This is a genomic window from Clostridium gasigenes (assembly GCF_900104115.1).
GTDB lineage: Bacteria > Bacillota > Clostridia > Clostridiales > Clostridiaceae > Clostridium > Clostridium gasigenes.
Map to the genome: position 1 here is coordinate 66,139 of NZ_FNJM01000006.1, position 57,671 is coordinate 123,809.

Consider the following 57,671-nt stretch of genomic DNA (forward strand, 5'->3'; position numbering starts at 1 on the left):
ATCTTAGGCATACGAAAGAAAATAGACTAAATTTAGCGGGTTATTTTTTAAAAGAGTACTTATTTCCGTAGAGATATAAATAAGTATAGTTATATATTTCTTTACAATATATAATAGAAGAAAGAATATATGTAAACTAAGGAGGAAAAAATGAATATTGATAAAAGTAAATTAATATTTAAAACAGAAGGTTTTTATGAGTTAACCCATGATGATATTTATGAAATGGCAAAAGTAAGATATGAGGTTTTTGCTTGTGAACAAGAAATAACATGTGAAAATGATTTTGATGATAAAGATAAGGTATGCAAGCACACTCTTGTATACTATGAAGATAAATTAGTGGGGTATTGTAGAATTCTACCAGTAGGATTAGCCTATGAAAAGCCATCAATAGGAAGAGTCCTTGTTTTAAAAGAGTTTAGAAAAAATTACATAGCACAAGAAATGATGAAAAAAAGTACTGATTTTGTAAGAGAACATTGGATGGAAAATGAAATAATACTTTCTTCTCAGCTTTATGCAAAGAGACTATATGAAGCAGTAGGATTTGAAGTTATTTCTGATGTTTATGATGAAGCGGGAATTCCTCATGTGAAAATGAGTTTAGACATATATAAAAACTAAAATATTTAGGATTCTAAAAAATAAACAAAGGGTTAGAATTGTTCAACTTTAAGAGATATGTTAAAATTAGCATAGGTTAATAGTTATTTTGGGGGGCAAGATATGAGCAAATCTGAAAGTAGAAGCCATGTTTTAATAACAGGGGCTACTGCTGGTATTGGATATGAATTAGCAAAATTGTTTGCAATGGATGGTCATAATCTAATACTTATTGCAAGGGATAAAGAAAAATTAAAAGAAGTAAAGAAGCATCTTGAAATATATAATATAAATGTGGATATATTATCTGTAGATTTATCTGTGGATAGTTCTTGTGAACAAGTCTTTGCTTTTGTGGATAAAAAAAATCTAACTGTGGATATTTTAATAAATAATGCAGGGGTAGGTTCTTTTGGTGATTTTTCTAGTATTCCTATGAAAAAAGAGTTAGCGTTAATAGATATTAATATAAGAGCATTAACTGAATTAACAAAACATTTTTTATATAAAATGGTTGAAAATGAAAATGGTACTATAATGAATGTAGCAAGTACAGCAGCATTTTGCGCAGGTCCAAGAATGGCAACATATTATGCATCAAAAGCTTATGTTTTAAATTTGACTGAAGCATTAAATGAAGAAGTTAAAAATAAAGGGGTTAAAGTAAGTTGCCTTTGTCCAGGAGCTGTGAACACTGGATTTCAAAATAAAGCTGGAATAAAAAAGAATGAAAATGCAAAGAAAAATATTATGTCAGCTAAAAAAGTTGCACAAATAGCATATAGAGATTTAGAAAAAGGAAAAACAATAATAATTCCAGGATTTAAGAACAAGATATTAGTAATTGTAAATAAATTTTTGCCAAGAGTAATATCAAGAAAAATAATTTTTAAAATTAACAATGGATAGATTTAGAACAAAGGATAAATTTTAATAGAAGTAAAAAACTAAAATTAAAAATATAAACTAGTGAATTCGGGAGAATAGGATGATAAATAATAATAATAATAAATTTTTAGATGTATATACTACTTTAATAGACAATGGAGTTAGATTTTATTATAGTGATAATGATATGTATTTAGGTGAAGTTACAAGCCTAGAGATAACTGAAGATAATAAATTAGAAATGCAAATAGAATTTGATGAGAGACATATAATAGAAATAGAAGATTTTTTACATAACCATACAAAGGAAAATATAAATTATTATGATTGGGAGAGCGTAAGGCTTTTTGATGATTTATTAAAAGAGGCATAACAAATAAAACAGAGAGTTGATATTTATCAACTCTCTGTTTTTGTTGTATCGGAAAATGAACAAAATCTATTAATATACATGTAATAGAATAAAGCATGTATATTTATGCAATAAACCTTTCAAATATTGCATAAATATATTGTAATATACAGTATACAAAAAATAACTATTCTGAATATGATCAGTGTGCAGTAGTTACTAATACTATAGGGTATATAAACGAAGTATATTATTTAAAAAAAATTCTATAATATAGATTTGTATATATATACAAATTGAAACAATAAGAATTAATAAATTTTGTTGACAGAATTTAATAAAAAATATAGAATGTTATAAAAGATAAATAAAATTAATAAAAATAAAAAAAAGTACACTTTAAATTGGTTCTGTGAGACCAGAAAGGAGTATGTAATTATGTTATACCTAAATTTAAATAATAACTGCATAGCTACGTCATTAAAGGCGTTTTCTAACACTGATAAATATATAAGGATAGTAAGGAGAATACTAAAATAGTAATCTCCTTAGTATCCTTTTCTTTTACAAAAAAATCAGTAAGGCTCTTGAACCAGTGTATTTTTAGTAATTGTATATATATTAAAGGGAGGGCTAATTATGAAAGCAAAGCTTATATTAGAAAATGGAATGATATTTGAAGGCACAGCCTTTGGACACTTAAAAGATAGTGTTGGAGAGGTTGTATTTACAACAGGAATGACAGGCTATCAAGAGGTTTTAACAGACCCATCATATTATGGACAAATAGTAACTATGACTTATCCGCTAATTGGAAACTACGGAATAAACTTAGAGGATATGGAATCAGATTCACCAAAGGTTAGGGGATTTATAGTAAGAGAAAAATGTAATTTCCCAAATAATTTTAGATGTGAAATGGATTTAGAAGATTTTCTGAAACAAAATAAGATAATTGGATTAGAAGGAATAGATACTAGAGCGTTAACAAAGGTTTTAAGAAATCATGGAACAATGAAAGGAATAATAACTTTAGAAGCACATTCTTTAGAAGAAGTGCAGGATAGAGTAAAGGCCTTTTCAAATAAAGAAGCAGTAAGCATAGTATCAACAAAGAAAGCTTACACAATAGAAGGTTCTGGAAAGCATGTTGCAATAATGGACTTTGGAATAAAAGAAAATATAATAAGAAACTTCAAAAAGAGAGATTGTAAATTAACAGTGTTCCCAATGACTGCGACAGCACAAGAAATTTTAGCGGTTAACCCAGATTTAGTGTTTTTATCAAATGGACCTGGGGATCCAGAAGATTTAACTGAGGTAATAGAAAATATTAAAAAAATAGTTGGAGTAAAACCAATAGTTGGAATATGTTTAGGGCACCAATTGTTAGCATTAACTCTAGGCGGAAAAACTGCTAAATTAAAGTTTGGACATAGAGGATGCAATCACCCAGTTAAAGATTTAGAAGAAAATAAGGTTCACATTACATCACAAAATCATGGATATGTAGTAGAAACACTGCCACAAGATGTTGTAGCAACACACTTAAACATAAATGATGGAACAATAGAAGGTATGAAACATAGTAAATTACCAATATTCTCAGTTCAATTCCATCCAGAGGCGGCAGCGGGTCCAAGAGATAGTGAATATATATTTGATAAATTTATGAAATACGCATTATAGGAGGGTTTTACAAATGCCATTAAATAAAGATATAAAAAAAGTTTTAGTTATAGGGTCAGGTCCAATTGTTATAGGTCAAGCAGCAGAGTTTGATTATTCAGGAACACAAGCATGTCAGGCGTTAAAAGAAGAAGGTGTTGAGGTTATACTTGTAAACTCAAACCCAGCGACTATAATGACAGATGCAGAAACCGCAGATAAGGTTTATATAGAACCATTAACAATAGAGTTTTTAGAAAAAGTTATTGCAAAAGAAAGACCAGATAGTTTAATTGCAGGAATGGGTGGTCAAACAGGACTTAACCTTTCAGTGGAATTACATGATGCGGGAATACTTGAAAAGTACAATGTAAAAGTAATAGGTACATCTATCCAATCTATAAAACAGGGAGAAGATAGAGAACTATTTAGAGATATGATGAATGAAATACAAGAACCGGTTATTCAAAGTGAAATTATAACTGAGATTGAAGCTGGTATGAATTATGCAAGCAAGATAGGTTACCCAGTTATAGTAAGACCTGCTTATACATTAGGTGGAACTGGTGGAGGAATTGCTGATAATGAAGAGGAGCTAAGGGAAACACTTGAATCAGGATTACAACTTAGTACAATTGGGCAAATTCTTTTAGAAAAATCAGTTAAAGGATGGAAAGAAGTAGAATACGAAGTAATGAGAGATTCATTTGGGAACTGTATAACTGTATGCAACATGGAAAATATAGATCCAGTTGGAATACATACAGGAGATAGTATAGTTGTTGCTCCATCACAAACTTTATCAGATAAAGAATATCAAATGCTTAGAACTGCATCAATAAACATAATAAATGCAGTAGGAATAGAAGGTGGATGTAACGTTCAATTCGCGCTTCACCCAACATCATTTGAATATGCAGTAATAGAAATTAACCCAAGAGTTTCAAGATCTTCAGCTCTTGCATCAAAAGCTACAGGATATCCAATATCTAAAGTTGGCGCTAAAATATCTTTAGGATATGGATTAGATGAAATAAAAAATGCTGTAACTCAAAAAACATATGCTTGTTTTGAGCCAACATTAGATTATGTAGTAGTTAAAATACCAAAATGGCCATTTGATAAATTCTTCAGTGCAGATAGAGCACTTGGAACAAAAATGATGGCAACTGGTGAAATAATGGCTATAGGTTCAAACTTAGAAGCAGCCTTATTAAAAGGTATTAGAAGTCTAGAAATTAATAAATATTCATTAGACCATCCAAAGTTTAAAGAATTAAGTATTAATGAACTTAAAACTGCAGTTATGAAACCAGATGATGAAAGAATATTTGCTCTTTGTGAAATGATAAGAAGAGATTACAGAATAGAAAGCATAGCTAAAATAACAGGAATAGATATATTCTTCTTAGAAAAGTTTAAATGGATAGTGAATGAAGAAACTAGATTAAAATTAAGTAAAATAGAGGATTTAGATAAAGAATGGCTACATGCATTAAAGAAAAAAGGCTTCTCTGATAAGGCAATAGCGGATATGCTAAAGGTTACACCAGATGATGTGTATAGGTTAAGAAACATTTGGAACATTAAACCTTCATACAAAATGGTTGATACTTGTGGGGGAGAGTTTGAAGCATTATCACCATATTACTACTCAACTTACGAACAATATGATGAAGTAGAGGTATCTGATAAGAAGAAAGTTATAGTTATAGGATCAGGGCCTATAAGAATAGGTCAAGGGATTGAATTTGATTATGCTTCAGTTCATTGTGTTAGATCTTTAAAGGGTATGGGAATTGAAACAATTATAATAAATAATAATCCAGAAACCGTAAGTACAGATTTTAATATATCAGATAAGTTATACTTTGAACCATTAACAGAAGAAGATGTATTTAATATTATAGAAAAGGAAAAACCAGATGGTGTAATACTTCAGTTTGGTGGTCAAACAGCTATAAAACTTGCTAACTTCTTAAAAGAAAAAGGAATAAAAACTCTAGGAACAACAGCAGATCAAATAGATTTAGCTGAAAATAGAGAAAAGTTTGATGCGCTATTAGAAGAACTTGGAATAGATAGGCCTAAGGGTAAAGGTGTTTGGACATTAGAGCAAGGGTTAGAAGAAGCAAGAAAGTTAACATTCCCAGTATTAGTTAGACCTTCATATGTACTTGGGGGTCAAGGCATGGAAATAACTTATGATGAAGAGGAGTTAACATACTACCTGAAAAATGCATTTGTAAAAGATAAGAAAAATCCAATACTTATAGATAAGTATTTAATGGGTAGAGAAATAGAAGTAGATGCAATATCAGATGGAGAAAATATTTTAATACCAGGAATAATGGAACATTTAGAAAGAGCTGGAGTTCACTCAGGAGACTCTGTAACAATGTATCCAAGTCAAAATGTAAGTGATGACATGAAAGCTAGGGTGTTAGATTATACTAAAAAATTAGCATTAGCTATAGGAATAAAAGGAATGATAAACATTCAGTTTATTGAGTTTGAAGGAGCACTTTATGTAATAGAAGTTAACCCAAGAGCATCAAGAACAGTTCCATATATAAGCAAAGTAAGTAAAGTTGCAATAGTTGATTTAGCTACAAAATGTATGCTAGGACATAAGCTTAAAGATTTAGGTTATGGAGTAGATGTTTATAAGGAACCCAAATTAATATCAGTTAAAGTACCTGTATTCTCAACTCAAAAACTTCCGAATGTTGAAATATCATTAGGACCAGAAATGAGATCAACAGGAGAAGTTTTAGGAATAGGTAGAACTCTTAATGAAGCACTTTATAAAGGCTTTGTAGGTGCTAGCATGTATCCAGGAACTGATAAGGGTAAAATACTAGCAACAGTTAATAAGCATGATAAGGAAGCCTTTTTACCAATAGCAAAAGCATTATCAGATGTAGGATATAAATTTATTGCCACATCAGGAACAGCTAAGTTTTTAAGAGAGGCTGGAATAGAAGCAGAAGAAGTAAGGAAATTAAATGAAGAAAAACCAAATATCTTAGATGTAGTTAAAAGTAAAGGCGTTGATTTAGTAATAAACACACCTACTAAAGGAAATGACTCTAAGAGAGATGGATTCTTAATAAGAAGAGCAGCTATAGAAAGAAACATATGTGTAATAACATCATTAGATACACTAAAAGCTATTGCAGATGTTAAAACTGAACAAGTGGAAAAGAAAGATTTAGAAATATTTGATATAACACAATAATAAGATGTTTTTGAAGATGACTAAAATAAATCAGCTGCACACTAATTTGTGTGCAGCTGATTTTTTTATGTTAGAAGATTTATCAGTAAAAAGGTTATTGATAAATCTTCTAGAGGGAGTATATTTGATATAAAATATACATAGGTTACGGAGCCGGTGTAGCTTGTGGCGTTGGAGCTGGTTGCGGTGTGGGCGCCGGCTCTGGAGTTGGAACTGGTTGAGGCGTTGGTACTGGAGTTGGAGTTGGAACTGGAACTGGTTGAGGAGTTGGTTCCGGAGCTGGAGTTGGTTCCGGAGCTGGAATTGGTTTCGGAGTTGGCACTGGTTGAGGCGTTGGTTCCGGAGTCGGAGCTGGAGTTGCTTCCGGAGTTGGAACTGGTTTGGATGGCTCCCAGTTAGTAGATGAATCATCTTCTGGATACAAATTTTGTTGTGAAGGAACATTATTAACTCCTGGGTCTTCCGGTTTTACAGGAACATCATTAGTAATAGGGTTTTCTATAACTTCAGTATCTACTGTAGTTATAGGCGTAGATTTATTATCCTTATCTTTATCCTTATCTTTATTATCTTCATACGTATCTTTCTTATCAGTTTCTGTAATTAAATTAGTAATGTTTTTAGCTTGAGCTTTTGTTTGAACTATTTCTAGTGAAAAAACAACTACTAATGAAGATATTAAAATTATTATAAGTCCATTTTCAATGTTAAACTTCTTACTTGTTCTTAGCTTTTTTTTCAAAATTTACTCATCCTTTCGTAAGTGGAATAATAGTCTTATAGTGTAAAATTCTATAAAATTAGACAAAATCCTTTTATATAATACAAAAAAATAAAAAATAATCTATTGACATAGAACAAATGTTTGGATAATATATAAAATATGAATCAGAACATTTGTTCGCGCTAGTTTTGGAGGGGTAAAAATGAGAGTTAACAATGATATTTTTGTAAAGTTAAATTATAAAACTATAGGAGAATTTAAGAGCTTAATAATAGATAGAGATTTGGGTTGCAATGAAGTAAATAAATATATGATGTGTGCAGGTAATTATAATAAGGATGGATGGACATTTGTATTTAAGGCAAATAGTGTAAAAGAAGCTGAGAAATTGATAAACAATGATAGATTTTCAGAAAAAAAATCATATAAAGGTCAAGATAATAAAATAATAGATGAAAAAATATATAGGAATAAAAAATTAAGGATAAATTAGAAATTAATCTAATTTATCCTTAAGGAATGTTAAAAAATTATTAATAAATATCTATTAAATTTCTTTTATAATCAGAATATAATCTTCTAAGTTTGCTCATTTTATCATCAAGTTCAAGACATAATCTTGATGCATCAGAATAATCCTCTTTAACTAAGGATTCTCGAACTCTAGTGAATAAACTATTAGTAGCATAAGTATCCTTCATTATATAATGTCTTAAATCATTAATTTTCATCCATGTTGAAACATCTAAATCAAGGGCTGTAGGGCCGTGTAAAATTTTAAACGTTCTTATTTCATGCATGTAATTAGAAATTACTCTACTTGAAATTTCAGTAGTCCATCTTTGAATCACAGCTAATTTAAAGCTATTAATAAGAACATCATTAAATACATTATTTCTTTTCAAAACATTAAGTTTTTTTGGATATTTATCTAATTGAACTAAATTTTCATAAACAGTTGAAGGCGCTTTTCCGAAATACTTATTTCTTTCATCATCAGAGAAAAATTCAAAAACATCTTCTTCGGTTCTATAAGCTCTAGTCTTTTCTAAATAATCAGCACTTTCACCAGATTTTTTTGATAATTCTGCTAGAAGTTCTTCCTCAGTTTTGTTATTTTCTAATGCATAAAGTATTCCATCTAACATAGACATGTAAGAAACTGCAATAGCTAAGTAGACATTTGTATGAGGGTTAGGTGATCTAAGCTCAAATCTAGTAGCTAATGGATTTTGTAAATCACGTATAAGGCCTATTAATACAGTTCTATTTCTTGATGGATTATCAGGACTTAATCCAAGAGAAGTAACTACACAAATAGGTGCTTCAAATCCAGGTTTTAGCCTTTTAAGTGCATTATTAGTTGAAGAAATAAAAGGATTCATAACTTCGTAATTTTTAAGCATACCCATAATTGCACCATAGCCAATACAACTTAAGAAGTCATCCTTTGTAGCTTGGAATAAGTTGATTCTTTTTCCGTTAGTAAGCTTTAAGCTAACACCTAAATGTATATGCATACCAGATCCTGCAACGCAATCGATAGGTTTAGCCATAAATGTTACATCTAGTCCATTTCTTCTGAAAGTTTCTTGAACAAGATTTTTAATAAAGAGTTCATTATCAGCAGCTTGAATAGCATCAGAATATTTCCAATCTATTTCAAGTTGTTCCATTACATGATCAAATTGACCACTAGTATCTAATTTAGCTTTAACTCCACCAACTTCTTTATGTCCCATTTCCGGTTCAAATCCATAAGCGTCCATTAATAATAAACTTTCTTCTAAAGCAGTTCTAACAGAACCTTTAGTTTTTGTCCAATAATGCTCATGTAAAACTTCTGAAGTTGATAACTCCTCAATTGAAGCTATATTATTTGGAGTTTTAACCCAAAATTCAAGCTCTGATGCAGATGTTATAACTATTTCATCAATTTCATCAAAAGTTATTCCAAAAGCTTTTAGAGTTTCTGGTTTGTTTTTAAATACTTTTAAAAGGTTAGTTTTAAAAGTATCGATTGAGGCAGTTAAAATATTTCTAGAACATACTGGTTTGTTATTATGAAGTAAGAAAGATGGTATTCTTAAAGTACCAACTGGATTTTGAGTTAAAGGATCTATGTGATCATAGTTATAATCTACAAACCAATTACAATTAAGATCAGTAATCATATCTACCTTAGCATCATTTAATGTTGCTATCCCTGGTAATACAACTGAAGAACCATCCGTTTGAATTGCAACACCATGAAGGAATGATTGGATATCATCTAAAAATACTTTCACAGGTATTTTTTCATCAGTATCATTTCCAGACAAGTCAATGCCTACAAAAGAAACAAATTTTATTTCGGAATGATTAGTAAAAATCTCAATTAAAGCTTTTTCATTATGATTAGAACTTGGAATTGTATAAATTAATTTACTCATAAATTACTTTCTTACAATGTAAATTGCAAGAAATTAGTCACATCCTTTCTATAATTATCGAACAATAAAAAAATAAAATCAAAAATTGTTCGTGAATTTTAATTCTAAGGAAATTTTATTATATACAGTATATCATGTCAACTACTTTATCCCAAATTATTAATAATAAAGAAGGAATCATGATTTAAGGAAGCCGTTATTTATTTCCTATATGAATGCTGTTTAGGGCATTATCAATTATCTCTTTAGGATATCCCAGAAAATCTAATAACTTTAAAGCATTACCAGAATGACAAATACCTTCTTTAAGCTTAAAGTCAAAAGTTAAGCCTTGAGTTTTATCTACATCTTCACAGAAATAATAACATAAATAATTATTATTGCAGGTTTCTGCAAGTTCTAAATCGTGGGTAGCAACTATTGCTAAAGCATTTCTATCCATTATATATCTAAGAATTTCTTTAGATGAAGCAATTCTCTCAAGTGGATTAGTTCCTTTGAATATTTCATCAATAATACAAAATGAAGGTATTTCTTCCTCAATGGAATTTAATATTCTAAGTAAGGAATTACATTCTCCAAGATAATAACTTTTACCTTGAGTAACATCATCTGCAATACTTAAGGAAGATAATATTCTAAAGAATGAGCCTGTATATTCACTGCAAAGTGATGTATATATAGTTTGAGATAGTAATATATTCGTACCGATAGTTCTCATAAAGGTAGATTTACCAGACATATTAGAACCTGTTAAAACAATACCTCGTTTATTAAGTTCAATACTATTTGGAACACCATCCAATATTAATGGATGAAGAGCATCATTAAGTTTTAGATATTTATCTCTATCAATAAAATTTGGATAAGTATAATCATCAAGACGTTCTCTATAAGAAGCTATAGATATATAAGCATCAATTTTACCTACTAATGAATAGATTTTTATTAAAGCTTCACGATTATCTTTAATAGTGTCAACAAGTGAATAGTAGCATCTGATTTTAGCAAGTAATATTATTTTTATATATTCTAATACAGCATCTGCAGCATCATTATCTGCAACAAAAAATGTTTTTTTATCTATATTTTTAACAGGTTCTAGTAAAGTTTTTAATTCTGATAATTCATCAGATAACTCTTCACACTTAATTTTGGATAGTTTTTTAGCTGAGGATATTAAGGTTCCTAAATAGCCAATAGATGTAACTTCATCTTCTATTTCTGTTGAGGACTTATTGTGTATAAATTGGTACACTAAAAATAATGGAAGAATAAAGAGTAATCCTTTAATACCTATAAATACAATAGATACTAATGATATAAGACCTATAGAACCTAAGATGTTAAAGGTTAATTTAGCAGATTTAGAAACAACTTTCTTGGTGTTAAATAAATTAAATATATCACCTTTATATTGTTTACCAATTCCAGTAACAATAACCTGAAGTTCACTTCTAATGTCGTTATTACTACTTAAAAACTCTAATATATTATTTCTGGATATTAACTCTTCTTTATTTAATTTAGGAGTTCTAAGAATATAATATAACATTTGTTCGCCAGGGCTAGAAGTACATATATTTATAGAGTCAAATATATCATCTATATTTAAATCACTAGCTGTTTGATCATCTATATTTGAAAAGTTTTTCTCTTTAAGAAATTCTGGACCATATTCTTTATAAAGTTTATCGACTTTATTTAAATCAACAGTATTATCATAGGTATAAGGCCAACGTGACTTCAAATAATCCATATCAGAAAATAGTTTGAATTTAGAATAAGATTTGAAAGCAATAATAATTAAGGCTACTAAAATAACTATTCCTACTTGCAGAAATATAGCACTATACAGTGTATATAACTTGTAAGATATATAGATATCAAAAGCACATAAAAGTGAAATCAGATATGTAAGTAGTTTATAAAATAGTTTATTATGTTTGTTCATAAGGACCTCCTAAAATATTATGAAAATTATTTAGATAAATATAGCATTAATAACTATAAAAGTAAATGAATAACCTGTTAAATGAGTTAGGAATATCCTTTTATAGGTGGCTTTTTTAGTTGTTTATAAAGTATATTTAATCACTACAATAGTAATTTATATGGATTTATATTAAATAAAGGTATAAAATAATATTAGAATTAAAGAAAATGGAGTGATATGGTTTGGATAAGAAAAATATGCCTATTGGTTTTTTTGATTCGGGAGTTGGCGGCCTTAGTGTTATGAAGAGAGCTATAGAAATAATGCCAAGTGAGGATTATATATATTTTGGAGATTCGAAAAATGCACCTTATGGAGTTAAATCTGTAAAAGAAGTTAGGGATTTAACCTTTAATGCTGTAGAGTTTCTACTTAGCAAGGGGGTAAAGGGGATTGCAGTAGCTTGCAATACGGCTACAAGTGCAGCCGTTGCTGAGTTAAGAGTAGTTTATCCAATGCTTCCATTAGTAGGTATAGAGCCTGCGTTAAAACCTGCAGTAGAACTTAATAAATGTGGGAGTATACTAATAATGGCTACGCCTATGACATTAAGAGAGAAAAAGTTTAGTGCATTAATGGAGACTTATAGAGAAAAAGCCAAAATAGTTCCTGTTCCTTGTGAAGGCCTTGTAGAATTTATAGAGCGAGGGATATTAGAAGGTAAAGATTTAGAAGAATATTTATTTAATAAAATAAATACATATAATGAAGAAAAAATAGGGGTAATAGTTTTAGGTTGCACACATTATCCTTTTATAAAGAGGGCATTAAGTAAAGTAGTGGGAGACAGTGTAGAAATAGTAGATGGAGCTCTTGGAACTGTAAAGGAATTAAGAAGGAGATTACTAGAAAAAAATCTTTTAACAGATAGAGAAAATGGTGGGAAGATAGAGATATATAATTCTGGTGAAAAGGAAGAGTTTATACACTTGAGTAGAAAATTAATAGACATTAAATAGAACTAGGTATTAAGAGGTGGTTATCCATCTCTTTTTTTGTTACTAATAATACAAAAATAAAGTAAAGAAAACTTTGTTAAATCATTGACAAAAAAATAGGAAATAGTATAATATATATTAGATAGAATTTTCAGACAATTGAAAAAAAGGGTTTGGAGGAGTATATATGGATATAAAAGTTAGAAATATTTTAGGGGAAAATATTTCCATAGAAGATGCAATTTTATTAAGAGAAATAGTAAGAACTAACATTAATACAGGTGTTACAATTGATTTTGAAGGCTTTGAAAAAATTTCTTCGGTTTTCTTAAATTGTTTATTAAGTGATTTAATTAATAAATTTGGAAGAGAATATATTTTTAAACAAGTTAATGTTAAAAATTTATCGAATTATACAGATTTTTCAAGAGTTGTACTGGGAACAACATTTCAGTAAGGTGCTTGAAAAAAAAAGACTAGTTATTTTTTGACTCTTTAAAGCATAGTTAATACTATGCTTTTTTTAGTCTATACGATATAATTACCCTTAGATATAAAATTATTAAGGCATTTGAAAAAATAAAAAGTCAATGTGAGGTGTATATTTTTGAGTATGTCTTAATAAATATGATAATAATAACTAATAGATGCAAGGCATATTAAAATAAAGATATTATTAGTTATTTTAATGTGCTTATAATGAAAGGAGATTTTATATTATGACAAATCCAATAGTAACATTTGAACTTGAAAATGGAGGGGTAATAAAAGCAGAATTATACCCGGAGGTTGCTCCAAATACAGTAAACAACTTTATAGATTTAATAAACAAAGGATTTTATGACGGAATAATATTTCATAGAGTAATTCCAGGCTTTATGATTCAAGGTGGATGCCCAGAAGGAACAGGAATGGGTGGCCCTGGATATGGAATTAAAGGTGAGTTCTCAAGAAACGGTTTTAAAAATGATTTGAAACATACTAAAGGAGTCTTATCAATGGCTAGAACTAACGTGCCAGATTCAGCAGGTAGCCAATTTTTCTTAATGGTAGCAGATTCTCCACATCTAGATGCACAATATGCAGGTTTTGGTAAAGTTATAGAAGGAATAGATGCTGTTGATAAAATAGTTAGTACTAAAACAGATCGTAATGATAAACCATACGAAGATCAAAAAATTATGAAAGTAACAGTAGATACTTTTGGTATCACATATAGTGCACCAAAAACTCACGCTGAATAAGTTATATTTGGGAGTGAAGTAAATGCTTGATAATAATAAGTGTATATTAGCTTATAATTTTCCGGAATTTGAATTGAATATTTTAAAAAATGGGAATATAAAAGTAATTGAAGTTTCTTCTGAAATGATTGAAATGACAATTGAAGATATACTAGGTGGATTAAGATTTAAAAAATTTAATCCAAGTCCCATTAAAGAAAAGACGATTTTATTTAATAACTTTACAGATGATGAATTACAACCACATATTAAAGTGATAAGGCAAAAAATTAAGGGTGGATTGCTAGCTGTAGTAACACCTACAACAATTGATTGGAAGTTTAGTTATTTAGTAGAGCATTTAATAGAAGAAAGAGAATGGTTTTTAAACCAGCAGAAGGGAAGAAGTTAAATTGAGTAGAGTTGGGGAAAAAATTAAAGAAGCAAGGCTTAAAATTGGAATGACACAAAAGGCTTTAGGTAAGAAGCTTGGAGTTGCAGACAAATATATAAATGATGTGGAGTTAGGTAGAAAAGTTGCTCTAGAATCATTTATTGATAAAGCAGCTAAAATACTTAAAACTGATTTAAATGATATTAGTATGGTTGTTACAGATGAAGCTGTGATTGAAGAAAGAGCAGCTTTTAATGAAACAAAAAATTCAAATAGTAAAAAGAAGATAGAAACAAACGAGGTTTGGAATGAAGCATTTGCATCAGTTTTAAAAAATGTTCCTATATATGATTATACTTTAAAGAAAGATAAGGGATTTAAAGAATTACCTATACATTCTAATAAGGTAGAAGGATATCCATTGGATAAAGTTTTTTACTTGGAAGTTCAAGATGATGAAATGACAGGTTTTAGAATGTTAAAAGGTGATTTGGTTTTTTCTCATTTAGTTAAAGAAGTCACTAATAATGGAATATTTTTAGTTGATTATAAAGACCAAATAAAAATAAGACAAATAAAAAATTTAGGCAATTCAAAAATTTTACTTGTAAGTAATGGTGGAGGTTTAATGACTGAAACTATGGAAGCAAGAGAAATTCAAGTAATTGCAAAGCTAGAAAGAATAGAGATAAAGATTTAAAAAACGCCCAAAGGCTTTTATTGTTACCTAGAGTGACAATAAAAGTTAATGGGTGTTTTTTTTTATGTAAAAATATAAAACAAATAAACAGTTAGTATCATATAGTAATAGTAAAAACATCAGGAGGTGCAATTATAGAAACGAATAGTAGCGATAGTATATTAAATGAAAATAATCAATCGGCAGAAAATTTTTCGAAGGCGTTATTAAGTAAATTAAATATTATCGGTAAAACTGATCAAGTCATAGAAGTTGTGATTATTTCTGGTGAGAGTGCTATTACAATGGGCCAATTTGTGAATAGCTTAGGTGGAACATATGAGTATTTAGGCTATGGGTTTGGAGTAGTTAATATAGCTGTTGATAAATTAGGCGAGTTAGCTAAAAATACAAGTATTCAATATATAGAGATTCCTAAACAGTTATATACTACTGATAGTTTAAGTAATAGAGCAGCTTGTGTGCAGCCAGCTAGAGAGACTTTTGGCGTTGAAGGGGAAGGTGTATTAGTTGGATTTATAGATTCGGGAATAGATTATACGCATCCTGCATTTATAAATGAAGATGGAACTACAAGAGTTGAATATATTTATGATTTAAGTGAAGGTGGAAATATATATAATAAGGCAAAGATAAATGAAGCGTTAAAATCGCCAGATCCATTTTCAATAGTTACTTCATATGATAAAACTGGACATGGGACTCATGTAGCTGGGATTGCTTGTGCTGGAGGAAAAATAAATCCAAATTATTATGGAGTAGCACCAAAAAGCTCAATAATAATGGTGAAAAGTACAAGAGGAGACTTTGCACTTAGTACAAGTATAATGAGGGGTTTAAAATTTTTAGTAGATAAAGGTAAGGAATTAAAAATGCCTTTAGCAGTTAATATAAGCCTAAGCACCAATGATGGAGCACATAATGGAACAAGTTTATTAGAGCAATATATATCAACAATTGCTACCGTGGAAAGAATAACCATATGTATAGCAGCTGGAAATGAAGGTTCAGCATCACATCATGTTGGAGGAGAGCTTAAAGGTGAAAATAGAATAGCTTTAAATATAGCTGGTGATGAAAAAAATGTAGTAATTAATTTATATAAGGATGTATTACAAGATATATCAATACAAATAATTAATCCTACAGGAGCTACAAGCGGTTATATTGAAGTTAAAGAAGGATATGTAAATGGAAGTGTTGGCCTAGATAGATATAGACTTCTAGATACTGGCCCTAAGCCTTTTGATATGGTAGGGGAAATAGTATTATCATTAATTACAAATAATCAATATATATCAGCAGGACAATGGCAGATTTTAATAAGAGTAAATAATAACTATACGGGAATGTTTGATATGTGGTTACCCATATTAGAAGGATTAAACATAGAAACAAAATTTTCTCAACCAACTGTAACAAATACTTTAGGAATCCCAGCAACTGTAAGAAATATAATTGCTGTAGGAAGTTATAATTATATAAATAATAATATATCACCTTTTAGTGGACGTGGTAGACCAACTGTTTTTTGTCCAATAAGACCAGATTTAGTTGCGCCAGGAGAAAATATAATATCGGTTGTACCAAATAGAGGGTTTGATACAAAAACAGGAACATCTATGGCGACACCACATGTTGTAGGGATAGCAGCATTACTTATGGAGTGGGGGCTTGCTAAAAATAATGATCCATTTCTTTTTGGAGAAAGATTAAAATTTTATTTAGTAAGAGGGGCAAACAGAAATAGAACAGATGTTATATATCCAAATGTAAGTTGGGGATATGGTGAAGTTTGTGCATATAACGCTTTTCAAATAGTATCACAGGTAATAAATTCGTTAAAATATTCAAGGAGTGAAAAAATAGTAGACTCTATAAAAACTTATAATGAGTATAATATTGGAAGTTTATTTATAAGGAAGCCAATTTAGGCGTAACAAATTTAAAGTTAAAATCATATGGTTAATATAAGGAGTAATAATAAAGAGGAGTAATCTATGGCAGAAAAAGGAAGGCTAAGAATCCAGTGTTTTAAGGGTGATACTTATATACCTGTTGAGGGAACTAAAATAATTGTAACATCAGAGGGAGTTACTACCGAGGTACAATTAACAACAGATTCAATGGGCGAATCAGAAACTATTGAATTAGAGACACCGCCAATTGAGTATTCACAAAGTCCGGTAGGAAAAGTACCGTATAGTGTACACAATATACGGGTAGAAAGAGATGGCTTTCAAACACTTGTGATAAATGGGTGTCAGGTATTTCCAGAGCAAGTTGCATTACAAGCATGTAATTTGACAGAGGGTGTAAATAGGATGACGAGGGCAGATGTGATAAACATCCAATCTAATGTATTAAACGGTGAGTTTCCAGCAAAAATTCCCGAAAACAGCGATAAACCGTTGCCCCTGCCAACAGGCGGAGTAGTGCTGCCACAGCCGGTAGTACCTGAATATATAATAGTTCACAATGGCGGACCAAATGATACAACCGCAGGTAATTTTACAGTTCCTTATAAGGATTATATAAAGAATGTTGCTTCATGTGAAATATACGCAACCTGGTCAGATAGCACTATTAGATCTAATGTGTACGCAATAATATCCTTTACTTTAAATAGAATATATACTGAGTGGTATAGAGGAAAAGGTAAAAATTTTGATATAACAAATTCGACAGCTTATGATCATGCATTTGATTATGGAAGAAATATATTTGACAGTATAAATGTAGTTGTTGATGACATATTCTCAACATACATTAAGAGATTTGGTAGGAAGCAACCACTTTTAACTCAGTATTGTGATGGGAAGAATGTTTCGTGTCCAGGCTGGATGACACAATGGGGAAGTAAATACCTTGGAGATCAAGGAAAAACACCTTATGAAATATTAACTAGTTTTTATGGTAATGATATTGAATTAGTAACAGCAACAAAAGTTAGTGGATCACCTAAGTCTTACCCTGGATATAGCTTAACATTAGGATCCACAGGTCTGGAAGTTCGGACGGTGCAAGAGTATTTGAATAGAATATCAATAAATTATCCATTGATACCAAAATCGGCAGTAGATGGAATTTATGGACAAAGAACGCGAGAAGCAACAACTGTGTTCCAAGGCGTGTTTAATATGCCTAAAACTGGAATTGTAGATTTTGCAACTTGGTATAGAATATCTGATGTATATGTTGGAGTTACAAGAATAGCAGAATTAAGATCATCTATTGGTGAACAAAAAATATTTATACCTCCAAAATCATTTGTTAATGCTCGTGATAATAATATTCCAAGATTTAAATATAGACAATAGTCCTAAAACAAAACAAGTTTAGTAGCTAAATTTAAAAATAATTAAGGAACAAGAGTTAAATTATGTATTTAATTTAACTCTTGTTATAAAAACTAACATTATATTAGTAAATATGCTAAAATATATTTAAATGGAATATATTACACAAGAGGAGGACTATAAATGAAAGGAACGGTAGTATCTACATGGGTGAAAACCTGTAGAAGTTTATATGGAAAAGAAGTTGTAGAAAAATGCATGAAATCAAGTGGATGGGAGTCAAATCGAGTATTTACGCCTCTAGAGGATGTAAATGATAAAGAAATATTTGGATTTATAGATAAGATTGCACAATCTGTTGGTAAAAGTTCAAAAGAGTTATGGGGGATTATTGGCGAAAATAATTTGAGAGTATTCTATGAGGATTATCCATTATTTTTTAAGAAAGTAACATTATTTAAATTTTTAAAGGCGTTAAATGATGTACATGCTATTGTAGTTAAGAGAATTAGAGGTGCCAAACCACCTAAGTTAGTATTAGAGCCAATATCAGAAAAAGTAGCATATTTTACATATGTATCAGAAAGAGGATTATTCGAATACTTTCTCGGGCTACTAAGTGGAAGCGCTAAACATTTCAATGAAGTAATAAAAGTGGAAGAAATAAGTAGAGAAAATAATACTTTAAAAGTTAAAATTGAATTTGAAAATTCAATAAAACAAGATAAGAAATTTAGAGTTAATAAAATACTTTCCATATTTGGTATTTCAGATTTAGGAATAAAAGCAGCAATACCGGTTTGTATAGGTTCATTAATAGTTGGAATTCCTTTAGCTGGAGTTGTTAATGGAAGTATAATTTCAATAGTAGCAACATTAATAGCTATGGTTACAGTGAAAGGATTATTAAAACCATTAGAAGAGATAAAGAAGGAAATAATAAATATAAATGAAGACGAAAATATAAATGATAATATACTAACTAATGATGTATTATCTGAAATACACTTAAGAGTATTAGAAAGAAAGGAAGCCATAAGATGTGAATCAGAGGAATTAAAACTTTCAGCAAATGAGCTCGTTGTGTTTATAGAATCTATGTATGACATTACTAAAGAAATGAAGTCTACTACTGTAGAGGTGGGATCATTCTCGTCGCAAGTAGAAAAATTAGCAATAGAACAAGATCAAAGTACTGAAAAGCTAATATTCCAAATTAATGAGAATATAATGGCTTTATATGCTTTAATAGAGTCAGAGAATAAAAATAAAGGTCAGCTTGATATAGCTATCGAAAAAATTAATGAAAGTTATACTAAGGTAGATAAAACAAGTAATAATATAAAAGGATCTTTAAGAGAATTTAATATTGTTAAAGATAATAGTGCAAGCCTGCAAAATAAAGTTAAAGATATTACTCAAATTGTGTCATTAGTTTCAGGAATTGCAAAACAAACAAATCTTTTAGCATTAAATGCATCTATTGAAGCTGCAAGAGCTGGAGACCAAGGAAAAGGATTTTCTATAGTTGCAGACGAAGTGAAAAAGCTTGCAGAGGAATCTGAAAAAGCAGTAAAAGATATAAATGGTAATTTATTAATGTTTATTAGAGAAATAGATGATTTAGCAATAAACATACAAAATCAATATAATGTTCTTGAAAAAGAAACTAATAACTTAGAGAATGTTAGAAAAATTAGTTATGAAGCTAATAATTTAATACAAGTAGTAGCAGAAGAAACTAATGGTAATATAGATCAATTAAACAAAGAAGCTAGTTCTGTTGAAGAAATGTTTAGAAGTATAGATTCATTAGCGGTAATAGCTGTAGAAAATGCAAATACATCTAAAAAAGTAGGAAAAGATATTGATGGGTTCAATAGAGATATAGAATCTATGATTAAAACTCTTGAAAAAATAGGAATTATAGGACAAGGGTTAACTATGTAAGTAATTATACAAAGGATATGATTCAAAGTACACTAGCATAGTGACTTGCTATTTATTTGAACATAAATAAGGCATCTGAAAAAATACACTAGTATATTAACTAGTTATTTTTAGGATGCCTAATTTTTTTATTAGTTTGGAAGAGACTTAAGATCCTTCCTATGTTTAAAATAGAAATATACACATTGACATATAAATACAAGGCTTAATAGTCCAAATATTGGATAAAGGGAAGTTATTAGTTTGGAAAAACCTATTTGAGAAACTGGCAGAGCTATAGCTAAAACTATAAAAATACCTTTTTTAAATTTAATATTAAAAGTTTGTTCTAGAGTTTTACTTATTGAGTAAACGTCAGATATTTCTGTTGAGAACATTTCTAGCCAAATAACTACTAATAAGAGAGCTTGTATTACATGACCAAATCTTTGAGCTACAAATAAAAGAGGTATTTCGTAGTTAAAAATATAAGGCTGATTTATTAGTAGCATAAGATTAATCATAAAGCTAAGGAAAGCAAGCCCAATTGCGCCTAAAGCTATTCCATAAAACATAGTTTTGGGTTTTCTAATTTGGTTGCTCATAGGAACCAGAACACCTAGGCAGCAGAGTGTATTATACCCAGCATAAAGAATAGTAGATACGCCAAGTCCTTTTTTCTTAGGTTCAAATTGAGAAATAAAATCTAATGAAAGCATATCTTTGCAAAATACAAAATAAAGAATAGTAATAGTTGTAATAGTAAGAAGTAATGTAGGAACTATAAATGAGTTAACTTCAATAAGACCTTCAGTTCCTCTAAGTAAAAAGAAAATAGCTATTGATATCATAATTAGAGAACCAGCTATTTTGGGAATTCCAAAGAATTGATGAATTAGTGCTCCACTACCCGCAAGAATAATAGATGCACTAGAAATCAAATATAGGGTAGTAATTACTCCGGTAATTTTTCCTAAAATATTAGGACTTATTACTTTTATAACGTCACTATAGGAATCCAGTTTGTATAGGATACTAATTTTGGAAATTATGGTGCCCATAGCAATATAAAAAATTCCGCATATAAGAATTCCCACAAAGCTTAAGGGTCCATAAGCTGTAAAAAATTCTGTGATTTCTTGTCCAGAAGCAAGACCAGCACCAACTATAGTACCGATAAATACAGCTGCGACTTGAAAAATTTTATTAAGTTCTTTTTTCAAATGTTTCGCCTCCAATTCATTTCTATTAACAAATATATAGCTTATAACTATTTTTTATTCTTTAATTCTGAATAAGGTAAAGAATAAGAGGGAAAATAAGAATATAGAGATTGTGAAAGTAGGAGGAATACGAATTGAAAGGTAAAAAGTTTTTAATAAATATCTTACTAATATTATTAAATGTTTTAATGTTTACTGGATGTAAAAATATTAATAATAAAAAACCAGAAGTTAATATATTTAAGCCTACAACAGCTATGGATATTGCAAAAAGTTACTTAGAAAATATAAGTAAAGGTGAATTAACTAAGGCAAATGATCTGTGTGTTAAAGAATTATTAAATGAAAACAAGGTTATAAGCACAGGTACTTCAAAAATAGTTGCATATAACGTAGACAATTTAATTGAAGCTACTAACTCTGTTTATGTTGTATTTAATGTACTTAGAAGTTCAAATACACAGCCAAAATGTGATTTAGATAGCTTTGCAATTAAAGTTGATAAGCTTGAAGATGATTATAAAATAACTGAGGTTAAGGCAGTTAATAAGAAGCAGGTTTTCGTTAAGAATAATGGATTAAGAATAACAGAAGATGGAGCTGGAGACAGTCAATTAATTGTAAGCCTTAATAATATGCCTAAAGATGTTTATCCAAGAGAAAATAAAGTTATGTTATATAAAGAAATAGTACCATTAGATGAATTTGGAACAATATCATTAAGTTATACAGGGCAAAAAATAGCAATGTCTACAGTTTCAAAAGAAAATATTTTTATTGCAATTGGATATTTAGATGAAGGTAAAGTAGTTCAAGGTAGCATAGCGGGTCAGAGTTCAAATGAAGCGGGATCAAGTCAAGAGTTGCAAGAGCTATTAGATAAACCTATTGTAAAAAAAGTGGTTCCAGTAGATTTATTAAAAGATGTAAAGATTCAAAATTTCATTTTTTCACAAGAAGAAGATGATTTAATAGTTGAATACATAGAAAAATCAGGATCAAAAAGAATTAAAATATATAAAACTGAGGATGGAACAATTGCTAACACAAAAATAGATACAATGTTTTCAGCTGAAAAATATAATGTGGTTTTAGATGGGTTGGATAAAAAGGCTATTTATATAAATGTTTCAGCAATAGAAGGAAAAGATGGTATAAATAAAGAACTTTTAGGGACCTATAAGTTAGATTTAGAAAAGTTAGAAATGACTAAAAAATAAAAAAAACTTAACTTATTTTAATAATATAGTAAAATAGAAGTACGCCTAAAAATAAAGGTGTACTTTTTTGATTATAAGAGACTTAATATAAGGCACCATAAAATAAATAACCGACCAGTATCCTTGATTTTTTCAAACTATACTATGTCAGTAAAGTCAGCTAATAGCCCACTATGAACTAACTTTTCTTCCTTGTCTAGTTTGAAAAAATCTAAGAATCTTTGGTCTATTATTTATTTTATAATGCCTAAATAAAAGATACAAAGGAGAAATTTAAAAATGAAAGAATGGAACGGAAAGAGATACCATAGTTTAAATTATTATTTAAGGAATAAGTTTGGAGAAAAAGTATATAAAATTGCTTTAGATGGTGGTTTTAATTGTCCAAATAGAGATGGAAAAGCTGGCAAGGGTGGTTGCACTTTTTGTAGTTCCAATGGATCTGGAGATTATGCAGGAGATAGATTTTTATCTATAACAAGCCAATTTCAGGATAGAAAAGAAATGATGGAGAAAAAATGGAAAACAGGAAAGTACTTAGCTTATTTTCAAGCTTACACAAATACTTATGCACCTGTAGATGAGTTAAAAAGAAAATATTATGAAGCTCTGGACCACTCAGGGGTTATAGGAATATCTATTGGAACAAGACCAGATTGCTTAGGGGATGATGTTTTAGAATTATTAGACCAAATAAATAAGGAAACTTATCTTATAGTAGAACTAGGACTTCAAACTATAAGCAATGAAAGTGCAAATAACTTTAATAGGGGATATGATTTAGAAGTTTTTGATAAGGCTATTAAAGATCTTAAAGATAGAAATATAGAAGTTGTTGTTCATACTATATTTGGATTACCTGGCGAAACAAAAGAAGATATGCTAGCAACTGTGGATTATATTGCACATTCAGGAGCAGAAGGTATTAAGTTTCACTTGCTTCATTTAATGAAAGGCACAAGAATGGTAAAACAATATGAATCAGGGGAATTAGAACTATTAAGCCAAGAAGACTATATTGATGTAATTTGCAAAAGTGTAGCTATGATACCCGAAGAAATGGTAGTACATAGATTAACTGGAGATGCGCCAAGAGAATTATTAATAGGACCTATGTGGAGCTTGAAAAAATGGGAAGTTTTAAATGCCATAGATAAGGCAATGACTGATAATGATATTTGGCAAGGTAAAAATTTTAAAATATAAATTTAAATTAATGACATAAAAATAAATAACAAGTCAAAGATGCAAAAAGAATAACATACTGACTTGCTATTTATTGATTATGGTGTATTAAGAATTCTTAATACACTTTAGTTAAAAGTTAATATTCTTTATAAATATAAGATAAATACTATTCATAAGGAACTACAATTATTTGAATATTTTTGGAGTGATTAAGTAGTTTGTTTATAGTTGATCCTCTAAAAAACTTTTGGATGGTTGTACGCTTAGAGTGGCCAATTATAAGTTTTGTAATATGAGTATCATGAGCGAATTTTACTAATTCCTTTGAAACAGACCTACCTTTTAATTTTTTTACTGTAGCATTAAGGCTTTCGGCTAAAAGTATATTTTTATTTAAGGTATCTAATTTATTAGGCGTATCTGCTGGTGAAAATCTATGAGTACAATCTACATATACCACGTAAAAAGCACACTTGTATTTTTTTGAAAGTACAGAACCCATACGAATTAACCTTTGAGATTGATGGCTTGAAGATATTGAAACCATCACCCTTTCAACTGTAGACCAATTTTCATGAATATCATGATTAATTTTATATTCTTCTAAATCTTCATCAACCTCATCAGCAGTTTGTCTTAAGGTGAGTTCGCGAAGCGCCGTTAGATTTCCTTTTCTAAAGAAATTACTTAATGATCTTTCAATCAAAGGTTCTTTATAAATGTCACCTCTTTGAAGCCTGTTTCTAAGAGAATCAGGAGTTATATCAATTACTACTACTTCTGAATCTTCTAAAATAATATCAGGAACAGTTTCATTAACATTTACTCCAGTTATTTGTCTTATAACGTCATTTAAACTTTCTAAATGTTGTAGATTTACAGTAGTATATACATTTATACCACAATTTAAAATTTCTAATACATCTTCATATCGCTTTCTATTTTTTGATCCAGGAGCATTAGTATGTGCAAGTTCATCTATAATAACTAGTTTGGGCTTCCTTTTTAGAATTTCTTCAAGGTTCATTTCGGTTAACGTAATATTATTGTAGAGTATATCTTTTAAAGGGATTTGAGGTAAATCTTTTAACTGATCTATTGTATCTTGCCTACCATGACTTTCAAAATAACCTATAACTATATCTTCACCACGTTTAAAACGTCTATTAGCTTCGTTTAACATAGTATAAGTTTTACCAACCCCAGGAGCGTAACCTAGAAAAACTTTTAGTAATCCCGTAGTTTCTTTTTTACAAGCATTAAGAGCTTGTTCTAAATTCGCTCTTTTTTTATCCATATAATCACCTCATTATTATAATTATTTTAACTTGTTTAATTTATCAGAAAAATCTCTGAATAGTTCTCCCTTTTCTGTTTCACCTAGAGTTATTAATACTTCTCCTATTTCTTTATAAATACTTGGATTAGTAGGATTATCGGATAAAGAAAGTTTTAAACTATTGAAAGATAAATTATTTTCTATAATATCTTTAGATGATGTTTCTAGTGAAGATATGTCATTTGGAAACACTTCTAATAAAGTTTTTCTAATAGTAAGAGCAGTGAAGGGCTTTTGTAGGTAGGCTTTAGCCCCTAATTGAGTAGTGGTAACTGCATTTCTAATAGTACCAAATGCTGTCATTATTATAACTGGGAATGTATGTCCTTTTGATCTTAGTAACTCAAGAAGAGCGGTACCGCTAATATTTGGCATTTTAATATCTATAAACGCAATATCAAAATTATGTTTAGAAACTAATTCAAGAGCTTCAGTTGCGTTTGAAGCTGCATGAACAATATAGTTTTCGTTTTCTAAGCACTTTGATAATAATAATCTAATATTTTTTGTATCATCAACTACTAAAGCAGTTTTCATAAATTATCCCCCTAGAATGTATTTAAAAATATATTACTTTAGATTTTTTATATTATCAACAAATGATATTCATAGTAAATGGTTAATAATGAGAGCAAATCAAGGTGAAAGAAAGAAGGGTTAGTGTTATAAAGTGGAATAAACAAGATTGCCTTAAAAGGAGTTTTTATGGAGAGTAGATAAAAAATGGAAGTTATACTATAATTTTATTAAATACAAAAGAAAGATGGTGAGGGTATATGATAAAAAGTATTAAGTCAAAAATATTTCTAATATTAATAGTATTTCTGGTATTAACCATTGGTAATACTTTGGTATCTATTAATTATTTTAATAAATTACAACAGTCTATAGATTTAATAATGCATGCTAATTATGATAGCGTTGTTGCAGCTCAAAATATGATAGAATCACTAGAAAGACAGGATAGTTTAGAATTAGCATTTATATTCGAAAAAGATTCATTATTATCTAAAGTACATGAAGAGAATCATATGAAATTTTTAGAATGGCTTTATATTGCTAAAGGTAATATAACTGAAACTGGTGAAAAAGAAATATTAGCAGAAATAGAAAAAACTTATATGGATTATAGCAAAACTGTTCAAGTTCTTGAAAGTTTAAAGGTAAAAGATGGCGTAGATAGTGTAAGGATATACTATTATAATGATGTTTTTCATTTATTTGAAAAATTAAAAAACAATTGCTCAGATCTTTTAGATATAAATCAGCAATCAATGGTAAATAAGAAGGAAGAGTCAAAGGAATTAGCCAATAAGGCTAGTTATTATACATTAAGTATATTAGCATTAGTTTTATTTGTTGGGTTATGTATAATTGGATATTTATTAAAGAAAATAATTAGACCAATAGAAGATTTAGCGGTAGGAATAAAAATGGTGTCACAGGGAAATTATGATTATGAAATACCTCTAAAAAGAGATAAGGAAATAAACTTTGTATTGGAAGATTTTAATCATATGGTAAAAGAGTTGAAAAAGTATGAGACTTTAAATATAAATGAGATATTAAGAGAAAAGCAAAAAGCAGAGGCGATAGTAGAAAGTATTAATTCACCAATAATAGTAACTAATAGTGAAAATAAAGTAACTATGGTAAATAAAGCTTCAGAAAGAATATTAGATGTAAAAGAAAAAAATGTTATCAATAGACACTTTTTAGAAGTAATAGAAAGAAGAGATATATTTGATATGATTCAAAAATCTAAAAATTCCATTAAGGAAAGCAAGGCTTTTGAGGATATAGAAATAATACAAAGAGATGAAAAAAGATATTATAGAATAACAGCTAATCCTATATGGTTTGATCATAGTGAAAATATTGGAACAGTCACAATAATGCAAGATATTACAAAATTTAAAGAGGTAGAAAATTTAAAATCAGAGTTTGTATCAACAGTTTCACACGAATTTAGAACTCCTTTAACATCAATTTCTATGGCAATTGGATTATTATTAGAAAATAGCTTTGATAATAAAGAAGAGGAAAATGAGTTGCTTACAATAATAAAAGATGATAGTGAAAGGTTGAATAATCTGGTTGGCGAATTATTAGATATCTCAAAAATGGAATCGGGTAAAATTGAAATGGAAATTCAAGAAGTTGATATAAATGAGGTTATTAAACCTGTTAATAATGCATTCAAAATACAATTAGAAGAAAAGAAGGTAGATTTAAGTATAGATACAAAGGGGATATCTAGGAAAATAAAAGTAGATATAAATAAAATTTCCTGGGTTCTTGTAAATCTTGTTAGCAATGCCTTGAGATATATTGCAAGTGATGGTACTGGAAAAATAGTAATAAGGGCTAATGAAGTAAATAGCGATATGCTAATTTCTATATCTGATAATGGAAAGGGAATATCAGATGATGATCAAACTAGGATATTTGAAAAGTTTGTTCAGTTAAAGAATGATGATGGAGAAGTAAATGGAAGTTCGGGACTTGGGCTTGCTATATGTAAGGAAATAGTAAAAGCTCATTGTGGAGAAATATGGGTTGATAGTGTTTTAGGTGAAGGAAGTACATTTTACTTTACTTTAAAATTAGGAGGGATTATTGATGAAGAAAAGAATACTAATAGTTGATGATGAAAAAAATATAAGGATAGCATTAAAACAATGCTTTAAAGGGGAAAATTATAAAGTTGAAATGGCTAATGATGGGGAAGAAGCTATAGAAAAATTAAAAAATGATAGATATGATCTTATATTAATGGATTATCAAATGCCAAATAAAAATGGGTTAGAAGTATTAGAAGACATAAGAAAAAATAATATAGAAACCAGGGTTATTATAATGACTGCATATGGAACGGTTGATATAGCTGTAGATTCTATGAAACTTGGAGCAGTAGATTTTATAAGCAAGCCTTTTAGTATAGCTAAAGTAAAAGATGTAGTAAGAGAATCCATTAAGAAAGATGCAATAATAATAATGGGCGAAAGGGATATAGATGGAAGCCTAAATGAAGCTAGAGATGCTATAAGGCATGGAAGTTTAGAGGCGGCGACGCAGCACTTAAGAGACGTTCTAATAAGTGATGCAAGTAACCCAGCAACACAAAATTTATTAGGAGTTATAGAAGAGAAAAAAAACAATGGGAACTTAGCACAGAAGTATTATAGGGCAGCGTTGTCATTAGATGCAACATATGCTCCAGCAGATAATAATCTAAGAAGAACAGCTATGTATAGTGCGTTATCAACAGGAATAGATTTAGGTTAATATATATATTTACGAGTAAGGCATCTTCAAAAATATACTAGGATATTAACTAGTTATTTTTGAAGAGGCTTATTTTTATGTAGAATATAGTAGGACTTTAAAATGTAAACGTTAAGATTTGAATTTGCATAGAAAAATAGAGTAAATGATAGTATTTGTATGACCTAGTTATGTAGATTTTAAACAGAGGGTCAAATAACAAGGAAAATAGGTTATTATTGCTGAAAATGGCGTTGTCTTACTAAAATATGAGAGTATAATTCATTATAGAATTCAATTTTGGAGAGGGGATATGTACATGGAATGGTTAGCTTTATTATTATTAATGGCGGTATTTATATTTATCACAATATACGTTGGAAAGTATCTATATAGCATCTTATTCAACACAAAATCTTTTGCAGATCCAGTAATGGATAAAATAGATAATGCTATATATAAGCTTTCAGGGGTAAAAGGAAAGGATATGGATTGGAAGCAATATATAGTTGCTTTACTAGTAACTAATGGTGTTATGTTAGTTGCAGGATTTACACTTTTAATGGTTCAACAGTATATAGTTGGATCAAGTGCAGAAAGATTAGATATGAATTGGCATACCGCTTTTAACACCGCGATAAGTTTTATGACTAATACAAATCTGCAAGATTATACAGGAGAGCTTCATTTAACTAATATTACTCAAATGATAGTAATTACAGTATACATGTTCACATCGGCAGCAACAGGATTTGCTATATGTGGTGCTTTTATAAAAGGTATTACAGGACATAGTATGGGTAACTTTTATAGAGACTTAACTAGGATAATAACAAGATTATTGATTCCCGTATCAATCATTGCTTCAGTAATTATGATAGGGCAAGGGGTGCCTCAAACATTAGAGGCACATAAAGTTGTACAAACTCTTGAGGGAGGGGTACAAACATTAGCATTAGGACCGGTAGCATCACTTGAAAGTATTAAACATTTAGGAACAAATGGAGGAGGATTCTTTGGAGCAAATTCAGCTCATCCATTTGAAAATCCTACACCAATTACAAATATGTTGGAAATTGTATTAATGATGTTTACATCAGGCGCTTACTGTTACGTATTTGGAAAAGCTTGTAAAAATAAAAAACAGGGGTGGGCAATATTTGGAGCAGCACTTATATTATTCCTACTGGTTATACCAGTTATATATAATGCAGAATTAGCTGGAAACCCTGCTATTAATCAACTTGGAATTACAAATACTATAGGAAATATGGAAGGTAAAGAAGTAAGAAATGGAATTTTTGACTCTTCACTATTCACAGTTGTAACAACATCATTTACTACAGGATCAGTTAATAATATGCATGATTCATTAACTCCCATAGGGGGAGCAGTTCCAATGTGGAACATGATGCTAAATTGTGTATTTGGGGGGAAGGGTGTTGGATTTATAAATTTAATTATTTATGCAATGCTTGGAGTATTTATTTGTGGACTTATGGTTGGTAGAACACCAGAGTTCTTAAGAAGAAAAATAGAAGGAAAAGAAATGAAGCTTATAGCAGCAGCAATTCTTATTCATCCAATAGCAATACTTGTACCAACGGCAATAGCTGTAGCAGCGGGAAAGGGCAGCTTAGATGGGTATCATGGATTTTCTCAGATGCTTTATCAATTTGTTACATCAGCAGCCAATAATGGTTCAGGCTTTGAAGGCTTAGCAGATGCTACAATGTTTTGGAATGTAGCAGCAGGAATAGTAATGTTGATTGGAAGATATACTTCAATGATATTACTACTTGCGGTAGCGGGATCTATGATGAAGAAGAAACAAGTTCCAGAAACGTCAGTAGCTTTTAGAACTGATACAGGATTATTTGTAGGGGTATTAGTTGCAACTATTTTAATAATTGGTGCATTAACATTCTTACCGGTATTAGTACTTGGACCAGGTGCAGAATTCTTAACAATGTAGGAATATATGGGGATAGGAGGAATGAAAATGAATGATAAGAAAAAAGGGTTTATAACAAAAGCTATGATGAAAACCGCAGTAGGGGATTCGTTTAAAAAGTTAAACCCTAAAGAAATGGCAAAAAATCCTGTTATGTTTGTAGCATATATAGGTATGATTATAACTACAATATTAACTATCTCTCCTCAAATTGTTGGAGAAGATGGGCGTTTATATAATGGAATAGTTACAGTGATTTTATTTGCAACAATACTTTTTGCAAACTTTGCAGAAAGTATTGCAGAGGGAAGAGGAAAAGCTCAAGCAGATGCATTAAAAAGCACAAAGAGAGATACTAAAGCTAAATTATTAATGCCAGATGGTACTTACACTATTGTAAATGCATCTGAATTAAAAAAAGGTGATGTAGTTTTAGTAGAAGCTGGAGATATGATTCCAAATGATGGAGATGTTATTGAAGGTCTTGCATCAATAAATGAGGCAGCAATTACAGGCGAATCAGCTCCTGTAATTAAAGAATCGGGGGGAGATTTCTCATCAGTAACAGGAGGAACAACTGTAGTTTCGGATTGGGTCAAAGTTAAAATAAGTTCAGACCCTGGAGAATCTTTCTTAGATAAAATGATTTCACTTGTTGAAGGAGCATCAAGAAAGAAAACTCCAAATGAAATAGCGCTTAGTACTTTATTAATAGCGCTTACTGTAATATTTATAATAGTTGTTGTAAGTTTATATCCAATAGCAAATTTTGTTGGGGTAGAACTTGAAGTTTCAACATTGGTAGCTTTATTAGTATGTTTAATACCGACTACAATTGGTGGTCTTTTATCATCAATTGGCATAGCGGGTATGGATAGAGTTACAAGATTCAATGTTATTGCAATGAGTGGTAAAGCAGTTGAAGCCTGCGGAGACGTAGATGTAATGATATTAGATAAAACAGGAACAATAACATTTGGTAACAGACTTGCAGCAGATTTTATACCTGTTAAAGGGGTTTCAAAAGAGGAACTTATAAAGAATGCATTAATAACTTCATTAAAAGATACAACTCCAGAAGGAAAATCCACTGTTGAACTTGGAGCAAAACTAGGAATCAAATTAAATAGTAATGAATATGAAAAATCAGAATTCATGGAATTTACAGCTCAAACAAAGAGTAGTGGTGTTAACTTGGAGGATGGAACACGAATAAAGAAGGGTGCATCGTCTTCAATAATAGAGTTTGCTAGCAAAAATGGTGGGAAAATACCAATAGATTTAAAAGATATAGTAGATGGAATATCAAAGCTTGGGGGAACTCCATTAGTTGTAGCAAGAGAAGAAAAAATTTATGGTGTAATTTACTTAAAAGATACAGTTAAACCTGGGCTTGTAGAAAGATTCGCAGAACTTCGAGAAATGGGAATTAAAACAATTATGTGTACTGGAGACAACCCCTTAACAGCAGCAACTATAGCAAAGGAAGCTGGAGTTGATGAATTTATAGCAGAATGTACACCAGAAGATAAAATAGAAGCTATAAAAAAGGAACAAGCAGAAGGGAAAATTGTAGCAATGACTGGTGATGGAACAAATGATGCACCAGCACTTGCACAAGCAAATGTTGGTATTGCAATGAATTCAGGTACAATTGCAGCAAAAGAAGCTGCAAATATGGTTGATTTAGATTCAGATCCAACAAAAATTTTAGATATTGTTGGAATTGGGAAACAGCTTTTAATAACAAGAGGGGCACTTACAACATTTTCAATTTCAAATGATATTGCAAAATATTTTGCGATAATACCTGCAATGTTCACTTTAGCAATACCTCAAATGCAACTTTTAAATGTAATGTCATTAGATAGTCCAAAGTCAGCTATTATATCAGCATTAATATTCAATGCTATAATTATACCTTTATTAATACCAGTTGCTTTAAAAGGTGTTAAATATGTGCCGATGAATCCGGAAAAGATGTTAAAAAGAAACTTGGCTATCTATGGATTAGGTGGAATGATTGTGCCTTTTATAGGAATTAAGATTATTGATATAATAATTGCGCCAATACTAACTTTAATAGGGCTTTAGGGAGGGGAAAAATATGAGTTATTTAAAAAAAGCTATAAGGATAACAATAGTCATGACAGTTATTTGTGGGTTAATGTATCCACTATTTATTACAGGAATAGGAAAAATAATTTTTCCATATCAATCCAGTGGCAGTGTAATAGAAGTAGATGGGAAAGGGGTAGGGTCCGAGCTAATAGGTCAAATATATAATGATGAGAAATATTTTTCAGGAAGGTTATCATCAGCAGTAAATTATAATATTTCAGAAGATGGCAAAGAAATGGATGCATCATCAGGGTCACAAAATTTAGCCAGCACAAGTGATGTATTAAAAGAAAGAGCTTTGGCAGATATAGAAATGTTTTTAGCTAAAAACCCAGAAGTTTCAAAAGAAGAAATATCATCAGAACTTATAACACAATCAGGATCAGGGTTAGATCCGCACATAACACCACAAGGTTCTAAAATACAAATTCCAAGAGTATCAAAAGCTACAGGGCTTTCAGAAACTGAATTATCTACAATGATTGAAGATAATACAGAAAAGAAATGGCTAGGACTTTATGGTGGAGAAAGAGTTAATGTATTAAAGTTAAATATTGCAATTGACGAAAAGCTAGCAAGCTAAAGCAGATTGGTTAAGTGACATATAAATAGGTAATAACACTAGATTTATTTAGTGTTATTACCTATTTTCATTATATGGACTAGTAAAGGAGGAAGGATCATCAATTAAATCAAAAATATTGTTATAATAAGAATAATATTCATTAATTGACAAGTAACTCATATTTAGGACAGGCTATTTTTATGTTAACCTATAGACCAAGCAGAGGACCAGAAGAAATCTGAAGGGGGAACGTAAAATGATAAGAATGAAAGTATTAATGTCAATATGTTTAGCTATATCTTTAAGTCTGGGAAGTGTATATGGAATTTCAAAAGTTAAAGATACCAATAAAACGGAAATAGTAGAAGCTAAAGAGGTAGAAAAAAATTCGGATAAAGCGTCTATGGTAGAAGAAGAAGTTGTTAAAAATGAGGAAAAACCAAATAATGAGGAAAAACCAAATGTTGATAATATAGAAAATACTGGAACTGCTGATAAGGTTCAGGAAGTAATTATTCCTGAAGAATCAAAAAATGTAGAGGTGAAACCTGATAAGGCGCCTGAAAGTAAACCAGTTGAAAATACTGTTGCAGAAGCACCACAGAAGGTTACAGAAGAGCCTCAAAAGGTTGCAGCGACAAGTTCAGATAGTTATATAGCAGAAATAGAACAAGCTATATTTGCAAGAGTTAATAAAGAAAGATCTGCAAATGGACTAGCTCCTCTAAGTTATAATAATACAATGGAAAATTATGCAAGACTTAAATCTAAAGACATGGGAGATAGAGGTTATTTCGATCATGCAAATCCAGAAGGTGAATTAATAACAGCTCAAATGAAGAGAGATGGTGTTAACTATAATTCATGGGGTGAAAATATTGCATATATCCAAAGGGATTCGACTAATGCTAGTTTAGCTGATCAGTTTATGACTAATTGGATGAACTCACCAGGTCATAGAGCAAATATATTATCAGGAAATTTTGCATCAATAGGTGTTGGAGTTTATAAAGTAGGAAACACATATTATGCAACTCAAGAATTTTATAGATAGAATAGCATATTAATTTGTTGTTTTTGAAGATGATTTAATAATTAAAAAGGTGTGGATTTAAGCATTTAGCTTAAATCCACACCTTTTGTTATGAATATATATTAAATTTTTATATATTAAACTACTTGGAATATAAGGAACTTTAAGTAGTATGATTCATCAGAAGTCCATAAAATAGGATGGTCACATGATTGGGTTCTACATTCTATTTGTCTTAGCGTTTTGTGTGCATCACGTGCAGCTTCTGAGATAGTACGTTTAAGAAGGTCTTCATTCATGTAATGTGAACATGAACAAGTTGCAAAGTATCCACCCTTTTTAACCATTTTAAGGCCTCTAAGGTTAATTTCTTTATATCCTCTTGTAGCTCCATTTATATTGTTTCTTGATTTTGTGAAAGCTGGAGGATCTAAGATAACAACATCAAATTCTTTGCCTTCTTTAGACCATGTAGGTAATATATCAAAGGCGTTATGACATTCAAATTTAACTGTATCTTGAAGTCCATTTAATTCTGCGTTCTTTTTAGCGCAATCAATAGCATATTCAGAAACATCTACACCTAAGACAGATTTTGCACCAGCTATACCAGCATTTAATGCAAATGAACCAGTATGAGTGAAGCAATCTAAAACATCGCGACCTTTGCAAATTCTATGAATAGCAGCTCGGTTTTCCTTTTGGTCTAAGAAAAAGCCAGTTTTTTGGCCGTTTGCTAAATCAACTATATATTTAACACCATTTTCTACTATTTGAACATTAGTATCAAACTCTTCAGTTAAGAAGCCTTTAGTTTGTTCTAAACCTTCAATTTCTCTAGTTTTTAAATCACTTCTTTCATAGATACCTTTGGCGTTATATTCTTCAGTAAGGATTTTAACTATTAAATCTCTATATTTATCCATACCTAGAGTTGATATTTGAATTACGAAATAATCTTCAAATTTATCAACTGTTAAACCAGGCAGAAAATCAGCCTCTCCAAATATAAATCTGCAAGAAGATGTGTCTATTACAGTAGTTCTATAATCCCAAGCCGCAGCAAATCTATTTTTGAAAAACTCTTCATTTATTTCTTCATCTATATTTCTAGTCATTATTCTTATTGTTATTTTACTTTTATCGTTTATGTACCCTTTACCTAGGAAATTTTTTCGAGGTCCGTATACTTCAACGATATCTCCATTTTCATATTCGCCATCATATTCATTAATTTCGTCAGTGTAAACCCAAGGACGACCATTTTCTACTTTCTTACTTTTTCCAATATGTAAATAAAACTTACATGTCATTTTCAAGCAACTCCTTACCTAATAAATTATTATAAGATTATAACACAAAGCACATATGAATTTATTAATAATAAAAAAATATGCAAAATAAAGACCACCTGTTTTAATAACAGGTGGCTAAGGGGAAGTACAATTGTATGGATAATACAAGGTAGGGGCCATGTATTATTTTTTTTCAAGATGCTTTTCAATCAAATCTTTGATTTTAGGGGCGCATCTTGAGCCTCTGCATCCACCAGTGCAAGCTCCAGTTACTTTGGAAACTGCTTCCACTGTGTGTGCTCCGGCATTAATTGCATCTTTAATTTTGGATCTTGGGATTGCCCTGCAAGTACAAGTTTTTGTTATCTTATCAAGGACTTCTTCTGTTAAATTATTTTCCATTTAGTTATCCTCCTAATTGCATAGAATGTACTAATTGAAAATAAAAGGGGATAAAAAATAAATTTAAAAGTTATTTTCTATGACTCTATTATAACAAAAAGTAAAAACAAAAGTCAATACTAATTAATAAAAATTATCAGTTAAGTTTTATTATTGAAATGAAATATTTATTTTAGAAAAAGTTTCATTGTATCTTTAATATTGCTGCATTTTATAGTAAAATATACATAATGTCAATTGACAATAAATTTACAGTGATATATAATTAAAAAAATATAAAGACGATGATTAGGAAAAGTATTTAAGTGATTTCTTTTAGAGAGTGGCTGGCTAGTGTAAAGTCATAGAATAGCTTAATGAAAATCACCTAGGAGTTGGGGGCTGAAAAGTTTTACTAATTAAGCTTATCCCGTTATCCTACGTTATAGGATAGAGTATGATGGTACTCGAAATAATAGACCATAGGTGGTATAGCGAATTCAACTTCGTCCTTATATAGGATGAGGTTTTTTTATGCTTTAATAGAATAATTTAGTAAGTATTAGCTAATATTAAAAATAAGAAGGGAGATTTTTGTTTATGTATAAGAAAGTTGAATTGCCAACAGGTTTTGTTGGTATGGAAAAACAAGTTACACAACTTTGGGAAGACAAGGGCGTAATTAAAAAGAACTTTGATATGAACCAAGATGGGGAATATTTCACATTTTATGATGGTCCTCCAACAGCAAATGGAAAACCTCACGTAGGGCATGTTTTAACAAGAGTTATGAAGGATATAATCCCAAGATATAAAGTTATGAAGGGATATAAGGTTATAAGAAAAGCTGGGTGGGATACTCACGGTCTTCCAGTTGAACTTGAAATAGAAAAGAAACTTAAAATTTCAGGTAAACCACAAATAGAAGAATATGGTGTGGAAAAATTCGTTACAGAATGTAAAGAAAGTGTTTTTTCATATGTAAGCATGTGGGAAAAAATGACTAATCAAATAGGCTATTGGGTAGATATGGAAAATCCTTATGTAACTTATCATAATTCATACATAGAATCAGTATGGTGGGCTTTAAAACAAATGTGGGATAAAGAGCTTCTATATAAAGGTCATAAAGTAATGCCTTATTGCCCAAGATGTGGAACAGGTCTTTCATCACATGAAGTTTCTCAAGGATATAAAGATGTTAAGGATTTAACTGCAATTGTTAAATTTAAAGTAAAGGGAGAACAAAACAAGTATATATTAGCTTGGACAACAACTCCTTGGACATTACCATCAAATGTAGCATTATGTATTAACAAAAAGTATGATTATGCTGAAGTTAAAAAAGAAGATGAAATTTATATCTTAGCTAAAGATTTAATAGGTAATGTTTTAGGAGAAGATGTAGAAATAATAAAAGAATTTAAAGGCGAAGAGCTTTTAGGTTTAGAATATGAACAATTAATGCAATTCCATAAGCCAGAAGGAAAAGCATTTGTTGTAGTTCATGGTGATTATGTAAGATTAGCAGATGGTACTGGGGTAGTTCATATAGCTCCAGCTTATGGAGAAGATGATAACTTAATTGCAGCACAAAATAAACTAGCATTTATTAATTTAGTAGATACAAGTGGTAATTTTGTAGATGAAGTTACTCCATGGGCAGGAAAGTTTGTTAAAAAATGCGATGAGAGCATAGTTAAATACTTAAAAGAAAATAACCAAATAGTAAAAGCTGAAAAGCATACTCATTCATATCCACATTGTTGGAGATGTGACACACCACTTCTTTATTATCCAAGAGAGAGTTGGTTTGTTGCAATGAGTACTTTAAGAGGTAAATTATTAGAAAACAACGATAAAATCAATTGGAATCCAGACAATATAAGAACAGGAAGATTTGGTAAGTTCTTAGAAAATGTTATTGATTGGGGTATTTCAAGAGATAGATACTGGGGAACACCACTTCCAATATGGGAATGTGAATGTGGCCACAGAGAATGTATCGGAAGTATAGAAGAACTAAATAAGAAAGGTATTAATGTACCAGAAGGTATAGAATTACACAAACCTTATATAGATAAAGTGCATTTAAACTGCGAGAAATGTGGCAAAGAAATGACTAGAACATTAGAAGTTATCGATTGTTGGTTTGATTCAGGATCAATGCCATTTGCTCAATTACACTATCCTTTTGAAAATAAAGAATTATTTGATCAAAACTTCCCAGCTCAATTTATATCAGAAGCAGTTGATCAAACTAGAGGTTGGTTCTATACAATGTTAGCTATTTCAACAGCTATATTTGATAGAAATCCATTTGAAAACTGTATAGTATTAGGTCATGTTCTTGATAAAAAGGGCTTAAAGATGTCAAAATCAAAGGGAAATGTTGTTGACCCATTTGAAGTGTTAAATTCACAAGGTGCAGATGCTACAAGATGGCATTTCTACACTGCAAGTGCTCCATGGCTTCCAACAAGATTCTCAGTTGATGATGTTGCTGAAGTTCAAAGAAAGTTCCTAGGAACTTTTTGGAATGTATATTCATTCTACGTGTTATATGCAGATTTAGACAAATTCAATCCATTAAAACATACTGATTTCGAATCAGACAATGTAATGGATAAATGGATAATGTCAAAACTTAATACATTAATAAGTGAAGTTGATGAAAACTTAGCAAATTACGCAATAACTCAAGCGGCGCTTGCAATTGAAGAGTTCACAGATGTATTATCAAACTGGTATGTAAGAAGAAATAGATCAAGATATTGGTCAGAAGAACTTACAGAAGATAAGATTGGGGCTTATGTAACTTTATACAGAGTGTTAACTACAGTAGTTAAAATTGCAGCTCCATTTGTACCGTTTATAACAGAAGAAATTTATCAAAACTTAGTAGTAAACTTAGATCCAAATGCAGCTGAAAGTATTCATTTATGTATTTGGCCAGAAGTTAATGAAAAGGCTATAGATAAAGAATTAGAAAAAGAAATGGATTTAGCTTACTCTATGGTTAAGCTTGGTAGAAGCGCAAGAAACGCTGCTAATATAAAAAATAGACAGCCACTTTCAAAAATGTTAATTTCAACAGATTCTCTTCCAGAATATTATGGTGCAATAATAACCAATGAGCTTAACATTAAAAATGTAGAGTTTGGTGCTGACCTTTCACAATGTGTTAATTTTGAAATTAAGCCTAATTTACCTGTACTTGGAAAAGCCTATGGTAAATTAATACCAGGAATAAAGAAAGAAATTGCTTTGAGAAACCAAATGGAATTAGCTCAAAAAATTCAAAATGGTGGAACAGAGGTAATTAATGTAGATGGAACTGAAATTATTTTAGATAGCCAAAGTGTTCTACTTACAATGCAAGGATTAGAAGGATATGCATTTGCAGGAGAAGGTTCAATTGGGATTGTTCTAGATACTACAGTAACAGAAGAATTAAGAGAAGAAGGATACTTAAGAGAAATAATTTCTAAAATACAAAATATGAGAAAAGAAAAAGGATTCCAGGTTTCTGACAAAATTAATTTATATGTGTCAGAAAACGACAAATTAATTGATGTTATAAAGAAATTTATAGATATAATTAAGAAGGAAACCTTAACTCAGGAAGTAGTTTATAATGGCGAATTTGATTATACAGAAGCGGTAATAAATGGCGAAAAGCTAAATATGACAGTTGAAGTAGTTCAATAAGTAAAGGTTAAATGATTTAGAAATAAATTGTTTACATCATTATTTTCTAGTATGATAAAAATTTCAATTAATGAGAGGCTAGAAATATGTAACAATAATTTCTAGCCTTTTATAAATTAAATAAACGATAAGGTTATATAATTTACTATTTTAGGATATAATGTAGAAACAAGAACTTAGAATTATTGTATTTAATAGTGAGAATAGGTATAATATATATAAGAATATTTAAAAATGGAGTGATGATGGTATGGCTACTTCTATTAAAGATGTCGCTAGAGAAGCGAATGTTTCCATAGCTACGGTATCAAGAGTATTAAACGATATCGATGTTGTAAACGAAGATACTAAGAAAAGAGTTTTAGAAGCTATAAAAAAATTAGGATATAGACCTAATATTGTAGCAAGAAGTTTAAAAACACAAAGAACAAAAACTATAGGGATACTAGTTCCGGATATATCAAGTGGATTTTATCCTGAAATAGTAAGAGGAGCTGAAGATGTTTCTAATATATACGACTACAACGTAATATTATGTAACTCAGACTTTGATTCAGAAAAAGAAAAAGAATACTTAAGAGTACTTAGTGAAAAAATGGTTGATGGTGTTATTTATATGAGTTCATCATTAGAAGGAGAAATTTTAAGTTTAATAAATGAATTAAGTTTAAGAACAATCCTAGTAGAAACAAAGGATAAAGAAGAAAGTTTACCAAGCGTTACTATAGATAATATAAAAGCTACATACGACGCAACAAAGCACCTTATAAATAAGGGATTAAAGAAAATTGCTTTTGTTGGAGTTACAAAAGATAATATGAACGCATGGAGTGATAGATACATAGGCTATGAAAATGCAATGAATGATTCGAATTTACCAATAGATGAGGATTTAGTATTTTTAAAGGATCTAAAAGTTAAATCTGGATATGATGCAGTTGAGAAATTTGAATCCCTTAATAAGCGTTGTGAGGCAGTAGTATGTGCTTCAGATGAAATTGCTATGGGTGTTATTAATGCATTTAGAGATAGAGGAATAAACGTTCCAGAGGATGTAAGTGTTATAGGGTTTAATAATAATGCATTTGCTTCAGTTTTCTATCCAAAATTAACAACAATAAACCAACCAAGTTACGATATGGGATCAGTTGCAATGAGAATGCTTATAAAGATGTTAAGCAAAAAGCAATCTGAGCAAGATGAAACAAAAGAAAAATCACAATATGTGTTAGATTATAGCTTAATTGAAAGAGAAAGTTGTAAATAATCCATAAAAGATTACTAGTTATTTTTTAAATATCCCTAAATATAAACGGCCCAAGCAATCAATTTTAATTGATTGCTTGGGCCGTTTTTATATTGGAAGAGATTATAATATTCCTTCAGTTTTAAGAATATCTTCTAACTCTTGAACCTTATCGGTTAAGGAGATGAATTTCTCTTTTAAAATTTCTTTAGAAACTTCGTTAGCATCAATTATTTTTTCCATATCAGCAACGGTTTGTAGTGCGTCATCTATATCTTGTTGAGCTAATTTAAGGTTTGATTCATTCATAAAATAGACCTCCTTTACAGCTTTAAATAATGTTTTATATATAACTTTATCCTATCACTAATAAAGGTTAGATGCAAGGCATATATTTGTAAAAGAATTTTTTTTAGGAGGCATATTACGTGATTAATTATATTTGGTTTATTATGATATTTTTAGGGCTTTTAGTGGGACTTATTACAGGTAATGGTGATGGCTTATCAAAGGCTATAGTTGGATCAGTAGATTCTACTGTTCAATTTATGATTGGACTTGTAGGTCTTATGTGTTTTTGGTGTGGTGTGATGAAAGTTGCAGAAAAAAGTGGACTTACTAAGAAACTGTCGAAGTTTTTAAGACCTGTTTTAAAGCTTATATTTAAGGATGCGGCTAAGGATGAAAAGGCGTTAGGTGCAATAGTTATGAATATAACTGCAAATATGCTTGGGCTTGGAAATGCAGCAACACCTTTTGGAATTAAAGCAATGCAAGAAATGGATAGGTTAAATAAAGATAAGGAAAAAGCATCTAATGATATGGCTTTGTTTCTAGTTTTAAATGCGGCCTGCATACAGCTAGTTCCAACAACTATAATATCAATTAGAGCAGCAACAGGATCAACTAATCCTGGAATAATTCTACTTCCTGCAATAGTAGCTAGCACAATAGCTGCAGTAGTTGGAGTTATTAGCTGTAAAATACTTCAGAAATATTTCTAAAAAAGGAGAGGTAGAGAATTTATGTTTAATTATATAACTAAAAGCATTATACCTATAATAGTTTTAGCAATAATAACTTACGGAATGTTTAAAGGAAGAAAGGTATATGAATGGTTTATTGAAGGTGCAAAAGACGGGTTGAAAGTTTGTTTAAACATATTCCCATATCTCTTAGCTATGATAGTAGCTGTGAATATTTTTAGAGAAGCAAATCTTTTAGAGATGTTAAATAATTTTATATCACCAATAGGTGGATTAATAGGATTACCAAAAGAAGTAATACCTTTAGTTTTAATAAAACCATTATCGGGAAGTGGAGCAATAGGGATTTTAACAGATATACTTAAAACATATGGAGCAGACACTAGTATTGGGCTTATAGCATCTGTAATTATGGGGACTACAGAAACTATATTTTATACAATAACTGTGTATTTTGGAGCTGTTAAAATAAAAAAAATAAGACATACACTTTGGGCAGCTTTATTTGCAGAGATTACAGCAATAATAGCTGCAATATTTATGGTTAACTTACTTTTCTTTTAGAAAGTCTTTTAAATTATTAGGTAGATATTTAATTGTTATAAAAATATTTAAGAAATATTTTTTTAATAGGAAACTATTTCTATAGTTAATACGTCTAATATATTGAGAGAGTAATTTATAAGGGGAAAATTATTATTATTAAATCTAAATAGTAACTATTTAGTAATAGTTTTGAGAAAATTATGAATTATAATAATAGCATAAAATCTAGTTGGAGGATTGTTTGGATGGAGTGGGATAATAATATGATGTATTTATCAGATGATGAAATTAAAAAGTTAGCAGTATATTTAGCATATGGAGCAGGAATTGGTGTGTTTGTAGGCATGTTTAAAAATAATATTCCTTTATATTTTTCATTAGGATCTGTAATTGCTATAGTAGTTGCAGGGGTGGTTTCTTTAAGTAATAAACATAAAAAAAATAAATAGCTTTATACTAAGGCGATTTTTAAAAAATAACTAGTCGAATTCTGGGGTATTTGACTAGTTATTTTCTTTCGGCTCCACCAGTGAAATTAGAATACGATAAAATTATAAATTTTATCGTATTCTTTTTATTGAACAAGATATATAATTATGTATAAGAAGATATGTGCAAAGAAATGAGAAGTTTTAAACAAAATAAGATGAGGTGGACAAACTATGGACAGGGGTAAATACTATATAATTAGTGAAAAGGTATTGCCAGAAATTTTTAAAAAAGTTTTAAGTGTTAAAGAAAGTTTATTTAATGGAAGTACAAAGGATGTTATTGAGGCTGTAAAGAAAGAAGGTATAAGTAGAAGTACATATTATAAATACAAAGATTATATATTTCCAATGAATGAAACAATATATAGCAAAAAAATAACTTTAGTAGTATTACTATCACATGAAGCGGGAACACTATCAAAAGTGTTAGATTGTATAGCGTATAATAAAGGAAATGTAATAACGATAAATCAAGATATTCCAATTAACATGGCAGCTAATGTTACAATAACATTAGATGTCTCTCGTATTGATGGAGAAATAAAAGGTCTATTAATAAAATTGAGAGCAGTAGATAATGTAGTAAGTGTTAGGTTGTTAGCAATGGAATAACCATGATGAAAAATAAACTAGTATAGTGACTAGTTATTTTTTACATAGTCATAATTATTTAAGGATGTGAAGGTGTTGAAGAAAGAGTTTTATGTGGTAAATAGGAGTAATTCATTAAATAGAATTAAGGATAACTCAATAGTAATATTGTTTGCAGGTAATGCACCAAAGAAAACGGCAGATGAAAAATATCCATTTACACCAAATAGAAACTTTTATTACTTAACTGGAGTGAATGAAGAAAATCATATTCTATTAATGAGCAAAATGAATGGAGAGATTAAAACAAGATTATTTATTAACGAAGTAGATCCAATAAGAGAAAAATGGGAAGGTAAAAGATTAAGAGAGAAAGAGGCTTTAGATATATCAGGGGTAGATAACATAGATTACTTATGTAATTTTAATTCTTTTATAAATAAGCTAATTTCATCAGTTGAGGATTTAAATATATATTTAGATTTAGAAAAGAATAGTTATGAAGTTAAAGAAACTTTATCTGAAAATTTTGCTAAAGATATAAAAAATAAATATCCTCAAGTGTGCTTTAAAAATATTTTTAAAATAATTGGAGAACTTAGATTAGTTAAGACCAAAGAAGAGGTAGAAGAAATTAAAAAGGCTATCGATATTACTATAGATGGGGTAGAACTTCTAATGAAAAAATCAGAGGTAGGAATGAAAGAATGTGAGTTAGAAGCATATTTTGATTTTTTATGTAAAAGCCGTGGAGTAAAGGATTTTGCTTTTAAAACAATAGCGGCTGCAGGAAAAAATGCAACAATTCTTCATTATGTAGATAATAATTCGGAAATGAAAAATGGAGATTTAATTTTGTTTGATTTAGGAGCACAGTTCAATTATTATAATGGGGATATATCAAGAACATTCCCTATAAACGGGAAGTTTACGGATCGACAAAAAGATGTTTATAATGCTGTTTTAAGAGTTAATGAAAAAGTAATTAAGGCTATGAAACCTGGTATTAACTTTTTAGAGTTAAACAAACAAGCAAAAGAATGGATAGCAAAAGAATGTATTAGCCTTGGATTAATTACAAATAAAGAAGATGTTTCTAAATATTATTATCATAGTATAGGACATAGTTTAGGGATGGATACACATGATACGGATATGCCAAATAGAGATACAAATTTTCTGGCAGGAATGATTTATACAGTTGAGCCTGGGATTTATATAGAAGAAGAGGGAATTGGGATAAGAATAGAAGATGATATTTTAATAACAGAAGATGGCAGAGAAAATCTAACAGTAAAGATGATTAAGACAGTGGATGAGATAGAAAAATTTATGTTGAAAAAATAGAGTGATGTTGTATAAATAGGATTATAAGAAGTTCTAGGCCTAAGGTAAAAGTCTAAATAATATTTTTAATAGAATTTACCTAAAAGACACTGAAGTTTAATTTCAGTGTCTTTTAGGTAGTTAAAAAAATTTATTTCAAAAGACCTCCATGAAAATTCAATTTAAATACTTCTTGACCATTATGTTTAACAGTTTCGTTGCCGTTAAAGAATTTTATATCACCATTCCATTTACATTCATATGTGAAATTATCTTTTTCAAATTTCTCTGGACCTCTAAATGGTGAATCTTCATTAACGTTTTGAAGTGCTTCTTTTAAAAATCTAGAGAACCCATGAGGGGAATCTTCAACTAGAAGCCTGCCATTATAATTCATGCCCCAAAAAACCTTTTCATTTTGCCAAATAATTTCTTCACCAATAAACTCTTTATTACCAAGATAACTATCTAAATAATAATAATCATACATTTTAAAAGCATAATCATTAGAATTTGGCCTTGAGGATTTTTCTTTTTTTCCTCCAGAACAATAAGTGTTCTGTTTTGCTTTTACTAAAAAATTAGTAAATTTTGATAAATTAATCACACTAACACCCTCCTTTATTACCCATAATTAAGATTATATAGAAAAATATAAAATTTATCAATACAATATTCAGAAAATAAAGTAAATTTAGAATAAACAATTAATGTGGTAAAATATAATCATCAAATTATTAAAAATAAGGAGAATAGATAATGAATAATATTATAAAATTAAGAGAAACAATGGATAAAAACAAGATAAATCATTACATAATACCAAGTAGTGATCCACATCAAAGTGAGTATGTCGCGGATTATTATAAGGGAAGGGCTCATATATCTGGGTTTACAGGTTCAGCTGGAACATTATTAGTTTCAAAAGAAACAGCAAGGTTATGGACAGATGGAAGATATTTTATTCAAGCTAATAATGAATTAAAAGATAGTGGAATAGATTTAATGAAAATGAGAATTCCTGGAGTTTTAACACTTGATCAGTGGGTGAATGAAAATATAAAATCAGGTGAGGTTCTAGGTTTTGATGGAAGAGTAATTTCAGCTAATCAATATAAAGATTTATTGAAAATATCAGAAGAAAACAACTTCAAAATAGAAATTAGCAAGGATTTATTAGAAGAGTGTTGGGATAATAGACCAACGTTATCTAAGGAAGAGATATTTACTCATGAAGTTAAATTTGCAGGTAAAAGCTCTAGTGAAAAGATAAATGAAGTAAGATGTGAAATGACTAAAGATGAAGTAAAGAATTATATTATAACTTCATTAGATGATATTGCATGGTTATTTAATATTAGAGGAAATGATATTAGTTTTAATCCTGTAGCGCTTACGTATGCTTTAATTACAGATGAAAAGGCTACGCTATATATTGATATGGACAAAGTGGATGATGAAACATTAAAAATACTTAATAATGAAGGTATAGAAGTTTCTGATTATAAAAATATAGAAAATGCAGTTGAAAATATAAAGGAATCTGTATGTATAGACCCACAAAAGGTAAATGCAAAGTTATATTCGCTTATAAATAAAGAAGTTAAAATAATAGAAAAATTAAATATAACAACTACATTAAAAGCTATAAAAAATCAGGTTGAAATAGCAAATACAGAAAACAGCCAAGTTAGAGATGGCGTTGCTATGGTGAAGTTTATTAAATGGCTTAAAGAAAATGTAGGTAAAGAAGAAGTTTCTGAAATGTCAGCAAGTGATGAGCTTCTTGGGTTTAGAGCAGAGGGGCAAAACTTTAAAGGGGCAAGTTTTGGGACAATAGCAGGTTATAAAGAGCACGCAGCCATGATGCATTACTCTGCAACAGAAGAAAGTGATTATAAGCTAAAACCAGAAGGGATGCTACTAGTTGATTCTGGTGGTCAATATTATGATGGAACAACTGATATAACAAGAACTTTTGTACTTGGAAATTTAACAGAAGAAGAAAAAAGAGATTTCACCCTTGTTTTAAAAGGACATATTGCTTTATCAACAGCTAAATTCTTAAAAGGTACAACTGGGATGAATTTAGATATATTAGCAAGAAGACCATTGTGGCAATATGGAATGGATTATAAATGTGGAACAGGTCATGGTGTAGGTTATTTTCTAAATGTTCATGAAGGGCCACAGGGGTTTAGACAAGAAGGAAACACAACAGTGTTAGAACCTGGAATGATAATAACAAATGAACCAGGAGTATATAAAGAAGGCAAACATGGTATAAGGATAGAAAATACATTGCTAGTAGTTAAAGATATAATAAGTGAAGAATTTGGAGAATTTTATAAATTCCAAACAATATCATATTGTCCTATAGATTTAAATGGAGTAGTAGTAAAAATGTTATCAGTTGAAGAAAAAGAATGGTTAAATAATTATCATGAAACAGTATTTAATAAATTAAGTCCATTTTTAAACAAAGAAGAAGTTAATTTATTAAAAGAAGAAACAAGAAATATATAAATAAAAAAGAAGTTATCCTAAAATTATAGGATAACTTCTTTTTATAAGTTAATTAGTCTTTTCTTTTGGGGGAGTAATATATTTATTTACTAATATTGAAATAAGAATTCCAAACAGCGTTTGAACAATCCTATCTACTGCATAGTAAACTGGTTCTTCGTAAGCATGAGCAGTTGTTACTGCTAAAAATACAATACATGATACATTTATAGCACCTGGTTGATTTAGTAAATTACAGCAATATATAACTACTATTATTCCAAGGGAAATTATTATATAAATTAATAGCTTGGATAGCATAGTAGTAGGAACGGTAGAGCTTATAAGTCTGCAAAATAGCAGGAAAATAACACCTATAAAACCACCAAGTATAGTTCCGCCGCCTCTATGAATACCAGTTTTAACTGAATTAGCTACGGTGTCTTGTAGACATATAACAGCAGTTAAACAAGCAAAGAAAGGAATCTCTGGGAATATAACTAAACATAAGAATACTGAAATTGCAGATTTTATAGTTCTAAGTCCTACTTTAGGAAAGGTAAGTTTTGAAATTTCTTTAGAATTTATCAATAGTAAAGCCTCCTGATGAATAAAATGTACTAATTGTAATATTTAATCTTGTTCTTTTGGGGGTTTGATATATTTATTTACTAGAATTGAAACCGTGATTCCAAATATTGTTTCTATTGTTCTTTTAGATGCGTAAATAAAAGGGTTACTAGTTGCAGGTGCTATCATAATAGCTATTAATACTAAAGATGACATTGCAGAAGCTGCTGGTCTCTTTAGTAGATTACATAAATAAATAGCAATAACAACTCCTATACTTGTAATATATGGAGTGAAGGTTTCCGCCTGTAGCCATCTAGTTAAATAAAGAAATATAAGCCCAAGTAGACCACCTAATAATGTTCCTACTACCCTATTTGTTGCTATTTTTAGTGAATGTTCAACTGTATCCTGCATACACATTATAGATGCTATTGCAGCAAAAAAAGGGTCTTTTGAAAAAAGAATTAAGCATATACATACAGAAATGGCTGTTTTTATATTTCTTAAACCTATTCGCGGTAACTTAAAGTCACTCATAACAAATCACTCCCAATGATATATATCTATTATAACATCTATTATAACATATATTATTGGGGATACTAATTACAAAGATAAGAATTAGTATGAAGATAGGAATTGTAATTGTTTAAGGAAGCTGAAAGAAAAGTTAAAATGATAAGGAATAAATAAAAATTGAAAATTATATTAAAAAAATTTGACAGTAATTTTATTATATAATATCATTATATTAAAATAATAAAAGCATTGAAGAGAAGAGTAATGAAGGAGAAAGTCAAAAGAGAGCTAGAAATGGTGAAAGCTAGCGTCGATAAGCTTCATGAAGATGGTCTCCGAGCATATCCTTTGAACTATGAATCAAAGTTAGAAGGATACGGTAACAACCGTTATATTGCATGGTGATAATTCACCTGATAAGATATTTATTGTGAAATAAATATAAAGTAGAGTGGTAACACGTATAATACGTCTCTATATGGGTATAAAAACCTATATAGGGGCTTTTTTTATTAAATATAGTTAAACTAAGGGAGGAAAAAAATAATGTGTAAAAAACCATATTATATAACTACACCTATTTATTATCCATCAACAAAACTTCATATAGGTAATACATATACAACCGTAGCAGCAGATGCTATTTCAAGATTTAAAAGATTGACAGGATATGATGTAATGTTTTTAACAGGAACTGATGAGCATGGTCAAAAAATCCAAAGAATAGCAGAAGAAAAAGGAATTACGCCAATAGAACATACTAACGAAGTAGTTGCTGGAATTAAAGATCTTTGGAGCATGATGAATATTAGCTATGATAAGTTTATAAGAACAACAGATGAGTGTCATATAAAGGCTGTTCAAGATATATTCAAAAAATTACATGACAAGGGAGATATATATAAATCTTCATATGAAGGATTATACTGTACTCCATGTGAATCTTTTTGGACAGAAACTCAATTAGTAAATGGTAACTGCCCTGATTGCAATAGAGCAGTAGAAAAATCAAAAGAAGAAGCTTATTTTTTCAAGATGAGTAACTATGCAGATAGATTAATGGAATATATAGAAGCAAACCCAGAATTTATTCAACCAGAATCAAGAAAAAATGAAATGGTTAATAACTTCTTAAAACCAGGGCTTCAAGATCTTTGCGTTTCAAGAACTAGCTTTGACTGGGGAGTTCCTGTAACATTTGACAAAGGTCATGTTGTTTATGTTTGGATAGATGCACTTTCAAATTATATAACTGCTTTAGGATATGGCAGTGAAAATCAAGAATTCTATGAAAAATATTGGCCCGCGGATGTACATTTAATAGGTAAGGATATCTTAAGATTCCATACTATTTATTGGCCGATAATGTTAATGGCTTTAGAATTACCATTACCAAAGCAAGTATTTGGACATGGATGGTTACTTGTTGATGGTGGTAAAATGTCAAAATCAAAAGGTAATGTAGTTGATCCAGTTGTTTTAATAAATAAATTTGGTGTTGATGCAGTAAGATATTACTTATTAAGAGAAATACCATTTGGTTCAGATGGATTATTCAACAATGAGATATTTATAAAGAAAATAAACTCAGATCTTTGTAACGATTTAGGTAACCTTTTATCAAGAACAGTCGCAATGATTGAAAAATACTTTGATGGAGTAATACCAGCACCAATAGAAAAAGGTGACTTTGATAATGAGTTAATAAACTTGGCTTTAGAAGCACCAAAGAAAGTTTCAAAGGCTATAGATGAATTAAGAATTCCTGACGCTTTAGAAAGTATATTTGAACTTATAGGAAGAGCTAACAAGTATATTGATGAAACAACTCCTTGGATACTAGCGAAAGATGAAGAAAAGAAAGATAGACTTGGAACTGTGTTATATAACTTAGCTGAAAGTTTACGATTTGCTTCAGTAATGTTATCGTCATTTTTACCAGAAACAAGCGAAAAGATAAATGTTCAATTAGCAGTAAAAGCTATTGATTGGGATTCTTTAGCAGGGTTTGATGGAACAGCTCCAGGAACTGCTGTTAAAAAGGGCGAAAGCTTATTCCCAAGAATAGATGTTGATGCAAAGCTTAAGGAATTAGAAGAAATTAGAGAAGCACAACTTGCAGAAAACAAGAAAAATGAAAAAAATGAAAAGGTAGAAATAATACCTATAAAAGAAGAAATTACAATAGATGATTTTGATAAAATAGATTTAAGAGTAGTAAAAGTAATAGCTTGTGAACCAATGAAGAAAGCTAAGAAATTATTTAAGCTTAAAGTAGATATAAATGGTGAAGAAAGACAGGTAGTTTCAGGAATAGCGCAATACTACAAGCCAGAAGATTTAGTTGGTAAATATGTAGTTTTAGTTGCTAACTTAAAACCAGTTACACTAAGAGGTGAATTATCACAAGGAATGATCTTAGCAGCAGCTACAGATGATGATAGTTTATTACAAGTTATAAACCCTGGTAAATTACCAACAGGAAGCCAAGTAAGATAATAACAATAAGGATAAAAACTCCATCAAATTGATGGAGTTTTTATCCATAATCAATTATTTAGTATGAATTAACAATTGAAAATTAGGGGGGCTATATATATGAAGATTATAGTTGGTAATGCTTGGCCTTATGCAAATGGGCCTTTGCATTTAGGAAGAATAGCGGTTTTATTACCAGGGGACATAATAGCAAGATATCATAGACTTATGGGAGATGAAGTAATTTTCTTATCAGGAACAGATTGTCATGGAACTCCTGTAACAATGAAGGCAAAGGAAGATGGGATAACACCTTTAGAAGCAACTATAAAGTATCACAATGAATTTGAAAAGTGCTTTAAATCTTTAGGATTTTCTTTTGATATTTTTGCTAAAACAAGTTCCAAGTATCATAAGGATAGAGTTAGTGAGTTTATCTTAGAGTTATATAATAAAGAATATATTTACGAGAAGAAAGTAAAGCAAACTTATTGTGAAACTTGTAATGAATTTTTATTAGATAGATATATAGAAGGTAAATGTCCACGTTGCGGAGGATATGCAACTGGAGATCAATGCGAAATCTGTTCTGAAATTATAGAAGCTGATGAATTACTCGAGAAGAAATGCAAAACTTGCAAATCAGAACCTAAAGATAAAGAAACAAATCATTTATTTTTCACTTTATCTAAATTTGAAAAGGATGTTAAAAGATTAGCAATAGAGCAACAAGGTTGGAGAGATAATGCTCAAAAAATAGTAAATAGATATTTGGATGAAGGACTTAGAGACAGAGCTGTAACTAGAGATTTAAATTGGGGCGTTGATGTCCCTTTAGAAGGATATGAAGATAAAAAAATATTCGTTTGGATTGAAGCTGTTATGGGATACTTAACTGCTAGCATGGAATGTCTTCAAGAAAAAGAAGAAGATTTTAAAGAATATTGGCAAGGGGAAGATTCAAGAGTATATTTTGTTCATGGAAAAGATAATATTCCATTTCATACAGTTATTTTTCCAGCAATATTGGTAGGATTAGATATAAAAAATCCAAACTTAAGAATAATATCAAGTGAATATTTGAAACTAGAAGGTAAAAGTTTTTCAGCAGTGAAAAATTGGGCTATATGGGCAGATTATATAGTAGAAAATTATAATGCGGATAGCGTTAGATACTATTTAGCTTTAAAATCCCCAGAAGTTCGCGATACCGATTTTACATGGAGAGATTTTATTAATACAATAAATACAGATTTGCTTTCGAGCTTTGGTAATTTTGTGAATAGAACATTAATATTTTCAAAGAAAAACTTAAATTCAAGAATTCCAAATGGAACTATGAATAAGAAATTACAAGATGAAATTTTAAATCTATATTTTGATGTAGGTGATAAAATTGAAGAAGGTAAATTTAAAAGTGCATTAGAAGATATATTTTATCTTATTAAAAAGGGAAATAAAATATTTGATGACGAAAAACCTTGGATTTCAATAGAGAAAAATAGGAAACAATGTTGTCAAACAATATATACATGCATTCAAATAATAGTTAATTTAACAAACTTACTATATCCGTTTATGCCTTTCACTTGTGAAAAGATTGCAGAATTTTTAAAACTAGAAGAACCAATTTGGAGTTTTGTAGAAAAGAAAGAAGGATTAATTGGAGAAGTAGAAGTTTTATTTGAAAGAATAGATAAAAAGAAATCAATAGAAGAACTTAAAAGGTTAAAAGAGAAAAAATTCTAGAAAAAAATACCCTAGAGCTATATCATTTTGGGGGACGATTGAGCTCTAGGGATTATACAATTAAAATGTTTAGGGGTAAATAATAATGTTTTAACTACTCTACAAGTATAAATATAACTCAATTATATGTCATTTAAGTGTCAAAAAAATTAAGAAAATATTACATAACTAAATAACCAGTGGTATGTTAAGAGGCTTAATTAATACCTTTTTTGTCTATAATATATAATATGTAATATATTAATGTAAAAATAGGAGGAAAAAACATGGAAAATAAATATGTGATTTTTGATACACACGCTCATTATGATTCAGATGCGTTTAATGAAGATCGAGATGAGGTTTTAAAGCAAATACAAGAAAATGGTGTAGCTTTTGTATTAAATTGTTCATCGGATTATGAGAGTATTGAAAAAACTAATAACTTAACTAAGAAATATGATTTTATATATGGAGCACTAGGAATCCATCCAAGTGAGGCAAATGATTTTAATAATGATGTTAAATCAGAAATAATTGAATATGTAAAAGAAAATAAAAAGATACTAGCCATTGGAGAAATTGGATTAGATTACCACTATGATGGCAATCCTTTAAAGGAAGTACAAAAAGATGTATTTAGAACACAAATGAATTTGGCTAAAGAATTAAATCTTCCAGTGGTAATTCATGATAGAGATGCTCATGGAGATACCCTTGAAATAATGAAAGAGTTTCCTTCAGTTAAAGGGATAGTACATTGCTTTTCAGGGAGCGTAGAGTTTGCTAAAGAATGTATTAAACTTGGATATTATATAGGAATAACAGGTGTAGTTACTTTTAAAAATGCTAATAAAATAGCAGAGGTAGTAAAAGCTATACCACTTGAAAAATTACTGGTAGAAACAGATTGTCCATATATGACTCCGGTGCCAAACCGAGGAAAACGTAACAAATCAGACTATATAAGCCATATAATAGAACAGATTGCACAAATAAAGGAAATCAGCTCTAAAGAAGTAAATATAACAGTAAATGATAATTTTACCAGGTTGATTGATAAAAAAATATAAAGTACAATAGGAGTACAGATATTTACATTAAAGTACATATAAGTAAAATATACTTATAAAGGCAATTACGTACAATTGAATATTGATCTAAAATAACTCAAAAAGAACTGCGATAAAATTCGCTATTATTTATTTAATATTTAATAATTTTAATTATACACAATGTGTATTAGAAAAGCAGTTCAAGTAATGCAAGAAGTTGTCAGTTTGACAATACATTATATTTTACTATATAATGTTAAAAGACAATCTTGCCAAGGGAGGTAAAGTAGATGATAGAAAAATGTAAAAAATACCTGAAAAACAATTTTTCTAACAGTCCGAAGGCAAAAATAATTATTGGTCTTGCAATAGCAAGTATCATAGCTGTGACATTTATAAATAAGAGAAAGACAATTGAGATTAGCATAGACGGAAAGAAAGAGACGTTTGTCACATATAAAGGGACTGTTAAAGATGTACTAGAATCTAAGGGGGTAGAACTTACGCCTAAGGATAAAGTAAAACCTGCTTTAAACAATAGCGTATCCGAAAAAGATACAATAGATGTTATAAAAGCAATAGAAGTTAAGCTTACAGTTAATGATAAAGAATTATCTATTGACACAGCAGAGGCTACTGTAGCAGATATGATTAAAGCAGAAGATGCTGAACTAAAGAATCAAGGAATAGAATTTAAAGAAGGTTTAGATGAAATAACGCCAGCTTTAGATGCTAAAATTGAAAAAGACATGAATATACAACTAGTTAAAGTTGATATAAAACAAGAGACAGCAAAAGAGGTTTTACATTATGATACTGGTGAAGAAACTGATTCAGAATTAGATAGTAGTGTAAAAGAGGTAAGACAAGAAGGGGTTTTAGGAGAAAAAGAAGTAGTTTATGAAGTAGTTTTTAAAAATGGCAAAGAGGTATTAAGAACTGCAAAAGCAACTAAAGTTATTTCAGCTCCAGTTACAGAAATTACTGTAGTTGGAACAAAAGTAGAACTTGCAAGTGCAAGTATAGATGTAAGTAGCGGTGTAAGTAGAGGTTCACAATCTTATGGGAATACACTATATTGCGAATCCACAGCCTATTATGGAGATGGGATTACTGCTACAGGGACCACACCAACAAGCGCTCGTGGCGGTAGAGGAACTATAGCAGTTGATCCAAGGGTAATACCACTAGGATCGCTAGTATATGTTGAAGGTTATGGTGAAGCAATAGCTTCTGATACTGGTGGAGCAATTAAAGGTAATATAATAGATATTTATGTAGATTCACATGATGAAGCAATGAACTGGGGAAGAAGATACGGCATTGCCGTTAGCATAATTGCATATCCCGGTGAATGGTAAAATAAAAGGTGCTCAAATGAGCACCTTTTTTATTTGAAAAGTTAGGGAGCTGAAAGCTTTAGGGCATACGATATATTAAAAAAATATGCCTAAAGACCTAAATTGTTTGACATAATAAGTAGATAAGGATAAATTAATATATAGAAACAAGACATATGAATTAAAAGAGTAAGGTAACTTGAAAAAATAACTAATACGGGGAAAGTTGAAAGGAAGTAAGAATTTGATTAAAGAGGTTATAGTTGTAGAAGGACGAGATGACATAACTGCGGTTAAACAAGCAGTAGATGCTGAATTGATAGCGGTAGGTGGTTTTGGAATAAATGCAAAAGTAATAGACAGAATAAAAGAAGCACAAAAAAGAAAAGGTGTTATTGTATTCACTGATCCTGATTTTGCAGGCGAAAAAATTAGAAGCATAATATCTAAAAGAGTTAAAGGGATAAAACATGCATATATAGCTCAAGAAGATGGTATGAAGGGAAATAACATAGGAGTAGAGAATGCAACTCCAGAAGTGATAATAGAGGCTTTAAACAGGGCAAAGAGCTCTGAAGAAGACAGAATAGAATTCTATACGGCGCAAGATATGTTCTATTTTAAATTAACAGGTAAAGATGATTCTAGAAAGAGAAGAGTGATGCTTGGAAAAATTATAGGAATAGGGTATGGAAATGCAAATCAAATGTTATCAAGATTAAATAATTATGGAATAACAAAAGAAGAGTTTACAGAAGCTATAAACAAAATAGAAAAAGAATTGGAAGTGAGTAAATAATATGGATACACAAGATATGAAAACAGCAGAACTTGTAAAGAAATATAATTTTAGATTTACAAAAAGTTTAGGTCAAAACTTTTTGATAGATGAAACTGTAACTGAAGACATAGTTTTAGGTGCAGAAGTAACAGAAGAGGATTTGGTTATAGAAATTGGACCAGGTGTTGGAACTTTAACTACACAATTATTAAAAAAAGCTAAAAGAGTTGTAGCTATCGAATTAGATAGTACTTTAATATCTATACTACAAACTGAGATTGGTGATAACCAAAAACTTATGTTAATACATAATGATGCTCTTAAAGTTGACTTTAACGAAATTATTGGAGAAGAAAAAAGCGTTAAGTTAGTTGCAAATTTACCTTACTATGTAACAACTCCAATAGTTGTTAAACTTTTAAAAGAAGGTTATAAATTTAAATCATTAACAATAATGATTCAAAAAGAAGTTGCAGAAAGAATGAATGCAGATCCAGGGTCAAAAACTTATGGAGCACTTTCATTATTAGTTCAATATTACTGCAATACTTCAATAGTAAGAGCTGTACCACCAGAATCATTTATACCAAGACCTAAGGTTGATTCAATAGTAATAAGATTAGATAGATTAGAAGAACCAAAGGTTCAACTTGATAATGAAAAATTATTCTTTGATATAATAAGAAGTTCTTTCAATATGAGAAGAAAAACTTTATGGAATGGGTTAAAGAGCATAGGCCTTGATAAGGAAAATTTACAATTAGCCTTTGATAATGCTGGAATAGATCCAAAGAGAAGAGGGGAAACGTTAAGCATTCAGGAGTTTGGAAAATTATCAAATAAAGTAAATGAATTATTTTAGCATATTGGCTTGTTATTTTTGAATATAGCTAATATTAGGCTAGTATATAAATAAAAAAAACCTCTAAGAGTACTGTTTTAGTAGCAGATAGCCTTAGAGGTTTATTTTTTAACATATTCTAGTATAGTAAGCATATAATATATTGAATTAATGTAAATGGAGGAATTTAAGTTTTGTCACAAATAAATAAATTGTATAGAAACTTTATAATACTACAAGAAGACGAACGAGGTCATTCAAGTACTAGTGATAAGACATTATCAGGATATTCAAAGATAGAAGCAAAAGGAGAAAGATGTAAGGTATCGTTTTATGCCCAAAACTTAAGAAAAGATATTGATGATTATAATGTTATGCTTATTTGTAATAAGCGAGATTCAAAACAACTTATAAATCTTGGTAAAATTGATGTAGGAGATGGGGGTAAAGGGGAATGTACAAAAGAATACTTTGCTGATAACATAGCAGGGTTAGATGTAGCCTTTGATAAAATATGTGGGGCTGCAATAGTTAAAATGAAAGATGGAATCCCTATATTTATAATGTGTGGATTTATTAATGGGGATCAGCCATCAGATAATTGGAAAAATTATAAGGTTGTTAAAGCCGTTGAGGAAAGCCATAAACCTAAGGTTGAAATGGCTAAAAAAGACTGGGATAAAAAATATGATAAGAAAAAAGACAAGGACAAAGACAAGGATAAAGACAAAGACAAAGACAAATGTAAATGCAAAGATAAAGATCACAAAAAGCATGATGATGAATGTGATAGAGATAATGAAATAGTTACAGATCCAATAGAAAAGGTAGAGACAATAGAAAAGGTAGAGACAGTAGGAGATGTAGAAACAATAGAAACGGTAGATCCAAGGGGAAAGTTTGAAGAGTATGAAGGCAGTATTCAAACTGAGGGGGCAAAGTTAGAACCAGCAGAGCCAATAGAAAAGGTAGATCCAA

49 protein-coding genes and 2 other annotated features (1 of these 51 running past the window's edge) are annotated in these 57,671 nt (G+C 29.9%); of the genes, 37 read left to right on the forward strand and 12 right to left on the reverse strand.

The window, feature by feature from the left end; translation table 11 throughout:
• Nucleotides 1-150 precede the first annotated feature (150 nt).
• The 5 genes from BLS77_RS11455 (at nucleotide 151) to carB (ending at nucleotide 6,755) form a co-directional block, all read left to right on the forward strand.
• The gene (locus BLS77_RS11455; RefSeq protein WP_089969725.1) at nucleotides 151-627 is read left to right on the forward strand and encodes a GNAT family N-acetyltransferase; all 477 of its coding nucleotides are present in this window, start codon (nucleotides 151-153) and stop codon (nucleotides 625-627) included.
• A 102-nt stretch (nucleotides 628-729) separates the two neighbouring features.
• Nucleotides 730-1,515 carry an SDR family NAD(P)-dependent oxidoreductase gene (locus BLS77_RS11460; RefSeq protein WP_089969728.1) on the forward strand — a complete coding sequence of 262 codons (786 nt, stop codon included), beginning with the start codon at nucleotides 730-732 and terminating at the stop codon, nucleotides 1,513-1,515.
• Between the two features lie 79 nt (nucleotides 1,516-1,594).
• The gene (locus BLS77_RS11465; RefSeq protein ID WP_089969731.1) at nucleotides 1,595-1,867 is read left to right on the forward strand and encodes a hypothetical protein; all 273 of its coding nucleotides are present in this window, start codon (nucleotides 1,595-1,597) and stop codon (nucleotides 1,865-1,867) included.
• Between the two features lie 618 nt (nucleotides 1,868-2,485).
• A complete protein-coding gene (locus BLS77_RS11470) occupies nucleotides 2,486-3,535 on the forward strand; it encodes a carbamoyl phosphate synthase small subunit (RefSeq protein ID WP_089969734.1) in 1,050 nt (349 codons plus the stop codon).
• A 13-nt stretch (nucleotides 3,536-3,548) separates the two neighbouring features.
• Nucleotides 3,549-6,755 carry a carbamoyl-phosphate synthase large subunit gene (gene carB, locus BLS77_RS11475; protein ID WP_089969738.1) on the forward strand — a complete coding sequence of 1,069 codons (3,207 nt, stop codon included), beginning with the start codon at nucleotides 3,549-3,551 and terminating at the stop codon, nucleotides 6,753-6,755.
• A gap of 145 nt (nucleotides 6,756-6,900) precedes the next feature.
• Here the strand turns inward: carB and BLS77_RS19915 are convergent, their stop codons facing one another.
• Nucleotides 6,901-7,497, reverse strand: a complete 597-nt coding sequence (locus tag BLS77_RS19915) for a hypothetical protein (RefSeq protein ID WP_175490840.1) — start codon at nucleotides 7,495-7,497, stop codon at nucleotides 6,901-6,903.
• A 184-nt stretch (nucleotides 7,498-7,681) separates the two neighbouring features.
• Here BLS77_RS19915 and BLS77_RS11485 point away from each other — a divergent pair, with 184 nt between their 5' ends.
• Nucleotides 7,682-7,972, forward strand: a complete 291-nt coding sequence (locus tag BLS77_RS11485) for a hypothetical protein (protein ID WP_242873974.1) — start codon at nucleotides 7,682-7,684, stop codon at nucleotides 7,970-7,972.
• Nucleotides 7,973-8,012: 40 nt separating this feature from the next.
• Here BLS77_RS11485 and BLS77_RS11490 read toward each other — a convergent pair whose 3' ends face one another.
• Both BLS77_RS11490 and BLS77_RS11495 read right to left on the reverse strand, forming a co-directional pair.
• Entirely contained in the window at nucleotides 8,013-9,911 is a 1,899-nt protein-coding gene (locus BLS77_RS11490; RefSeq protein WP_089969742.1) for a type I glutamate--ammonia ligase, read from the reverse strand.
• Between the two features lie 196 nt (nucleotides 9,912-10,107).
• Nucleotides 10,108-11,865, reverse strand: a complete 1,758-nt coding sequence (locus BLS77_RS11495) for a MutS-related protein (RefSeq protein ID WP_089969744.1) — start codon at nucleotides 11,863-11,865, stop codon at nucleotides 10,108-10,110.
• Nucleotides 11,866-12,089: 224 nt separating this feature from the next.
• Here BLS77_RS11495 and murI point away from each other — a divergent pair, with 224 nt between their 5' ends.
• The 8 genes from murI (at nucleotide 12,090) to BLS77_RS11535 (ending at nucleotide 20,411) form a co-directional block, all read left to right on the forward strand.
• A complete protein-coding gene (murI, locus tag BLS77_RS11500; RefSeq protein ID WP_089969747.1) occupies nucleotides 12,090-12,866 on the forward strand; it encodes a glutamate racemase in 777 nt (258 codons plus the stop codon).
• A gap of 166 nt (nucleotides 12,867-13,032) precedes the next feature.
• On the forward strand, nucleotides 13,033-13,302 hold the full coding sequence (locus BLS77_RS11505) for an STAS-like domain-containing protein (RefSeq protein WP_089969751.1): 270 nt from the start codon (nucleotides 13,033-13,035) through the stop codon (nucleotides 13,300-13,302).
• A 262-nt stretch (nucleotides 13,303-13,564) separates the two neighbouring features.
• Nucleotides 13,565-14,089 (forward strand): peptidylprolyl isomerase, encoded by a 525-nt coding sequence (locus BLS77_RS11510; RefSeq protein WP_089969754.1) that lies wholly within the window; start codon nucleotides 13,565-13,567, stop codon nucleotides 14,087-14,089.
• A 22-nt stretch (nucleotides 14,090-14,111) separates the two neighbouring features.
• Entirely contained in the window at nucleotides 14,112-14,480 is a 369-nt protein-coding gene (locus tag BLS77_RS11515; RefSeq protein ID WP_089969758.1) for a DUF3783 domain-containing protein, read from the forward strand.
• A 1-nt stretch (nucleotide 14,481) separates the two neighbouring features.
• Nucleotides 14,482-15,162: a helix-turn-helix domain-containing protein gene (locus tag BLS77_RS11520; RefSeq protein ID WP_089969762.1), complete on the forward strand. Its 681-nt coding sequence runs from the start codon at nucleotides 14,482-14,484 to the stop codon at nucleotides 15,160-15,162.
• A 158-nt stretch (nucleotides 15,163-15,320) separates the two neighbouring features.
• Nucleotides 15,321-17,096, forward strand: coding sequence for a S8 family peptidase (locus BLS77_RS11525; protein ID WP_423231034.1), 1,776 nt, complete (start codon nucleotides 15,321-15,323; stop codon nucleotides 17,094-17,096).
• A gap of 66 nt (nucleotides 17,097-17,162) precedes the next feature.
• Nucleotides 17,163-18,482 (forward strand): peptidoglycan-binding domain-containing protein, encoded by a 1,320-nt coding sequence (locus BLS77_RS11530; RefSeq protein ID WP_089969768.1) that lies wholly within the window; start codon nucleotides 17,163-17,165, stop codon nucleotides 18,480-18,482.
• 162 nt (nucleotides 18,483-18,644) lie between these two features.
• Nucleotides 18,645-20,411 carry a heme NO-binding domain-containing protein gene (locus tag BLS77_RS11535; protein WP_089969771.1) on the forward strand — a complete coding sequence of 589 codons (1,767 nt, stop codon included), beginning with the start codon at nucleotides 18,645-18,647 and terminating at the stop codon, nucleotides 20,409-20,411.
• Between the two features lie 131 nt (nucleotides 20,412-20,542).
• Here the strand turns inward: BLS77_RS11535 and BLS77_RS11540 are convergent, their stop codons facing one another.
• On the reverse strand, nucleotides 20,543-21,613 hold the full coding sequence (locus BLS77_RS11540; RefSeq protein WP_089969774.1) for a YkvI family membrane protein: 1,071 nt from the start codon (nucleotides 21,611-21,613) through the stop codon (nucleotides 20,543-20,545).
• 134 nt (nucleotides 21,614-21,747) lie between these two features.
• Here BLS77_RS11540 and BLS77_RS11545 point away from each other — a divergent pair, with 134 nt between their 5' ends.
• On the forward strand, nucleotides 21,748-22,833 hold the full coding sequence (locus BLS77_RS11545; protein ID WP_089969778.1) for a hypothetical protein: 1,086 nt from the start codon (nucleotides 21,748-21,750) through the stop codon (nucleotides 22,831-22,833).
• Nucleotides 22,834-23,112: 279 nt separating this feature from the next.
• A complete protein-coding gene (mnmL, locus tag BLS77_RS11550; protein ID WP_089969782.1) occupies nucleotides 23,113-24,039 on the forward strand; it encodes a tRNA modification radical SAM protein MnmL/YtqA in 927 nt (308 codons plus the stop codon).
• 148 nt (nucleotides 24,040-24,187) lie between these two features.
• On the opposite strand, the gene BLS77_RS11555 is transcribed toward mnmL, so the two are convergent.
• Nucleotides 24,188-25,318, reverse strand: coding sequence for a universal stress protein (locus BLS77_RS11555; protein ID WP_089969785.1), 1,131 nt, complete (start codon nucleotides 25,316-25,318; stop codon nucleotides 24,188-24,190).
• Between the two features lie 21 nt (nucleotides 25,319-25,339).
• On the reverse strand, nucleotides 25,340-25,897 hold the full coding sequence (locus BLS77_RS11560) for a response regulator (protein ID WP_089969788.1): 558 nt from the start codon (nucleotides 25,895-25,897) through the stop codon (nucleotides 25,340-25,342).
• Nucleotides 25,898-26,136: 239 nt separating this feature from the next.
• Here BLS77_RS11560 and BLS77_RS11565 point away from each other — a divergent pair, with 239 nt between their 5' ends.
• From BLS77_RS11565 to BLS77_RS11590, 6 genes are all read left to right on the forward strand, one after another.
• Nucleotides 26,137-28,008: an ATP-binding protein gene (locus BLS77_RS11565; protein ID WP_089969791.1), complete on the forward strand. Its 1,872-nt coding sequence runs from the start codon at nucleotides 26,137-26,139 to the stop codon at nucleotides 28,006-28,008.
• Nucleotides 27,983-28,648 (forward strand): response regulator, encoded by a 666-nt coding sequence (locus BLS77_RS11570; RefSeq protein WP_089969794.1) that lies wholly within the window; start codon nucleotides 27,983-27,985, stop codon nucleotides 28,646-28,648. The genes BLS77_RS11565 and BLS77_RS11570 overlap by 26 nt, the downstream gene beginning before the upstream one ends.
• Before the next feature lie 298 nt (nucleotides 28,649-28,946).
• A complete protein-coding gene (gene kdpA, locus BLS77_RS11575) occupies nucleotides 28,947-30,602 on the forward strand; it encodes a potassium-transporting ATPase subunit KdpA (RefSeq protein ID WP_089969797.1) in 1,656 nt (551 codons plus the stop codon).
• 27 nt (nucleotides 30,603-30,629) lie between these two features.
• Complete coding sequence (kdpB, locus tag BLS77_RS11580) at nucleotides 30,630-32,675, forward strand: potassium-transporting ATPase subunit KdpB (RefSeq protein ID WP_341423453.1); 2,046 nt, start codon at nucleotides 30,630-30,632, stop codon at nucleotides 32,673-32,675.
• 13 nt (nucleotides 32,676-32,688) lie between these two features.
• Nucleotides 32,689-33,285: a potassium-transporting ATPase subunit KdpC gene (gene kdpC / locus BLS77_RS11585; protein ID WP_089969800.1), complete on the forward strand. Its 597-nt coding sequence runs from the start codon at nucleotides 32,689-32,691 to the stop codon at nucleotides 33,283-33,285.
• 238 nt (nucleotides 33,286-33,523) lie between these two features.
• Nucleotides 33,524-34,321 carry a CAP domain-containing protein gene (locus BLS77_RS11590; RefSeq protein WP_089969802.1) on the forward strand — a complete coding sequence of 266 codons (798 nt, stop codon included), beginning with the start codon at nucleotides 33,524-33,526 and terminating at the stop codon, nucleotides 34,319-34,321.
• Nucleotides 34,322-34,437: 116 nt separating this feature from the next.
• Here BLS77_RS11590 and BLS77_RS11595 read toward each other — a convergent pair whose 3' ends face one another.
• Nucleotides 34,438-35,613, reverse strand: coding sequence for a class I SAM-dependent rRNA methyltransferase (locus BLS77_RS11595; RefSeq protein WP_089969804.1), 1,176 nt, complete (start codon nucleotides 35,611-35,613; stop codon nucleotides 34,438-34,440).
• 165 nt (nucleotides 35,614-35,778) lie between these two features.
• Nucleotides 35,779-35,997: a (2Fe-2S)-binding protein gene (locus tag BLS77_RS11600; RefSeq protein ID WP_089969807.1), complete on the reverse strand. Its 219-nt coding sequence runs from the start codon at nucleotides 35,995-35,997 to the stop codon at nucleotides 35,779-35,781.
• Between the two features lie 275 nt (nucleotides 35,998-36,272).
• Nucleotides 36,273-36,493: a binding site (T-box leader), on the forward strand.
• An 83-nt stretch (nucleotides 36,494-36,576) separates the two neighbouring features.
• On the opposite strand from BLS77_RS11600, the gene ileS reads away from it, so the two are divergent.
• Both ileS and BLS77_RS11610 read left to right on the forward strand, forming a co-directional pair.
• On the forward strand, nucleotides 36,577-39,687 hold the full coding sequence (ileS, locus tag BLS77_RS11605) for an isoleucine--tRNA ligase (RefSeq protein ID WP_089969810.1): 3,111 nt from the start codon (nucleotides 36,577-36,579) through the stop codon (nucleotides 39,685-39,687).
• Nucleotides 39,688-39,937: 250 nt separating this feature from the next.
• Nucleotides 39,938-40,954 (forward strand): LacI family DNA-binding transcriptional regulator, encoded by a 1,017-nt coding sequence (locus BLS77_RS11610; protein WP_089969813.1) that lies wholly within the window; start codon nucleotides 39,938-39,940, stop codon nucleotides 40,952-40,954.
• Nucleotides 40,955-41,056: 102 nt separating this feature from the next.
• On the opposite strand, the gene BLS77_RS11615 is transcribed toward BLS77_RS11610, so the two are convergent.
• A complete protein-coding gene (locus BLS77_RS11615) occupies nucleotides 41,057-41,242 on the reverse strand; it encodes a hypothetical protein (protein ID WP_089969817.1) in 186 nt (61 codons plus the stop codon).
• 119 nt (nucleotides 41,243-41,361) lie between these two features.
• Here BLS77_RS11615 and BLS77_RS11620 point away from each other — a divergent pair, with 119 nt between their 5' ends.
• The 5 genes from BLS77_RS11620 (at nucleotide 41,362) to BLS77_RS11640 (ending at nucleotide 44,894) form a co-directional block, all read left to right on the forward strand.
• The gene (locus BLS77_RS11620; RefSeq protein ID WP_089969820.1) at nucleotides 41,362-41,937 is read left to right on the forward strand and encodes a nucleoside recognition domain-containing protein; all 576 of its coding nucleotides are present in this window, start codon (nucleotides 41,362-41,364) and stop codon (nucleotides 41,935-41,937) included.
• A 21-nt stretch (nucleotides 41,938-41,958) separates the two neighbouring features.
• Nucleotides 41,959-42,483 (forward strand): spore maturation protein, encoded by a 525-nt coding sequence (locus BLS77_RS11625; RefSeq protein WP_089969823.1) that lies wholly within the window; start codon nucleotides 41,959-41,961, stop codon nucleotides 42,481-42,483.
• A 227-nt stretch (nucleotides 42,484-42,710) separates the two neighbouring features.
• Entirely contained in the window at nucleotides 42,711-42,914 is a 204-nt protein-coding gene (locus tag BLS77_RS11630) for a hypothetical protein (protein WP_089969825.1), read from the forward strand.
• Nucleotides 42,915-43,127: 213 nt separating this feature from the next.
• Nucleotides 43,128-43,568 (forward strand): ACT domain-containing protein, encoded by a 441-nt coding sequence (locus BLS77_RS11635; RefSeq protein ID WP_089969828.1) that lies wholly within the window; start codon nucleotides 43,128-43,130, stop codon nucleotides 43,566-43,568.
• Nucleotides 43,569-43,643: 75 nt separating this feature from the next.
• Entirely contained in the window at nucleotides 43,644-44,894 is a 1,251-nt protein-coding gene (locus BLS77_RS11640; protein WP_089969831.1) for an aminopeptidase P family protein, read from the forward strand.
• A gap of 130 nt (nucleotides 44,895-45,024) precedes the next feature.
• Here BLS77_RS11640 and BLS77_RS11645 read toward each other — a convergent pair whose 3' ends face one another.
• Complete coding sequence (locus tag BLS77_RS11645; protein WP_089969835.1) at nucleotides 45,025-45,480, reverse strand: DUF5680 domain-containing protein; 456 nt, start codon at nucleotides 45,478-45,480, stop codon at nucleotides 45,025-45,027.
• 152 nt (nucleotides 45,481-45,632) lie between these two features.
• On the opposite strand from BLS77_RS11645, the gene BLS77_RS11650 reads away from it, so the two are divergent.
• Nucleotides 45,633-47,399 carry an aminopeptidase P family protein gene (locus BLS77_RS11650; protein ID WP_089969839.1) on the forward strand — a complete coding sequence of 589 codons (1,767 nt, stop codon included), beginning with the start codon at nucleotides 45,633-45,635 and terminating at the stop codon, nucleotides 47,397-47,399.
• Between the two features lie 48 nt (nucleotides 47,400-47,447).
• Here the strand turns inward: BLS77_RS11650 and BLS77_RS11655 are convergent, their stop codons facing one another.
• The gene (locus BLS77_RS11655; protein ID WP_207713933.1) at nucleotides 47,448-47,969 is read right to left on the reverse strand and encodes an FUSC family protein; all 522 of its coding nucleotides are present in this window, start codon (nucleotides 47,967-47,969) and stop codon (nucleotides 47,448-47,450) included.
• A gap of 42 nt (nucleotides 47,970-48,011) precedes the next feature.
• Nucleotides 48,012-48,488, reverse strand: coding sequence for an FUSC family protein (locus BLS77_RS11660; protein WP_089969842.1), 477 nt, complete (start codon nucleotides 48,486-48,488; stop codon nucleotides 48,012-48,014).
• Nucleotides 48,489-48,710: 222 nt separating this feature from the next.
• Nucleotides 48,711-48,949 (forward strand) — a binding site (T-box leader).
• Between the two features lie 67 nt (nucleotides 48,950-49,016).
• On the opposite strand from BLS77_RS11660, the gene metG (BLS77_RS11665) reads away from it, so the two are divergent.
• The 7 genes from metG (BLS77_RS11665) to BLS77_RS11695 all read left to right on the forward strand — a co-directional run.
• Nucleotides 49,017-50,969 (forward strand): methionine--tRNA ligase, encoded by a 1,953-nt coding sequence (metG, locus tag BLS77_RS11665; RefSeq protein WP_089969846.1) that lies wholly within the window; start codon nucleotides 49,017-49,019, stop codon nucleotides 50,967-50,969.
• 99 nt (nucleotides 50,970-51,068) lie between these two features.
• Complete coding sequence (gene metG, locus BLS77_RS11670; protein ID WP_089969849.1) at nucleotides 51,069-52,697, forward strand: methionine--tRNA ligase; 1,629 nt, start codon at nucleotides 51,069-51,071, stop codon at nucleotides 52,695-52,697.
• 266 nt (nucleotides 52,698-52,963) lie between these two features.
• The gene (locus tag BLS77_RS11675; protein WP_089969851.1) at nucleotides 52,964-53,749 is read left to right on the forward strand and encodes a TatD family hydrolase; all 786 of its coding nucleotides are present in this window, start codon (nucleotides 52,964-52,966) and stop codon (nucleotides 53,747-53,749) included.
• Nucleotides 53,750-54,021: 272 nt separating this feature from the next.
• Entirely contained in the window at nucleotides 54,022-55,092 is a 1,071-nt protein-coding gene (locus BLS77_RS11680; RefSeq protein WP_089969854.1) for a 3D domain-containing protein, read from the forward strand.
• A 223-nt stretch (nucleotides 55,093-55,315) separates the two neighbouring features.
• A complete protein-coding gene (rnmV, locus tag BLS77_RS11685) occupies nucleotides 55,316-55,870 on the forward strand; it encodes a ribonuclease M5 (RefSeq protein WP_089969857.1) in 555 nt (184 codons plus the stop codon).
• A 1-nt stretch (nucleotide 55,871) separates the two neighbouring features.
• A complete protein-coding gene (gene rsmA / locus BLS77_RS11690) occupies nucleotides 55,872-56,714 on the forward strand; it encodes a 16S rRNA (adenine(1518)-N(6)/adenine(1519)-N(6))-dimethyltransferase RsmA (protein ID WP_089969861.1) in 843 nt (280 codons plus the stop codon).
• Between the two features lie 173 nt (nucleotides 56,715-56,887).
• Nucleotides 56,888-57,671: the 5' portion of a hypothetical protein gene (locus BLS77_RS11695; protein ID WP_089969863.1), read on the forward strand. 500 nt of this gene lie beyond the right edge of the window; 784 of the gene's 1,284 nt are visible here — the first part of the coding sequence; it begins with the start codon at nucleotides 56,888-56,890; its stop codon lies beyond the right edge, outside the window.

Excerpts from the sequence above, each read along its gene's own strand:
- BLS77_RS11455 (WP_089969725.1), top strand. The coding sequence starts at position 151 with ATGAATATTGATAAAAGTAAATTAATATTTAAAACAGAAGGTTTTTAT.
- BLS77_RS11460 (WP_089969728.1), top strand. The coding sequence starts at position 730 with ATGAGCAAATCTGAAAGTAGAAGCCATGTTTTAATAACAGGGGCTACT.
- BLS77_RS11465 (WP_089969731.1), top strand. The coding sequence starts at position 1,595 with ATGATAAATAATAATAATAATAAATTTTTAGATGTATATACTACTTTA.
- BLS77_RS11470 (WP_089969734.1), top strand. The coding sequence starts at position 2,486 with ATGAAAGCAAAGCTTATATTAGAAAATGGAATGATATTTGAAGGCACA.
- carB (WP_089969738.1), top strand. The coding sequence starts at position 3,549 with ATGCCATTAAATAAAGATATAAAAAAAGTTTTAGTTATAGGGTCAGGT.
- BLS77_RS11485 (WP_242873974.1), top strand. The coding sequence starts at position 7,682 with ATGAGAGTTAACAATGATATTTTTGTAAAGTTAAATTATAAAACTATA.
- BLS77_RS11490 (WP_089969742.1), bottom strand. The coding sequence starts at position 9,911 with ATGAGTAAATTAATTTATACAATTCCAAGTTCTAATCATAATGAAAAA.
- BLS77_RS11495 (WP_089969744.1), bottom strand. The coding sequence starts at position 11,865 with ATGAACAAACATAATAAACTATTTTATAAACTACTTACATATCTGATT.
- BLS77_RS11505 (WP_089969751.1), top strand. The coding sequence starts at position 13,033 with ATGGATATAAAAGTTAGAAATATTTTAGGGGAAAATATTTCCATAGAA.
- BLS77_RS11510 (WP_089969754.1), top strand. The coding sequence starts at position 13,565 with ATGACAAATCCAATAGTAACATTTGAACTTGAAAATGGAGGGGTAATA.
- BLS77_RS11515 (WP_089969758.1), top strand. The coding sequence starts at position 14,112 with ATGCTTGATAATAATAAGTGTATATTAGCTTATAATTTTCCGGAATTT.
- BLS77_RS11530 (WP_089969768.1), top strand. The coding sequence starts at position 17,163 with ATGGCAGAAAAAGGAAGGCTAAGAATCCAGTGTTTTAAGGGTGATACT.
- BLS77_RS11535 (WP_089969771.1), top strand. The coding sequence starts at position 18,645 with ATGAAAGGAACGGTAGTATCTACATGGGTGAAAACCTGTAGAAGTTTA.
- mnmL (WP_089969782.1), top strand. The coding sequence starts at position 23,113 with ATGAAAGAATGGAACGGAAAGAGATACCATAGTTTAAATTATTATTTA.
- BLS77_RS11555 (WP_089969785.1), bottom strand. The coding sequence starts at position 25,318 with ATGGATAAAAAAAGAGCGAATTTAGAACAAGCTCTTAATGCTTGTAAA.
- BLS77_RS11560 (WP_089969788.1), bottom strand. The coding sequence starts at position 25,897 with ATGAAAACTGCTTTAGTAGTTGATGATACAAAAAATATTAGATTATTA.
- BLS77_RS11565 (WP_089969791.1), top strand. The coding sequence starts at position 26,137 with ATGATAAAAAGTATTAAGTCAAAAATATTTCTAATATTAATAGTATTT.
- BLS77_RS11570 (WP_089969794.1), top strand. The coding sequence starts at position 27,983 with ATGAAGAAAAGAATACTAATAGTTGATGATGAAAAAAATATAAGGATA.
- kdpA (WP_089969797.1), top strand. The coding sequence starts at position 28,947 with ATGGAATGGTTAGCTTTATTATTATTAATGGCGGTATTTATATTTATC.
- kdpB (WP_341423453.1), top strand. The coding sequence starts at position 30,630 with ATGAATGATAAGAAAAAAGGGTTTATAACAAAAGCTATGATGAAAACC.
- kdpC (WP_089969800.1), top strand. The coding sequence starts at position 32,689 with ATGAGTTATTTAAAAAAAGCTATAAGGATAACAATAGTCATGACAGTT.
- BLS77_RS11590 (WP_089969802.1), top strand. The coding sequence starts at position 33,524 with ATGATAAGAATGAAAGTATTAATGTCAATATGTTTAGCTATATCTTTA.
- BLS77_RS11595 (WP_089969804.1), bottom strand. The coding sequence starts at position 35,613 with ATGACATGTAAGTTTTATTTACATATTGGAAAAAGTAAGAAAGTAGAA.
- BLS77_RS11600 (WP_089969807.1), bottom strand. The coding sequence starts at position 35,997 with ATGGAAAATAATTTAACAGAAGAAGTCCTTGATAAGATAACAAAAACT.
- ileS (WP_089969810.1), top strand. The coding sequence starts at position 36,577 with ATGTATAAGAAAGTTGAATTGCCAACAGGTTTTGTTGGTATGGAAAAA.
- BLS77_RS11610 (WP_089969813.1), top strand. The coding sequence starts at position 39,938 with ATGGCTACTTCTATTAAAGATGTCGCTAGAGAAGCGAATGTTTCCATA.
- BLS77_RS11615 (WP_089969817.1), bottom strand. The coding sequence starts at position 41,242 with ATGAATGAATCAAACCTTAAATTAGCTCAACAAGATATAGATGACGCA.
- BLS77_RS11625 (WP_089969823.1), top strand. The coding sequence starts at position 41,959 with ATGTTTAATTATATAACTAAAAGCATTATACCTATAATAGTTTTAGCA.
- BLS77_RS11630 (WP_089969825.1), top strand. The coding sequence starts at position 42,711 with ATGGAGTGGGATAATAATATGATGTATTTATCAGATGATGAAATTAAA.
- BLS77_RS11635 (WP_089969828.1), top strand. The coding sequence starts at position 43,128 with ATGGACAGGGGTAAATACTATATAATTAGTGAAAAGGTATTGCCAGAA.
- BLS77_RS11650 (WP_089969839.1), top strand. The coding sequence starts at position 45,633 with ATGAATAATATTATAAAATTAAGAGAAACAATGGATAAAAACAAGATA.
- BLS77_RS11660 (WP_089969842.1), bottom strand. The coding sequence starts at position 48,488 with ATGAGTGACTTTAAGTTACCGCGAATAGGTTTAAGAAATATAAAAACA.
- metG (WP_089969846.1), top strand. The coding sequence starts at position 49,017 with ATGTGTAAAAAACCATATTATATAACTACACCTATTTATTATCCATCA.
- metG (WP_089969849.1), top strand. The coding sequence starts at position 51,069 with ATGAAGATTATAGTTGGTAATGCTTGGCCTTATGCAAATGGGCCTTTG.
- BLS77_RS11675 (WP_089969851.1), top strand. The coding sequence starts at position 52,964 with ATGGAAAATAAATATGTGATTTTTGATACACACGCTCATTATGATTCA.
- BLS77_RS11680 (WP_089969854.1), top strand. The coding sequence starts at position 54,022 with ATGATAGAAAAATGTAAAAAATACCTGAAAAACAATTTTTCTAACAGT.
- rsmA (WP_089969861.1), top strand. The coding sequence starts at position 55,872 with ATGGATACACAAGATATGAAAACAGCAGAACTTGTAAAGAAATATAAT.